The organism is Synechococcus sp. CS-1333, assembly GCF_025128015.1.
Classification (GTDB): Bacteria; Cyanobacteriota; Cyanobacteriia; order PCC-6307; family Cyanobiaceae; genus MW101C3.
Map to the genome: position 1 here is coordinate 1 of NZ_JAHLYO010000015.1, position 55312 is coordinate 55312.

Consider the following 55312-nt stretch of genomic DNA (forward strand, 5'->3'; position numbering starts at 1 on the left):
CCCCAGCAGCAGCTGCTGCTGGGGGGCGACTACCGCCTGATACACCTCCCCTACGACTGGAGCCTGAATCGCTCAAGGAGCTGATCAGGCCTGTGGGAGTTCGGCGTCCAGCAGGTCGCCGATTCGCTCGGCCAGCAGGTCGAAGCAGGCGGAGAAGGCCGTTCTGGCCTCTTTCAGCTCTGTGTGCGCAGCAGGGTCGGGCAGCCCCCAATGCAGCCGCGTGGCGTCGGCTGGCAGCGGGTCGCAGTGACGGGCCGCGTGATCGCACACGGTGATCGCCAGATCGAACGGGTCGGCCGAGGCCTCCAGCACCGCCGCCAGGCTTTTGCTGGTGAACTGGCCGGGGTCGACGGGCAAGCGGCTGATCTGCTCCAGCGCCAGCGGATTGACCCGCCCGGTGGGGGCACTGCCGGCGCTGACGACCTCGACGGCCCCCTGACCGAGGGCCTGAAACAGGGCTTCAGCCATGATGCTGCGCGCCGAATTGCCGGTGCACACCACCAGCACTCGCTGCCTGGCTCTCTTCGTCACAAGGTTGCTGCGCAATGGGTTGGTTGAGGGCGGCCCCATCCCCCGGCCCGTGCTGAACCGCTCAGGCGCTGGTGAGCGGCCGAAGAACTGGTGAACCGCCCAGGGACTACCGGCGGCGGTCGGAATCGGATGGCCACGCCTGGCGCCCATGCGCTTCCCGGGTCGCAGGCAGCACACGAGCCCTTGCTTCGGCTGCGTTCAGGAAGCACGGGGCTGGCGGGACTCGAACCCACGACCTACGGTTTAGGAAACCGTCGCTCTATCCGGCTGAGCTACAGCCCCTTGCGGCCCATTATGAGCTCCGCCCACGCGGGCATGATGGACCATGAAAGCAGGCGAGGTGGTCGCAATCGGGGCAGCGTTTCGGTCTTCGGGCCGGGCGCCGGGCCCGGTTGAGGAAAGTCCGGGCTCCCGAATGGCCAGGCTTGCTGGGTAACGCCCAGTGCGGGTGACCGTGAGGAGAGTGCCACAGAAACACACCGCCGATGGCTCAGGGGGGTTCGCCCACCGAGCACAGGCAAGGGTGCAAAGGTGCGGTAAGAGCGCACCAGCAGCATCGAGAGGTGCTGGCTCGGTAAACCCCGGCCGGGAGCAAGGCCGAGGGACAAGGGTTGGCCATGACACCCGTCCCGCTTCATGTGTGCCGCTCGAGGCCGTTGGTAACAACGGTCCCAGATAGATGACCGCCCCGGTCCGCTCCGGCGGAACGGAACAGAACCCGGCTTACGTCCTGCTTTCACCCCCTGACGATGACGCCCCCAGGCCCAACGCTGAGCCCCCGCCGGCAGCGCCAGCTGCTGGCCTTCCTGGCCAGCCTGGGGCTGGAGGAGCCCAGCACGGGCCCGTCGGGTCTGGCTCCGATCGATGAGGCCCTCACCCACACCTCCGCCGGCCTGGCGCGCAACCATGAGCGGCTGGAGTTTCTCGGCGATGCGGTGCTGCGGCTGGCCGCCTCCGAGCACCTGCAGCGCCTACACCCGCAGCTGAGCGTGGGCGCGCGTTCGGAGCTGCGGGCCCAGATCGTCAGCGACCGCTGGCTGGCGGACCTGGGCGATCGCTGCGGGATCGATGCGGTGGTGCGGCTTGGCGCCATGGCGGCTGGGGATGCCGCAGCGCGGCGCACGATCCGTGCGGAGGCCTGTGAAGCCTTGATCGGCGCGCTCTACGAAACCTGGGGAACCCTGGAGCCGGTGCACCGCTGGCTCTCCCCCCACTGGTCGGAGAGCATCGCGGCCCTCCTGGCCGATCCGCACCGCCACAACTGGAAGCAGGCCCTGCAGGAATGGACCCAGGCGCGGGGGCTGGGTCTGCCCGCCTACCGCTGTGAAGAGTGCAGCCAGGGGCATGGCGATCCGCGCCGCTTCCGCAGCGCCGTGGTGGTGGCCAGCTACGCCGCCGCATCACCGCTGGGCGAAGGCTGGGGCCGTTCGCGCCGCGAGGCCGAACAGCAGGCGGCCAGCGCGGCGCTCAGGGTGCTGGAGCTGGAACAGGGCTCCGCAGAGCTCAGGCCGGCTCCAGGCTGCTGAGGGGCAGGGTCACCAGCTTGTCCCAGTTGCCGCCCTCGAACAGCACCGCCACCTGCTTGCCGCTGAGGCGCTGCACGAAGCCGCGGTAGCCGTTGTAGATCGAGCGGGGGTCGCGGACCACCACGGTGGACCCGGGCAGGATCGGCAGCGCGCTGACAGCCATCGGTGGTCTGAAGGGGTGGCGCCATTATCGATGCTGATGCAGGCGAGCGGGGATGGCAAAAGGGGCACCACCGCGCCGTGATGGGGCTGAGCCGCCGCCGCAGGAGGCCCCAGCGGCCGATCCCTGGCTGGTGGTGGGGCGGATCGTGGCCGCCCAGGGCCTGGAAGGGGAGCTGCGCGTGCTGCCGCGCACCGATTTCCCGGAGCGCTTCACCCGCCCGGGGCCTCGCTGGCTGCGGAAGCAGCAGGAGCCCCCCCGGCCCGTGCGCCTGCTCAGCGGCCGTCAGCTGCCGGGGCGGGAGCTGTTCGTGGTGCGGCTGGAGGGGATCGGCAACCGCTCGGCGGCGGAGGCGATCGTGCAGCACGACCTGCTGGTGGAAGCGAGTGACCGCCCGCCGCTGGCCGAGGGGGAGTTTCACCTGTTCGATCTGCAGGGGCTGGAGGTGCGGCTGGCGCCCGGCGGCACGCCGATCGGCACCGTCGTCGACCTGATCCACGCCGGTAATGACCTGCTAGAGGTGAGGCTGAGCGAGGGGCGGCGGGTGCTGATCCCCTTCGTGACACCGATCGTGCCGCGGGTGGAGGTCAGCGAAGGGTGGCTGGAAATCACACCGCCGCCGGGTTTGCTCGATCCCTGAGACCCTCCATAAACTGAGTGCTCACACGGTCTCTTCTCCGACCATGAGCTCAGAGATCGCGTTTCTCGTGCCGGTGATTCTCTGCGGAGGGACCGGCACGCGGCTCTGGCCGCTCTCGCGCGCCTCCTACCCGAAGCAGTACTGGGCGCTGGCCGGCAGCGACGACACCACCCTGCTGCAGCAGACCCAGCAACGGCTGGAGGGCCTGCCCCAGCTGTCGCCGCCCCTGCTGGTCTGCAACGAAGACCACCGCTTCATCGTGGCCGAGCAGATGCGCCAGATCGGCGTGGATCCAGCCGCGATCCTGCTGGAGCCGGTGGGGCGCAACACCGCGCCGGCGATCGCCGTGGCCGCCCTGCAGGCCACCGCCCGCGGTGAGGATCCGCTGCTGCTGGTGCTGGCCGCCGATCACGTGATCCGCGACGGCGCCGCCTTCCGCGCGGCGATCACGGCGGGTCGTCCCGCCGCCGCGGCCGGCCGCCTGGTGACCTTCGGCATCGTGCCCACCGCGCCTGAAACCGGCTACGGCTACATCGAGGCGGCCCTGCCCTTCGCCGCTGTGCCCACAAACGGTGCCGCCGCCGGCCCCCTGGAGCCGGTGCCGATCGCCCGCTTCGTGGAGAAGCCCGACCGGGCCACCGCCGAGCAGTTCTTCGCCTCGGGCCGCTTCACCTGGAACAGCGGCATGTTCCTGTTCAAGGCCAGCGCCATCCTGGCCGAGCTGGAGCGGCTCACCCCCGAGCTGGTGAGCGCCTGCCGCGCCGCCCTGGAGCAGGATTCCGCCGACCTGGATTTCCTGCGCCTGGAGCAGGAATCCTTTGCCAGCTGCCCCAGCCTGGCCATCGACGTGGCCGTGATGGAGCGCACGGCGCTCGGTTCGGTGCTGCCGCTGGAGGCGGGCTGGAGCGATGTGGGTAGCTGGAGCGCCCTGTGGGACACCGGCGAGCGGGATGCCTCGGGCAACGTGCTGCGCGGCCGGGTGATCAGCGAGGGGTCGCGCAACTGCTATCTGCGCAGCGAGCACCGGCTGGTGGTGGGCCTCGGCGTCGATGATCTGGTGGTGGTCGAAACCGACGATGCGGTGCTGGTGGCCCACCGCGACCGGGCCCAGGACGTCAAGATGATCGTCAACCAGCTGGAAGCGGCGGGCGCCTCGGAAGGCAAGGCCCATCGCCGCATCTACCGCCCATGGGGCCACTACGACGGCGTTGTGGAGGGAGAGCGCTGGCAAGTGAAGAAGATCCTGGTGAAACCGGGCGCTTCGCTGTCGCTGCAGATGCACCACCACCGCGCCGAGCACTGGGTGGTGGTGAAGGGCACCGCCGTGGTGGAGAAAGACGGCCTCCAGGAGATGGTGGGCGAGAACCAGAGCACCTACATCCCGCTCGGCTCGAAGCACCGGCTGTCGAACCCCGGCAAGATCGCCGTGGAGATGATCGAGGTGCAGAGCGGCCCTTATCTCGGCGAAGACGACATCGTGCGCTTCGATGACGTCTACGGCCGCACCGACGCCCCCCACCGCGGCATCACCCAGGCGGCCAGCTGACGCTTAACCGGGGCCATACCCCGCCGGATTGGCCGACTGCCAGGCCCAGCCGTCCCGGCAGATAACGTCCAGGCCACGCTCGGTGCGCCAGCCCAGCCGCTCGGCCGCCAGGGCGGGATCCGCCACCGACACCGCCACATCCCCAGGCCGACGCTCTTCGATGCGGTAGGCGATCGGCCGTCCGCTGGCCCGCTCATAGGCGCGCACCACCTCCAGCACCGAATGCCCAGCGCCGCTGCCGAGGTTGAGGGTAAGGCGCTGGGGAGCTTCTGCAAGCAGCACCTCAAGGGCCGCGCGATGGCCGTCGGCTAGGTCCATGACGTGGATGTAATCGCGCACGCCGGTGCCATCGGCCGTGGGCCAGTCACCGCCGAAGACGCGCAGGAAAGGCCGCCGGCCGATCGCCACCTGGCTCACGAAGGGGAAGAGGTTGTTGGGCAGGCCGCCCGGGTCTTCGCCGATGCGGCCGCTTGGATGGGCGCCACAGGGGTTGAAGTAGCGCAGGAGGGCCACCCGCCAGCCGGGTTCGCTGGCCGCCACATCGGCCAGCAGGCGCTCCACCGCGGCCTTGGTTTCGCCGTAAGGGTTCACCGGTGCCACCGGCGCGGATTCGGGGATCGGCACCACGCTGGTGAAGCCATAGAGCGTGGCGCTGCTGCTGAAGACGATCGTGCGGCAACCGGCCTGGCGCATGGCCGCCAGCAACCGCACGCTGCCGCCCACGTTCACATCCCAGTAGCGCAGCGGGTCGGCTACCGACTCCCCCACCGCCTTGCAACCCGCCAGATGGATCACGGCCTCGATCGCTGCGGCGGCGAACGCCCGTTCCAGGGCGGCCGGATCACGGATGTCGCCCTGAATGAGATGCAGCGGCGCCCCCGCCAGTTCCTCGACCCGGCGCAGGGCTTCCGGGGAGCTGTTGGAGAAGTCGTCGAGCACCACCAGGCGATGGCCCAGCTGCAGCAGCAGCACAGAGAGGTGACTGCCGATGAAGCCTGCCCCACCGGTGATCAGAAGCGCGGCCATTGCGAAGGCTGGGTGTGCTTTCGGACACTACTGATCGGTAGCGGTGGCCAGCCGCCTCGCCCCTCGGGGGCGCTTCAACCCAGGCGGAGGTCGATCGTGCGCAGGCCGGGCTCCGGCAACGGCCAGGCCGGCGCCGCCAGCGGCTCGAGGGGCTCAGGATCGGGCACGAAGTGATGGGGCTCACCATCGCGGCGGAAGCAGACCAGCCGCTCCCCGCTGCCTGCCGCGAGGATCTCCAGCTGCAGGGGCAACTGGTTCGGGATGCAGGGATGCAGGGAAGGGAACAGGCTGCTGTGGCGGTAGCGGATCCCCAGCCAGCCGTCCGCGAGCGGCAGGTCGCGGCCGCAGAGGCGCAGCCGGTAGGCGGCGAGGAACGCCTCGTTCGCCCGCAGTTCCAGGCGCTGCAGGGAGCTGTCGACGAAGCGGCTGGTGGTGCCGCCCTCCGCCGGGGTGTCGCACAGCAGCGGCCAGGGCTCCAGGGCACGGCGGATCTCCAGCCGGGCGCCCTGCTGCTCCCAGGAGAGCAGCAACGGGAAGCGCCAGTTCCAGATCTGCCGGTAGGGCTCGGGCTGCATGTCGAGACCGTCGGCATCCAGCTGCTGAAGTACCTCCTGCAGATCGCTCCAGAGCGCATGGGGCAGTAGCGCCTCATCGTGGAGGCGCTCGTTGAAGGTGATCAGCTCGGTGGGGCGGTGGATCGGATCCAGCAGGTGCGCCGCCAGCGCGCTCCAGAGCAGCGCGATCGCCGCGGCCGACTCCGCCCTGGGCAGGGCCTCGATCGCCCGGAATTCGATCAGGCCCTGGCAGCCGCTGGGCCAGGCGGGGTTCCAGAACTTGTCGAAGCTGATTTCGCTGCGGTGGGTGTTGCCGCTGCGGTCGGCATGGAGGTGACGCAGGGTTTCACTGATCAGCACCCGCTGATCGCCCTCGGGCAACTGCTCCAGCGCGCTGTGGGCCAGTCGGAGATCGAGCGGGCTGGCACTGCCCTCATCGAGCCGCGGCGCCTGGGAGGACGGGCCCACCGAGCTGTTGCTGAACAGATAGGAGAGGCTGGGATGGTGCTGCCAGAAGCGCAGGATCGCCACCAGCCAGGCTGGCCGGCTGAAGAACGGGTTGGCCTCAAGGCTGGCGCCGCCCCAGAGCAGGTGGTTGCCGCCGCCGGTGCCCTGCTGCTCCAGGCCCTCACCCTTCGAGCTGCAGAGGCCCACCGCCACGCCCGCCTCGGCCAGGGTCTGCATCCAGCCGGTGTAGTCGGCCCAGCCGTGGCACACCGGCAGGTTGACCTCCAGCACGCCGGGGTCGGCGGTGAGGCCCAGCACCTGCCACTGGCCGTCCACATCGACAGGCAGCATGCCGCTGAGTTCGGGCTGGCTCCAGCCCGCGCTGGCGGCGGCGATCACCGTCAGCAGCTCGAGCAGGGGCTCGCGCGCCAGCGGCGGCAGAAACAGGTTCCAGCTGTCATCGCGGATCTCCAGCGTCAGCACCTGACGCAGCACCCCCTCGGGGAAATGCACAAGCGGCAGGCGCAGCCCGGCCGGACCGGGGGCCGGCAGCAGGCGGCAGAGCCGTTTGTCGAGGCTCCACTCGGCCGCCTGCCAACCCGCAGGGTCGCCCTCTTCGCTGGCCTCGGCGTGGTGGCAGAGCGGCACCGCCCAGACGCGGTTGTCGGGGGCGAGGGGATCCTTGAGCTTGAGCGGCTTGAAGCTGCAGCCCAGGGCCGAGCCGACGGCCTCCAGAAAGGCCTTGGCGCGTTTGCGCGGCAGAGGAGGCAGGCAGAAGGGCGCACCGAACTCCGGTGGACGCCCCGCCGCAGCGTCCTGGGGCCAGCGCACCAGGGGCAGGCCATCGAGGCCGGTGATCAACCGCAGCGCCCAGCGCGGGTTCACCTCGCCGTCGTAGCGCTTGCCCGGGCAGTACATCAAGGTGCTGCCGGGCCAGCTGCGGCGCTGAATCTCCGCCGCCAGCCCATGGGCGTAGACCAGCTTGGTGGGCCCATCGGCGGTGACCGACCATTCAGCCCCCTCGGGCTTGAGCGGCACGTAGGTGGGTTCACCGCCCAGGGTGAGGTGGATGCCCGCGGCCTGCAGCCGGTGCTCCGCTTCAACGGCCGTGTCCGCCATCCAGCCGGGAGTGGAAGTCAGGGGAGGGGGCGCGGGCCGTTGCAGGGAGTCGGCGGGCGCAGACGCGGGGGTGACGGGCATGGTCAGTGAGGGGTAGTCCGCAGGCTGGCAGGAATCACGGTGCAGGCATTGATCGGCACCGGCGCCACCTTCCAGATGCGTTCGGCGTACTCGGCGATCGAGCGGTCGGAAGAGAAGAAGCCGCAGCGGGCTGTGTTCAGCACCGACATGCGGCTCCAGCTGGCGGCGTTCTGCCAGGCCTGATCGACGGCGTTATGGGCGCGGCGGTAGTCGCCCATGTCGGCCATCACCCGGAACGGATCGCTGCCGCAGAGGTTGGCCAGCAGCGGGTGGAAGAGGTCGCGGTCGCCTTCGCTGAAGTGGCCCGAGCCGATCAGCTCGATCGCTTCGCGGGCGATCGGATCGTTCTCCAGCCAGGGCATCGGGTGGTAGCCGTTGCGGTTGAGCGATTCGATCTGCTCAGCGGTGTGGCCGAACAGGAAGAAGTTCTCGTGGCCCACCAGCTCGCGGATTTCCACGTTGGCGCCATCGAGGGTGCCGATCGTGACGGCGCCGTTGAGCGCCATCTTCATGTTGCCGGTGCCGGAGGCCTCCTTGCCGGCGGTGGAGATCTGCTCGGAGAGGTCCACAGCGGGATAGACCTTCTGGCCGAGGCTGACACTGAAGTTGGGCAGGAAGACCACCCGCATGCGGCCGTCCATGGCCGGGTCCATGTTCACGATCTCGGCGATGCCGCCGATCAGCCGGATGATCAGCTTGGCCATGTGATACCCCGGCGCCGCCTTGCCCCCGAAGATGAAGGTGCGGGGCGGCAGGTCCTCGCCGTTGCGCAGCCGCAGGTAGCGCTCCACGATCTGCAGCGCGGCCAGGTGCTGGCGCTTGTACTCGTGGATCCGCTTCACCTGGACGTCGAACAGCGACGAGGGGTCCACCAGCACGCCGAGGTCGTGGTGGATGGTGGCGGCCAGCCGCTGCTTGGCCTGGTCGCGCACGCTGCGCCAGCGCTCCAGGAAGGCACCGTCGTCGGCATGGACCTCGAGGCCCTTGAGCTCGGCCAGATCCCGCCGCCAGCCGCGGCCGATCGTCTCGTCGAGCAGGCCGGAGAGGAACGGATTGGCCACCGCGATCCAGCGGCGGGGCGTAACGCCGTTGGTGACGTTGGTGAAGCGATCGGGCCAGAGATCGGCGAACTCGGGGAACAGCTGCTGCTGCACCAGGTTGCTGTGCAGCTCCGCCACCCCGTTCACCTTCTGGCTGCCCACCACCGCCAGGTTCGCCATCCTCACCTTGCGCTGGGGCCCCTCCTGGATCAGCGACAGCCGCTCCAGCAGCTCGGGCTGGCCTGGGTAGCGGATCCGCACCATGCGCAGGAAGCGGGCGTTGATCTCGTAGATGATCTCGAGCTGGCGAGGCAGCAGCTGGGCGAACAGCTCCAGCCCCCAGGTCTCGAGCGCTTCAGGCAGCAGCGTGTGGTTCGTGTAGTTCACGCTGGCGGTGGTGATCGACCAGGCGGTGTCCCAGTCGGCGCCGTGCTCATCGATCAGCAGCCGCATCAGCTCGGCCACGGCGATGGCCGGGTGGGTGTCGTTGAGCTGCACCGCGAACTTGTGGTGGAACTCGGTGACCGGCAGGCCCTGCCCCTTGAGGATGCGGAACATGTCCTGCAGGGAGCAGCTCACGAAGAAGATCTGCTGGCTGAGCCGCAGGCGCTTGCCCTGTTCAAGCTCGTCGTTGGGATACAGCACCTTGGAGAGCGTTTCCGACTCCACCTTCTGCAGCACCGCGCGGGTGTAGTCACCGGCGTTGAAGGAGGCGAAATCGAAGGCCTCTGGGGCCTGCGCCGACCACAGCCGCAGCGTGTTGGTGGTCTTGACGCCATAGCCAAGGATCGGCGTGTCGTAGGCGACGCCCAGCACCACGTGCTGGCCGATCTGCACCGGGTAGGTCCACTCGGGGCGAATCACCTCCCAGGGGTTGCTCTGCGCCAGCCAGGGATCGGTGCTCTCCACCTGCCAGCCGTTGCTGATCTGCTGGCGGAAAATGCCGAACTCGTAGCGGATGCCGTAACCGATCGCAGGCAGCTCCAGGCTGGCCAACGATTCCTGGAAGCAGGCCGCCAGGCGGCCGAGGCCGCCGTTGCCCAGGCCCGGTTCGGGCTCCTCGGCGATCAGCTCCTCAAGGTCGACACCAAGTTCGTCGCAGGCGTCCTTGGCCGCCTCGCGCAACCCCAGGTTCACCAGGTTGTTGTCGAGGTGTGGGCCAAGCAGATACTCGGCGGAGAGGTAGCTGACGGTACGCACCCCTTCCTGGGTGTAGGCCTCGGCGGTGTCGACCCAGTTGTGCAGCAGCTGGTCACGCACCGCCAGCGCCAGGGCGCGGTAGTAGTCGTGGCGGGTGGCCAACGATGGCGACTTGGCCAGGCTGGAGAACAGGTGGCGGCGGATGCCCTCCGCCAGCGCCCGACCATCCGCAGAAGAGAAGTAGTCGCGGTCGGCGGGGGGTGCTGTGGTGGCGGCCATGGGGTGCTTATCAGCAATCGGACCTTCATGCTGCGGACTGTGGCCCTGATGCTGCGCCAACGGTTACCAATTCAGGTTCATTTCCCGTTTGCCGCGCCTGGGCGGCCAGCCCGCCGATGCGGCCGGAAGCGGCACCAGGTCAGAGCTGGAGCAGGTTCGGCAGGGTGTGCTCCGTGCTCAGCACATCGGCGGTGATCGCCCAACTGAGTTCGCTTTTTACGCCGGGCGGTCCGGAGAAGCTTCCCGACACCGCCGCGGTAAGGCCGGACTTGGAGGAGGTGGCCAGGGGGATGTAGCGGTCGTCGATGGCCCCCTGGCCGCTGGGATCGAAGCCCCGCCAACCGGCACCGGGCAGATACACCTCCGCCCAGGCATGCAGGTCGTAGCGCTGCGGCCTGGGCTCCACCAGGTGATAGCCGCTAACAAAACGGGCGGGCAGGCCCACGCAGCGACAGGCCTCGATCATCAGCACGGCCAGATCACGGCAGGAGCCCACCCGCTCCTTGAGCGTGCGGCCGGCGGGCCAGGCCGGCCCGACATGCCGCTGGGTGTACTTGACCCGGTCCTGGATCATCTCCACCAGCTGCTGCAGGAACATCAGCGCCCGCTGGTCGCTGCCCATCAAGGCCTCCTGGGCCAGCTCCACCGCCGCCGGCTCGTGCTGGCCATTGGGCAGCCAGCCATCGAGGGAGCCCTTGAGGTCGCTGTTCAGCAGGCCCACCGGATAGGGCAGCATGGGCTCGTTCTCCTCCAGGCAGGCCTGCAGCAAGGGCGGCATCTGGGTGTCCACCTCACTGGTGGCGCGGATCTCGAAGCTGTCGGTGCTGCCGGCGAAGCGAGCCCGCAGCACGTCATCACCGCTGGCGGCCACCAGCAGATGCAGCCGGTGGGGATCGGGCGAGAAGAACAGCTCGAAACTCACCAGACGCTGGAACCCGTGGGCCCGGGGCCGCAGGCAGAGGCGATGGGGACCCAGCTGGACCGGCGCGCTGTAGCGATACGAAAGGGTATGGGTTACGCGGGCGCGCATGCCGGGGAGGAGGCGGTGGGCAGGGGTGGCGGGGGCACAGCCGAGGCGCTGGAGGAGGCCATCGACTGAGTCTCGCCAGAGCCCGACTGCACGCAGGCCGGGGATTGAGTGGCGTGGATGACGGTGTCGAAGTAGCGGTCGCTGATCAGACCATGCAGGTGGTTGAGATCACTCTGGAACTGGTCGATCGCTTCATGCAGGCCACGCCCGATCAGCTCGTCGATGCGCACGTAGCTCCAGTTGGCCAGCATCAGACCGGAGAGGCATTCCAGGTCGTCGGGCGGGCCGGGCACGGGGTTGCCGCGGATCACCCGCAGCGACTTGCTGAGGCCTTCGAGGCAATACCGCACCGAGCGGGGGAAGATCGGATCAAGCAGCAGGAAGGCCGCCACCGCCTTGGGCTCGATCGCCCGCTGCTGCGACTGGCGGAACATCTGATAGGCCCCGGCCGAGCGCAGCAGGGAGATCCACTGCAGCTCATCGAGCACGCCGCCCACCTCCTCCGGGCTCGGCAGCAGCAGGAAGTACTTCACATCAAGGATGCGGCTGGTCTTGTCGGCGCGCTCCACCAGGCGCCCCAGCTTGCTGAACTGCCAGGAGAGATCGCGGCTGAGCGTGGCATCGGTGACGCCATAGAACAGCTGGCAGGCCCGGCGCACCTCGTGCAGTTGCTCCTGGGCCGGCAGGCGCCAGAAATGGTCGCTTTCCTTGAGTGTGAGGTAGAGGTCGTTGATCTGCTCCCACATCTCCGTGGTGATCACCTCGCGGATCTGGCGGGCGTTCTCGCGGGCGGTGGCGATGCAGTTGACGATGCTGCTCGGGTTGTCCGGCTCGCGCACCAGGAAGCGCACCACATCGGTGGGGCCACCATCGGGGTAGAGGCGGTCGAACAGCTCGCGGTCGCCGCTGGCATCGATCAACGGCAGCCAGGGTTCGGCGCTGCCCGGCGGGCAGTCGAGCGCCATCGCCTCGCTCACTTCAAGGAAGCGGGAGATGTTCTCGGCCCGCTCGACGTACCGGTTGATCCAGTAGAGGGAATCGGCGACGCGGCTCAGCATGAGGTCTCATCCACGATCCAGGTGTCCTTGCATCCTCCGCCCTGCGACGAGTTGACCACCAGCGAGCCGCGGCGCAGCGCCACCCGGGTGAGGCCGCCCGGGCTCACCCAGGCCCCCTTGCCCCGCAGCACGTAGGGCCGCAGATCGACGTGACAGGGGTAGAGCTCACCTTCGCTGAGCGAGGGCACGGTGGAGAGCTCCAGGGTGGGCTGGGCGATGAAGTTGCGGGGATCGGCCTTGATCTTGTCGGCGAAGGAGAGGATCTCGGCCGGCTCGGCGTGCGGGCCGATCAGCATGCCGTAGCCCCCGGCTTCTCCCACCGCTTTCACCACCAGGTCCTTGAGGTGGGCCAGCACGTAGGCCTGGTCCTCGGGCCGGGCGCAGATGTAGGTGGGAACGTTCTCGATGATCGGCTCCTCCGCCAGGTAGTAGCGGATCATGTCCGGCACGTAGGCGTAGATCAGCTTGTCGTCGGCGACGCCGGTGCCCGGCGCGTTGGCGATCGCCACCCGGCCGGCGGCATAGGCCTCCATCAGCCCACGCACGCCCAGCATCGAATCGCTGCGGAACACGGCCGGATCGAGGAAGTCGTCGTCGATGCGGCGGTAGATCACATCCACCGGCTCGAGCCCGGCGGTGCTGCGCATCCACACCCGGTTGCCCTCGCAGACCAGATCGCGGCCCTCCACCAGCTGGATGCCCATCTGCTGGGCCAGGTAGCTGTGCTCGAAATAGGCGCTGTTGAACACGCCCGGGGTGAGCAGCACCACCGAGGGAGTGTCGGTCCAGGGGGCCAGTTCCCGCAGGGTCTGGAGCAGATGGGAGGGGTAATCGTCGATCGGCTGCACCGTGGGCCCGGAGAACAGGCTGGGGAACATCCGCTTCATCACGCGGCGGTTTTCCAGGAAGTAGGCCACGCCCGAGGGGCAGCGCAGGTTGTCTTCCAGCACGCGCCAGGTGCCCTTGCCGTCACGGATCAGATCGAGGCCGGAAACGTGGCACCAGCGACCCAGCGGCGGCTTGAACCCCGCCATCTGCGGGCGCCAGCCGTGGGAGCTGATTACGTCGGCGCGGGGGATGACGCCGTCGTTGAGGATCTTCTGGTCGCTGTAAACGTCGGCGAGGAAGCAGTCGATCGCTTCAAGACGCTGAATCAGGCCCTTCTCCAGGCGCTGCCATTCGCCCGCGCGGATCAGCCGCGGCAGGGGGTCGAAGGGCAGGATCCGCTCGCCGCCCTGCTCACCGGAGCCATTGAGGCGAAAGGTGGCCCCGAGGCGCTTGAGCAGCATGCCGGCGGCCGCGTGGTTGCGGTTGATCTCTTCAATGCCCAGCTGGCCCAGGGACGAGAGCAGGGGCCGCAGGGCGGCGCGGGGCTGGGACGAGGCGCTGAAGTATTCGTCGTAGCCCTTTGCGGGCTTGTAGTCGGTGAACATGGGCAGCCGCATCGGGCTCAATCATGAACAGCGGCGCGGGGCCGACCCGTCATGGTTGCTACCGATCAGGCCCGGCCGGCCTAGGCTCCGGCCCGGCCTGATCGGCCCTGGCGGTGAATCCGACCCTCAGAGCAGGAAATAACGCTGCGCCATCGGCAGCACGTCGGCGGGCTCACAGGTGAGCAGTTCCCCATCGGCGAACACCTCATAGGTCTGGGGATCCACCTCCACCTTCGGCAGGGCCGTGTTGTTGCGCATCTCGGCCTTGCCGATGCCGCGGGTGTTCACCACCGGCACGCAGGGCCGCGCGAGTCCCAGCTTTCTGGGCAGGTCGTCCTCGAGGGCGGCCTGGGAGAGGAAGGTGAGGCAGCTGGGGGCCAGGGCCTTGCCGAAGGCGGCGAACATCGGGCGGCCATGCACCGGGCCGGGGGTGGGGATCGAGGCGTTGGCATCGCCCATCTGGGCCCAGACGATCGAGCCGCCCTTGATCACCATCTCCGGCTTGACCCCGAAGAAACCCGGCTTCCAGAGCACCAGATCCGCCAGCTTGCCCACCTCCACCGAACCGATCTGGCTGTCAAGGCCGTGCACGATCGCCGGGTTGATCGTGACCTTGGCGATGTAGCGCTTGAGGCGGGTGTTGTCGTTGCGCTCCGAGTCGCCCGGCAGGGCTCCCCGCTGCACCTTCATCTTGTGGGCGGTCTGGAAGGTGCGCGTGATCACCTCGCCGACCCGGCCCATGGCCTGGGAATCGCTGGCGATCAGCGAGAAGGCGCCGATGTCGTGGAGGATGTCTTCGGCGGCGATCGTTTCGCGGCGGATGCGCGATTCGGCGAAGGCCACATCCTCCGGGATCGAGGGATCGAGGTGGTGGCACACCATCAGCATGTCGAGGTGCTCCTCCAGGGTGTTGCGCGTGTAGGGGCGCGTGGGATTGGTGGAGCTGGGCAGCACGTTGGCTTCGCCGCAGATGCGGATGATGTCCGGCGCGTGGCCGCCGCCAGCGCCTTCGGTGTGGAACGTGTGGATGGTGCGGCCGCCGATGGCGCGGATCGTGTCCTCCACGAACCCTGCTTCGTTGAGGGTGTCGGAGTGGATCGCCACCTGGATGTCGAAGCGATCCGCCACGGACAGGCAGCAGTCGATGGCCGCGGGGGTGGTGCCCCAGTCTTCGTGGAGCTTGAGGGTGACGGCACCGGCACGGATCTGCTCCTCGAGCGCCTCGGGGGTGCTGGCGTTGCCCTTGCCGAAGAAGCCCAGGTTCACCGGCAGCCCTTCAGCCGCCTGCAGCATGCGGGCCATGTGGAAGGCGCCGGGGGTGCAGGTGGTGGCGTTGGAGCCCGTGGCCGGGCCGGTGCCGCCACCGAGCAGGGTGGTGACCCCGCTGGCCAGGGCGGTTTCCACCTGCTGCGGACAGATGAAATGAATGTGGGTGTCGATGCCGCCGGCGGTGAGGATGTGGCCCTCGCCGGCGATCGCCTCGGTGCCGGGACCGATGACGATCGTCACCCCATCGGTGATGTCGGGGTTGCCCGCCTTGCCGATCGCGCAGATGCGGCCGTCGCGCAGGCCCACATCGGCCTTGACGATCCCCCACCAGTCGAGGATCAGAGCATTGGTGATCACGGTGTCCACGGCCCCCCCGGAGCGGGGGGTCTGGGCCTGACCCATGCCGTCGCGGATCACCTTGCCGCCGCCGAACTTCACCTCTTCCCCGTAGGTGGTGAAATCCTTCTCCACCTCGAGGAACAGCTCGGTGTCGGCCAGCCGCAGCCGGTCGCCGGTGGTGGGGCCATAGGTTTCGGCGTAGGCCCGCCGATCCATCCGATAGGGCATGGCTGAGGAAAGTCGAGGAGGACGGTGGGGGGTGGCTGGGGTGGCCGTCGCAGGGCAAGGGCAGCGCGCGCTGGTGGCGCCGCTTCAGTCGAGCGGGCCGTTGACAAGGCCGTTGAAGCCGAAGACCCGGCGCGCGCCGGCCAGGGGGATCAGCTGCACCTCCCGCTGATCACCGGGCTCGAAGCGGATCGCCGTGCCGGCCGGGATGTCGAGCCGCTGGCCGCGGGCACTGTCGCGGTCGAACACCAGCGCGTCGTTGGCTTCATAGAAATGGAAGTGGGAGCCCACCTGCACCGGGCGGTCGCCGCGGTTGGCCACATTGAGCGTGGTGACGGGCCGGCCGGCGTTGAGTTCGTGGCTGCCGGGCTCCGGCAGCAGTTCGCCAGGGATCAGAGGAGACATGCAGGCGGAGCGATCAGGGGGGATCAGCGGATCGGGTCGTGGAGGGTGACGAGCTTGGTGCCGTCGGGGAAGGTGGCCTCCATCTGCACCTCGGGGATGAGTTCGGGAACGCCCTCCATCACCTGGTCACGCCGGAGCCAGGTGCTGCCCTCCTCCATCAGCGCGGCCACGCTCTTGCCATCGCGGGCGCCTTCCAGCACCTGAAAGCTGAGCCAGGCCACGGCTTCGGGGTGGTTGAGCTTGAGACCGCGACCCAGGCGCCGTTCCGCCAGCAGGGCCGCGGTGACGATCAGGAGCTTGTCCTTCTCCTGGGGGGTGAGATGCATGGGGGACGCGATTGCCGGCCACACTCTTGCAGCGGCGCGGGGCTGGAGCAGGTTCAGCAGGAACGTTCGCTGCGCCAGCAGCGGCGTCGGTCATGGCCCCACCGTTGTTGCCTGCGCAAGCGGCCCCGGCACAGCCGGCAAGGCGGGAGGCACCTGCCCCGTCCAGCGGGCCTCCTCCAGCGCCGCCGGATACAGCCGCCGGGCAGCGTCCTGCGCAACCGGGCTCCGGCGCAGCAGGGCACGGTATTGCTGCAGTGCGGAGGTGGGCCGGAACAGCAGGCCCGCCGCCACGGCCAAAGCGGAGCCCAGCAGGTAATCCAGCCAGCGGTGGGGGATGTACCAGGCCACCAGCGGTCCGTAACCGACAAAGGCCACCCCGCTGGAGATCAGCGCGGTGCGCAGGTACGCCTCGCCCTGCAGCGCCACCACCAGCGCCGCGGTTCCGCCCATGACCACGGCGGTGCTGAGCGGGCTGAGGCCAAAGCTGTCAAACACCAGCAGCGGCATCAGCACACCGAGGCTGACTCCCACCATGCGATCGCGCACCCGGGCCAGGGTGGCGCCGAGGCTGTCGTTGAGCAGCAGCACCACGCCGAAATAGAGGTACTTGGGGGCGACGGCGCCGAGGCCTTCGCCGATCGGCAACGCCAGTACGGCCACCACCAGCTTGCGCCAGAAGAACGGCGAGGCCAGACCCGCCGCCAGGCGCGCGGCCAGCGGCGGGTCGGCGGCAGCCGGCTCAGGCTCCTCCGCTGGCGCCTGGTGCCCCGCCGGACTCCACACCACCTGCACGACACTGCCGACCACGAGCCCGAGCGCGATGGCGGCCAGTTCGTTGCCCAGGCTCAGCCAGCTGCTGGTGGCGTTCAGCAGCGGCAGCACACCGGTGATGGCGAGCACGTTGCCGAGCGGCCGCAACGCGCCGGGCAGCAGCAGCATCAGGACCTGCATGAGCGCGGCCACCAGGCCGAACACGAACACCTCCGGCGCTCCGGCGAAGGCCTCACCGATCAGCAGCCCGATCGCCATCGAAAGGCCGCTCAGCCCCACCAGCACCGGGTACACGGGCAGGGGCCAGCGGCTGAAATCCGGGCGCACCACCAGCGCCGCCACGATCACCCCGTAGGCGGCCGCGCTGCTGTCGAGGCCCAGGCCGGCCGCCAGCGCCGCGGTGAAGCCGCTGGCCTGGGCGATCACCAGGGCGGCACGCAGGCCCCGCGAGGGCAGCGGGGCTGCGGCGCCTGTCACCGAGGCCGGCCGCCGAGGGCCTGGATCCAACCCACCAGCAGCACCACCCCCAGCAGAGCCACCCAGAACCACAGCCGGGGCGGGCTGCTGGCGGCCGCCAGCGCCAGCAACAGCAGGGCCAGCCAAGGGGCCGGGGACGCCCAGGGCGCCAGCCAGGGGACCAGCGACTGCCGCAACGGGCGGCGGCGGGCGCGGGCGGCGACGGCCTCAGCGCGGGGGTTGCTCATCGCTCGGTCCCCCCCAGCCAGCGCAGAAACGGCAGCACGAAGCTGACCAGCGGACGCCGCTCCAGCTCGACCCGGGCCAGGGCCGGCGTGCCGTTCTCAAGCTCAAGATCGGGGCCGTTGCCACCGCTCCAGCGCAGGCCGCTGGGGGTGGCGGCCGGCTCCAGATCCACCAGCACCAGCATCACCGGCGCGGTGACCTTGTTGCCCAGGGTGGCGAGCGGATCGCCGCCTTCCCCGAAGGCCTCCTGGCGGCTCCGGGCCGCCATGCTGGCCGCCAGATCGCTGTCGCCCAGCACATGGGTGAGCGCTTCGGCATCCAGGGAGATCGGTGACAACGAACGGATGCGGCCCGTCAGCGCGCCGTAACGCTGCGCGGTGCCGCCGTAGCGGTCACGGCTCTGAAGCTGGGGTTCCACCTGGACCCGGGCTCCGGGCCGCAGGCGGCTGGCGTCGGCCTCGGTGAACAGGGTGATGGCGGTGCGGTGGCGTGACACCGCCTGCGGAGGGGCTCCGACAACCGCGATCCGCTGGCCCGGAACCACCGCCTGCCCCGGGGCCACCAGCAGCGACAACAGCGTGCCGGCGCGGGGGGAGAACACCTGCTGGCTGACCAGCTGGGCCTGCAGTTCGGCGCGGCCGGCCTCCAGCTGGGCGATCTGACCTTCCAGGGCACGGATCTGGCTCCGGTTGCGCAGGTAGAGGTCCTGAGCTCCCACCCAGAGCGGGCTGTAGCGCGGAATCACCTCGTCGCGCCGCAGCGATTCGAGGGCGGCGAGCTGTTGGCCGATCGGCTGATTGCTTGTGCGCAGGGTGTCGATCTGGCTGCGCATCGCCTGCTGCTGGAGATCGATCGCCTGGTTCTGGCGCCGGATCGCCTCAGGGTTGGCCGCCACCCAGCCGCCCCCCGGTGCCGCCTGATCAACCCGGTTGATCGTGGCCAGCAGCTGGCCCTGACGCAACGGCGCCCCCACCGCCGCCGCCAGGCGCTGAATCTGGCCGGCGGAGCGGGCATAGACGCCGGCGCGGCTGTCCGGCTCCATCAGCAGGGCGCCGCCATGCACCAGCACAGGCACCCCGGGGGCGAAGGCCCAGGTCAGCGCCAGGGCACTCACGGCCGCGATCGGCAGCAGTCGGGGCAACAGCGGCGCTGGCGCCGTGGTGCTGCTGGCCGGCGCTTCGGGCATTCGCCACAGGCCCGAAGGGCACCACCGAAAGGAGCACGTAGGGTACGCGCCACGTCCGGTGGTGTCGATTGGTTGGCCGCAGCTGCCGAGGCCAGATCGCCTGGTGGGCCATCGCCTGGCCGCTGCTGACGGCCACCGTAGCCATGCCAGCCACAGCGGCCACACCAGGCCCGCCTCCGGCCGTGCTGCGCCTCAGCCTCGAGCAGGCGCTGGCCCTGGGGCTGGAGCGTTCGCTGCCGCTGCAGAGCGCCGCGGTGGCCATCGAGCAGAGCAGCTCACTCGTGGCACTGGCCAGCAGCGCCTTCCTGCCGAAGCTGGATCTGCTGGGCCTGGGCACCTACGCCCAGGTGGGCACCGACATCAACTTCATCAGCAATGTCTCCACCATCGGCGACCTCAACCTCAACCTGGGCAGCCAGGGGTATGCGGTGGTGCAGAACGCCTTCGGCAATCTCGGTCTGGCGCTCAGTTATCCGCTGATCGATTTTCGCCGTGGCCCGCTCAGGGATGCCGCCAGGGCCAACCTGGCGGCCGCACGGTCGCAGCAAATGGAGCAGCAGCGGATCAGTCGCTTCGCCATCACCACCGCCTACCTCAATCTGCAGCTCGCCGATGCATTGATCCCGGTGTGGCAGCGGTCGCTGGATGTGTCCACGCGGCTGCGCCGGGACGTGAACGCCATCCGGGCCCGCGGCCTGGCCAGCCGCAGCGACAGCGCCCAGGCCGAGGCCTTGCTCGAGAACGATCGGCGCGGCCTGGCAGAGGCCGAAGCCCAGGTGGAAATCAGCCGCAGCGGGCTGGCGCGGCTGCTTGCCCTACCCGCGGATCAAGCCGTGGCCGCCACAGATCGCCTGCAACCCGGACCGGCCTGGGGACAGGACCTGCCCAGCACGATCCGCCGCTCACTGCTGGATCGCCCCAGCCTCGCCGCGCTGGAGCAGCAGCGCCAGGCCCAGCTGGCCCAGGTGCAGCTGGCCAGGGCGGCGCGGCTGCCGTCGGTGGGGCTGTTGCTCGGGGGCGGCATCAATGCCAACCGGATCAACCTGCCGGTGCTGTCGACCAGCACCACCGTGGGGCTTTCCTCGGGCCCCAGCGCCGCCTTGCCGCAACAGAGCGCCGGCGCCAGCCAGTCGGGCAGCTTCTACGACTGGGGCGCCCTGATCAGCCTGCGCCAGCCCCTGTTCGACGGCGGCAGCGCCCGGGCCGCCACCGCCGTGGCGCAACGGCAGGTGGAGCAGCAGCAGATCGCCATCGCCAGCGCCGAGCAGGCAATCATTCAGAACGTGGAAACCTGGTGGCAGACCCACCGCGCCACCGCCGCTCAGATCACCGCTGCCGCCGCCGCCGCCCGTGCCGGTGAGCTGGCGGTTCGCGATGCCGAGTTGCGCTATCGCGCCGGCATCAGCCCGATCCTGGAGGTGATGATCACCCAGCGGGATCTGCAGCTGGCCCGCACTGCCCTGGCGGTGTCCATCCACCGCTGGAACCTCAGCCGCGCCGGCCTGGAGCTGGAAACCGGCGCCGCAGAGCCCCAGCCCAGCACCGCAAGGCCAGCGCCCAGCCCCACAGCGCCCTGACACCGCCGGCTCAGCCGAACGGCGACTCCTGGAACGGCCACACCCGCGGCAGCTGGGGCGGCGCCAGCCCCCGTTCGGCGCGAATGCGCGCCCAGAGGCGCGTGAACCAGTAGCGGGCCGCCTGGGTGGAAGGGCCCCGGTAGCGGGCCACCAGGCCCTGATCGAGGCGGCCGCAGGCCATCTCCCCCACCAGACCCTGGCGGTCGTCGCGGCAGCGCAGCAGCAGCTCCTCGCTCACCGGCGCCGGCGCCGCCCACACGAGGCTGCCGAAGACCGGAGCACCGCCCAGCCCGTGGGCGTGATCGAGGCTCCCGCCGCCCAGCTCCAGGCGATCGACCACGCTCCAGCGCCCTTCACGGCGGATCGCCAACGAGGATCGCCAGCGACCGGCACCGAGGGATTCACCATCGGCGCTGCGGCCGAGCCGCACCACTTCGGCGCCCAGCCAGCTGGCTCCAGCCGCCAGCTCCACCCGGCTGTCCTGCTCGTAGAGCGCGCCGGCGTACAGCACCAGCTCCTGGGGCAGCCATTCGAGATCGGCGCCGTCCTCCAGGCGGAACGCCAGCAACTGCCGCGCCCACTGGCCCTCAGGCGCCAGGCGGGAGCGGCCGATCGAGCCATAGACCTTCTGCGCCGCCACGCTGGTGACCAGGGCCCGGCTGCCGGCCTCCAGCCGGGTGTCGATCGCCAGCTGATCGCCGCCCACCAGGCCTCCGGCGGTGTGCAGCAAGGGCAACTCACAGCGGCCATCGGCGCGGCTGAAGGCGCGTTGGATCTTCAGCGGCGAGGTGGCTCCCCCCTGGTGCAGGGTGAGCGGCGCCGAGGGCGAGAGGGCGAAGCGAAGACTGGCCTCACCACGCCAGCTGCTGGTGGATGGGGGCGGATCCGCAACGATGACGTGGGCCAGGAGGGGAAGGGGCAGTGAGCCGATGCTGCGAGCGAAGCGGCGGCCGTCAGGTAGCGGTCGCCACATTTCTCGCCCCTGCCCGTGGCGATGGTGGGGCGCATGATCGTCCTTGACCGGCGCCTGAGCGCCCCGCCCGACGCCCCCTCCAGCCTGCGGTTGCCGCTCAGCGCCCAGCAGCGCGAGGGTCTGCGCGGCCATCGCCGCACCGCCTGCGGCCAGGATCTGCTGCTGCAGCTGCCGCGCGGTGAAGCGCTCGAACCCGGCGAGTGGCTGAACAGCAGTGAGAGCGGCGTGGTGGTGCAGGTGGAAGCGGCTCCGGAGCCGTTGCTGCTGGCCCGCAGCGCCGACTCCCTCCAGCTGCTGCAGGCCGCTTATCACCTCGGCAACCGCCACGTAGCGCTGGAGCTGCACCCGGGCGAGCTGCGCCTGCTGGAAGATCCGGTGCTGGAGGAGCTGCTGCGCCACCGCGGCTTGGCCGTTCTCCACCTCGACGCACCGTTCCGGCCGGAACCGGGCGCCTATGCCGGCAAGGGCGGGCATGCGCACTGAGCCCCCAGCCCAGGCCGGCGCGGCGCCGACCCGGTTGCTGTTGTTCCAGCTGATCAGTCCGGCGCTGCCGGTGGGGGCGTTCAGCTATTCGGAGGGTCTGGAAGTGCTGGTGCAGCAAGGCCGGATCAATTCCGCCGAGGCGCTGCACGGCTGGCTGGCGGCGGAACTGCAGCGGGGGACGCTGGGCGTGGAGGCAGCGGCCCTGGCGCCGCTGCTGCAGGCCATGGCGGCAGAGCAATGGAGCACCGTGCACGATCTCGACGGCTGGCTGCTGGCCCTGCGGGAAGCCCCGGAGGTGCGCGCCCAGCAGCGCCAGATGGGCCGTTCCCTCACCCAGTTGCTAGGCGAACTGGGTTGGCGGCTACCGGCCGTTGCCGGCCAGGGAGCGGCCATCACCTCTGCGGCATCCGCATCGGCGCAGGGGCTGGCCTGGCCGGCGGCCTGGGCCTGGGCCGGCCATTGCCTGGGTGTTCCCAGCACCGACCTGGTGGAGGCCTACCTCTATGCCTGGGTGGCCAGTCAGATCAGCGCGGCGGTGCGGCTGGTGCCGATCGGCCCCACCCAGGGACAGGGGCTGCAGCTGCGCCTGGCACCGCTGCTGGCGCAGCGGGCCGCAGAGCTGGCCCACACCGATCCGCACACGATGTGGTCAGGCGGTGTGGGCGCGGGGCTGGCCCAGCTGGGGCACGCCGAGCTCTACTCACGGCTGTTCAGAAGTTGAGGCGAGGCGTAGCTGGGCAGCGGTGGCAGGATTGCGCCCACTCGTCTGATCCAACGCCATGAGCAAGCTGCGTGTCGGCGTGGCCGGACCGGTGGGCTCGGGCAAGACAGCCCTGGTGGAAGCCCTGTGCCGGCGGCTGCGCGAACGGCTGCAGTTGGCCGTGGTGACCAACGACATCTATACCCAGGAAGACGCCCAGTTCCTGACCCGTGCCGGTGCGCTCGAGCCGGAACGGATCCGGGGGGTGGAAACCGGTGGCTGCCCCCACACCGCCATCCGCGAAGACTGCTCGATCAACCGGGCGGCGGTGGAAGACCTGGAGGAGAGGTTTCCGGATCTCGACCTGGTGCTGGTGGAGAGCGGTGGCGACAATCTGGCGGCCAGCTTCAGCCCCGAACTGGTGGACCTCTGCATCTATGTGATCGACGTGGCGGCCGGCGACAAAATCCCTCGCAAAGGCGGGCCGGGCATCACCCGTTCTGATCTGCTCGTGATCAACAAGATCGACCTGGCGCCGATGGTGGGAGCGAGCCTCGAAGTGATGGAGGCGGACACCCGCCGCATGCGCGGTGATCGCCCCTGGTGCTTCACAAATCTGCGCAGTGGCGAAGGCCTTGATGCGGTGGAACGTTTTCTTTGCCGGCAACTTCCCGCTCCGGGGTCTTCGCTCTGATCGCTGCCATCGGAGCCGGCACTCGGCAGCGGCTTCGGCGTGCGCAGCCATGAGCAGGTGGGCCGCGCCAAGGGGCTGAACAGGGAATCAACACAGTGGCGGCGGCCAAGGGGGAAGCAATACCCAAAAAGCCCGTGTACAGGGCCTCTTGAGCCGTTTCTGTGCCTTTGGCGACAGGACTGACAAGACCGGCTCCGTATGTTCCGCAATGCCGTCAGCACTGCGGCAATTTCTTCACCTTGAACAGGCCCAATGGTTCCGTATTTCTCGAGGCGGCTGGTTGCCGGTCTTGCTGCAACTGCGATCACGGTATCCCTCGTCGCCTGCGGGGGCGGTGGCGGTGGGGATAGCGCTGGTTCTTTCGACGGAGAAGTGAAGGTTGGCATTCTTCACTCCCTGAGTGGAACGATGGCAATTTCTGAGACGACCCTGAAAGAGGTCGAGGAAATGGCTATCAAGGAAATCAATGATGCCGGCGGCGTCAAAGTTGGCGGCAAGTCCTACAAGATCGTCTCCGTCGTTGAGGACGGCGCATCTGACTGGCCCACCTTTGCTGAGAAATCCCAGAAGCTGATTGACTCCGACAAGGTTGCCGTGGTGTTCGGCGGCTGGACCTCCGCCAGCCGCAAAGCCATGCTGCCGGTGTATGAGTCCAAGAACCACATGCTCTTCTACCCCATTCAATATGAGGGTCAGGAGTGCTCCCGCAACATCTTCTACACCGGCGCCGTTCCCAACCAGCAGGCCGAGCCTGCGGTGGATTGGCTGATGAAACAGTACGGCGAAAAGCTGGGCAAGAAGGTCTACCTGGTCGGTTCTGACTACGTCTACCCCCGCACCGCCAACACCATCATCAAGGAGCAGATGAAGGCGCTTGGCGGCGAAACCGTCGGCGAGGATTACATCCCCCTTGGCAACACCGAGGTGGCGCCGATCATCGCCAAGATCAAGAAAGCCTTCCCTGATGGTGGCATCATCATCAACACCTTGAACGGTGACTCCAACGTCGCTCTGTTCAAGCAGTTCAAGGCTGCAGGCATCGATCCGGCCAAGTACCCGATCATGTCCTTCTCGATCGCAGAAGAGGAAATCCGCCAGATCGGCCCTGAGTACACCACCGGCACCTTCGCCGCGTGGAACTACTTCATGAGCCTGGATACACCGGCTTCGAAGAAGTTCGTTGCCAACTTCCAGGCGGCCTATGGGGCTGACCGTGTGGTGGGTGACCCTGCAGAGTCCGCCTACAACATGGTGTACCTGTGGAAGAACGCCGTTGAGAAGGCTGGCACCTTCGAAGATCTCGACAAGGTCCGGAAGACCATGATCGGCATCACCTTTGAGGCACCTCAAGGTGAGATCAAGATGTTCCCGAACCATCACACCTCAGAGCGTGTGATGATCGGCGAAGCCCTGCCCGATGGCCAGTTCAAGATCCTCTCCGACAGCGAGAAGGCCATTCCGCCCATCCCCTGGAACCAGTTCGTTCCTGAAACCAAGGGCTACACCTGCGACTGGACGCAGGACCGGCCGGATGCCGGCAAGTTCAAGATGTGATCGTGCCTGGGTGGCTTCTTCGGAAGCCACCCTTTCCTTTCACTTCTCCATTTCCTGTATGGACTGAGATTATCTTCGGCATTGAAGCCTGCCTATCACTTTCGATAGCGCCTTCGATCGCCCCAGCTCTCAGGACATCATGTTCACGAGACTTGCAGACAGCACCAGAGAGATCAGCCAGTAACGGATTGTTCTCTCTGGATTTATCATTTTTCAGACGATTCCAGCCATTGCTTCGCGTATTGAAGCGGCCTACACGGAGGTGGCACCATCTTGGCGTCTGCCCATGCACCGGCTGATGGGCTCAGGCCAATCTGTCGCTGCGCCCCTAACGCTCTGCAGACAGGCCCCGGACCAAGCTTCACGGACAAAAACAGTTCGCAATATCACTTGATACAGCCGCAAGGCTCCTGTTGATCCAAGGTTAATCCCACTCGCACGGAACAGCCCCCCAGTGGAACTTTTCTTCTCGCAGATTCTTGATGGCTTGAGCATCGGCTCGGTGCTGCTGCTCGCCGCCACGGGTCTCGCCATCGTCTTTGGCCTCATGGGGGTCATCAACCTGGCTCATGGTGAGTTCATGATGCTGGGTGCCTATATCACCTTTGTGGTCCAGAACCTCTTTCGGCCTATGGGCGGTGTGGTGTTCGAGCTCTACTACCCCGTTGCCCTGGTGGCCGCTTTCTTCATCACCGCCATCTTCGGCGTGGTGCTGGAGCGAACGCTGATCCGCAAGCTGTATGGAAGACCACTGGAAACCCTGCTGGCCACCTGGGGGGTCAGCCTGATCCTGATCCAGCTGATTCGCAGCATCTCCACCTCCATGGTGATCGGCATTGCGGTGGCGGTGGTCATCGGCTTCTTCGGTGGAAAGTTTCTCGGCAAAAAGATCGGTGATCGGCCTGCATTCCCCTATCTCAACGGCGTGGTGTGGGCCGTGGCTGTGGGGATCGGCCTGGTGGTGGTGAATTCCTTCTCCTCCGTGCGGGCCATCGCCAGCCCCTGGTTCGGACCCCGCAACATTGACGTGACAGCACCCAAGTGGCTGCAAGGCAGCTGGGGCGAGATCGACGGAATTGAACTGCCTGGCCTGAGGATTTTCATCATTCTGTTGTCGGCAGTTCTGCTGCTGTTCGTGATGTGGTTCCTCACCAAGAGTGTGTGGGGCCTTCGGATCCGGGCTGTCACCCAGAACCGGCAGATGAGCAACTGCCTGGGCATTCCCACCGACAGCGTGGACAGCATCACCTTCGGACTCGGTTCAGGTCTGGCAGGAGTGGCTGGCTGCGCCATCACCTTGCTGGGATCCGTGGGCCCGAACCTGGGCGCGGCCTACATCGTGTCCTGCTTCATGGTGATCGTGCTGGGAGGCGTGGGCAACCTGCTGGGCACGGTGCTCGCTTCTCTGATCCTCGGCATCATTCAGTCGGTGGTGGGATCAGGATCGCTGTTGATTGTGTTCCCGGATATGCCCCCGGCCGCCAAAGGGGTGGTGGAATTCTTCGCCACCACAAGCATGTCGCTGGTGCTTGTGTTCATCTTCATCATCGCCTTCCTGCAGTTCCGCCCCAACGGCATGTTCCCTCAGAAGGGGAGATCGGTAGATGCTTGATGCGCCGCTGCCAACAACCAAGCTCCTTCCATCTGCTTCCTCTCCACTGAGGCCCCAGCCATGAAACTTCTCAAGCGACTCGTTCCCTGGATTCTCCTGGCCATCGCGCTGTTCATCCTGCCAGCCATCCTCAGTGATTTCCGTATCAACCTGTTTGGCCGCTATTTCTCCCTGGCGATCACTGCTCTTGCGATCGACCTGATCTGGGGCTACACGGGCCTCCTGAGCCTTGGGCAAGGCATCTTCTTCGCCCTGGGTGGCTATGGGGTAGCGATGTACCTCACCCTCAACACCCCCAGTGAAGCGGGCGGCAACGGCATCCCCAAATTCTTTGAGAACTACGGTGTAGAACAACTGCCCTTCTTCTGGCAGCCATTCTGGTCGCCCGCCTTCACTCTGATCGCCATCTGGGTGCTGCCCGCAGTCGTGGCAGGGTTGGTTGGCTACCTGATCTTCAGAAACCGTATCAAGGGGGTGTACTTCTCGATCATCACCCAGGCGGCGTTGATGGTCTTCTTTCACTTCTTCAACGGCCAACAGAAGCTGATCAATGGCACCAACGGCCTGAAAACCAGCACCACCGAGCTGTTCGGCATGCTGGTGGGCTCCAGCGAGATGCAGATCTGGCTGTACCGACTCACGGTTGTTCTCATTCCTGTCGCCTTTCTGATCTGCCGCTATTTCACCTCCGGCCGCTTCGGCGATGCCTTGATTGCCATCCGAGATGATGAGCAACGCTTCCGTTTCGCCGGCTTCAACCCCGTTCCCTTCAAAACGATCGTCTTCCTCGTTGCCGGCGCGCTCTGCGGTATCTCAGGCGCTCTTTACACCGTTCAGAGCGGTATTGTGTCGCCCCAGTACATGTCGATCTCCTTTTCGATTGAGATGGTGATCTGGGTGGCTGTGGGGGGCCGCGGCACCCTGGTGGGCCCGATCATCGGCGCCGTTCTGGTGAACTATCTACGCAGCCTGGTGAGCGAAGCGCTTCCCGAGTTCTGGCTGTTCGTGCAGGGGGCTCTGTTCATCTTCGTGGTGGTGCTGATGCCGGATGGCATCTACGGCTGGGTCTCCAAAGGAGGACTGCGCACCTTGCTGGCCGCCTTCGGCATCGCTCCCAAAGCTCGTACCTATCCCCAGATCGACCAGGAGGGCCCTGGCATGGAAATGAAGAGCCACGCCCCCACCGATTCTTCGGCCTGAGGCCTTGACAGCTGGCTTGCCGGAGGAAGCCCGACAACATCAAGGCAGAAAGTCAATGATCCTGCGCTACCACCTTCACTGCTCCATCAGATCCATCCACTCCATCCACATCCCATCGGCCTCTTCAGCTCACACGTCCACCAGGCAAGCCCACTGCTCAGCCCCCCTTCCACAGACCCCCTGAAACACCCTGGCGATCATGTCTGAACCACTCCTTGAACTTCACGACGTCAGCGTCAGCTTTGATGGCTTCTTCGCCCTTACCGATCTTTCGCTCACCCTGCAGAAAGGTGAGTTGAAGTCGATCATTGGGCCCAACGGCGCCGGGAAAACCACCTTCCTTGACGTGATCACGGGCAAGGTGCGCCCCACCAAGGGCACTGTCACGTTCAAAGGAAAGTCGTTGGTGGGGCTCTCCGAGCAGAAGATCTCAAGGCAGGGAATCGGCCGGAAGTTCCAGACGCCACGGGTGTTCGACAACCTCACGGTGCTGCGCAACCTGGAATTGGCCGCCTCACCGAACAAGAACCCTCTCAGCCTTCTCTCCGACAAGCTGCCGAAGGCGGCCAAGGATGAGGTGCATCGCCTGATGAACTATGTGGGCCTCACCCCCTTTGCCACCACCCAGGCGGGTTCGCTCTCGCACGGGCAGAAGCAATGGCTGGCGATTGCCTCTCTCGTGGCCCAGTCGCCGGAGGTGCTGCTGCTCGACGAGCCCGTGGCCGGGCTCACCGATGAAGAAACGGTGCGGACCGCTGAATTGATCAAGTCACTGGCAGGCCAACACACCGTTGTGGTGATCGAACACGACATGGAATTCATCCGGGACCTCAATGCCCCCGTCACCGTGCTGCACCAGGGGCAACTGCTCACCCAGGGCCTGCTGGAGGATGTGAAGAAAGATCCCCGCGTGATTGAGGTTTACCTGGGCCCAGCCGAGGAATAAGCGGTTTCCACCACTTGCCAGACACCAACCCACAGCTGACATGACAACCGAGAACCTCCTTTCCGTCTCCAACCTCAACGTTTACTACGGCGAAAGCCACATTCTTCGCAATGTGGATCTCTCCATCCCTAAAGGGCAGATGGTGTGCCTGATCGGTCGCAACGGCGTGGGCAAAACCACGTTCCTCAAAACGATCATCGGTCTGCTCAAACAACGCTCCGGCAGCGTCCAGTACGACGACCAGGCCCTGAGCGATCAGCCCCCCTACCAACGGGCCCGCTCCGGCATCGGCTATGTGTCCCAGGGGCGTGACATCATTCCGCAGGTGACGGTGAAGGAAAACCTTCTGCTGGGAATGGAAGCGCTCCCGGGTGGCATGGCGAAGAACCGCCACATCGACCCGATCGTGTTCGATCTGTTTCCAATTCTCGAGAAGTTTTTGTCCCGCAAAGGCGGTGATCTCAGCGGCGGACAACAGCAACAGCTGGCCATCGCTCGCGCTCTGCTGGGCAAGCCGAAATTGCTGCTGCTGGATGAACCCACCGAAGGCATTCAGCCCTCCATTATCCACGACATCGAAGTGGCGGTGAAACGGATCATGAAGGAAACCGGAATCAGCGTGCTGCTGGTGGAGCAGCACCTTCACTTCGTGCGCCAATCCAACTACTACTACGCCATGCAACGCGGCGGCATCGTTTCAAGTGGCCCCACCGAGAGCCTCTCCGATGATGTGGTCCAGGAATTCCTCACGGTGTGAGGGCACTGCAAGGGAGCGCCCTCTTGCATAAAGGTTGTTTGTTGCATCCGGCCTGTTGGATACGGCCATCCGAATGCAACGCGATGCAGCATGGATGACACATCTTTGGGGTCAACTGTGTAATCACAGGTGTCAAGTCTCCCGTGGAGCTGTTTGGATGCCAGCCGTTTACGTGCAACCCGTTTACGTGCCAGCTTCTTTCCTATCAGCTCCTTGCATGCGGTGGTCTCAGCCGCCAGATTTGGAGGCCACGAACGACCATGGTGCGAGCTGCACGGGCTGCAGGCTTTCTCTTTCTGCCTGCTGACTCCTGTGACTCCTGCCTCCTGACTGCTGCCCGCGGCTCAGCAGCCGCGGGTGACCATCCAGGGGCGGGCCGCACTTTCCCTGAGCCGGGGCTTGGCGCTTTCTTCGCGCACTTCCTTGCGGACCAGCCGGGGCTCACTGGCTTCCTGCTTGAGGCGGAAGCCACCGGACAGTGTCATGGGCGGGCTGAACACTCTGTTACCGGGATTGCCACAACTCGGACAGTCCGTATCATTCTGGCGGGCGTCGATGCTGCGCCACACCTCGTAGTTGTCGCAGCCTGAAGCGCAGCTGAATTCGTAGACAGGCATGGAGAAGAGGGGAAACAGGGAGGACCAGCTGGCGGGTCGTTTTCAAAGAACCGAGTGATTCCCGCCACAACCCTGCTGCGCTGATGGGAGTTGGAGCCGACAGCGACAGGGGAGGCGGCGGCCAGCAGAGAGGGAGGGATCCATGGCGTGGAGCCACCGAACGCCCACCTTGCCGAGGCAAAGGCGGCGGTGGCCCCTTGCGGGCCATCAGCAGGGAAGAATGTCCTGGTCGAAGATGGAGGTGGGAATCGCCAGCGTGCAGCAGGCATTGGGAATGTCCACGATGCCGCTGATCCGGCCCTCCACGGGCGCACAGCTCAGCAGCAGGTAGGCCTGCTCACCGGTGTAGCCAAAGCGCTTGAGATACTCAATGGCGTTCAGGCAGGCGCGTCGGTAGGCGATGTGCACGTCCATGTAGTGCTGCTTGCCTTCGAATTCATCCACGGAGATGCCTTCGAACACCAGATAGTCGGTGAAGTGGGGCTCCACCGGGCTGGTCTTGAACATGGGATTGACCATCCCATACTTTTCGACGCCACCTTTGATGATCTCCACATGCAGATCCAGGTAGCCCGACATTTCAATCGCGCCACAGAAGGAGATTTCCCCATCGCCCTGGGAGAAGTGGATATCGCCCATCGAGAGCTTTGCGCCTTCCACATACACGGGGAAGTAGATGCGCGTGCCCTTGGTGAGGTTCTTGATGTCGCAGTTGCCTCCGTGCTCACGGGGCGGCACGGTGCGGGCCGCTTCATTGGCCACACGCTCGAAATCGGCGCTGGGCAGCGTGCCGAGGATGGCGCTGTTGGGGTTGGGCAGGGCCGCCAGCACGGGCTCGCTGCCGGAGAGGCCGGCGCCATAGGTGCGCCGATCCGGGGCCGTGTTCACCAGCTCGGTTTCGCGGCGGTTCCATTCCCGCAGCAGCTCGTGGGAGGGCGCACAACCGATCAGGCCGGGGTGGGTGATGCCGGCGAAACGCACACCGGGGATATGGCGCGATGAGGTGTAGATGCCTTCGAAATCCCAGATCGCTTTGGCTGCCTTGGGGAAGTGATCGGTGAGGAAGCCGCCGCCATTCTCTTTGGCAAAAATCCCGGTGAAGCCCCACTCATCTCCCTGCAGCGCACCCACATCAAGGATGTCAACCACAAGAATATCGCCAGGTTGAGCTCCATTCACCCAGATCGGGCCGCTGAGCACGTGCACCACTTCCAGGTTCACATCAGCGATATCCTGGGGGTCGTCATTGTCCTTGATCTGGCCATCCGTCCAGTCCTTGCATTCGATCCGGAAGACCTCACCAGGGTTGACAGAAACGACGGCGGGGATATCGGGATGCCAGCGGTTGTGGCCCGGCATGTCCTGTTGATCCATCGGCTTGGTGAGATCAACCTTGAACAGCGTTTTTGGCATCGCAAACGAGGCGTGGTTTCATCTCTATCGAAATCCACAGGTGGATTCGCGGAAGTGTCATCGGCTACCAGACCCACCCAGCTTGGCTGCGGCAACACAGGCGTGCATGCCGCAGCAGCACAGCACACAGCGGCGGCAGGATCTGCAGAGCCGATCCGTTATGTCGCTGGCCGCGCCGTGCTGTCGTTGAAGGTGCCGCGGCGGCAGAGATTGTCCTTGAGGCGGTCGGTCCAGGCTTGATGCGAGAGCACGCCCGTGCTGTCAACACCACCATCAAAATAATAAAGAATCTGCCAACGCGTAGCGGTGGAGAACTTTCCGGCGTCGACGAGATCTTTCAGTTCATTGCCGTAGAGGTTGTCATACGTCGGCCAGTTGGGCTCGTTCTCGATGCTGCAGACCGCATTGACCTGATACAGCCTGGCGCTGCTGTCGGGCTGACCCTCCGTCTGCACGCGCACCACGCCTTTGTACAGGCCGTTGGGCTGGCCTGGCACGAAGGCCTTGGCCAGGGTCACATTGGCCGTGCCCGCCCGCACCAGCAGATCACCAACCTTGGCCTGCTGAGCGGGTGTTTCGCCGGGAGTCGTGCGGCAGGCGCTCAGTCCCAAAGCTGCCACCACCAACGCTGCCGCTGCGCTCCAGGCCCGTGCGGACGCCAACCCCATCACCCAGCTCTGCACCGTGAAGCCTCAGAACATAGGCTCGCCGCCCATGGCGGCGGTGGCCGGCGGCGGCGAAGGTCACCCAGCTGCCAGCAGCCGGCGCCAGAACGCTTCCGGCTCCGGCTCCAGCGGCAGCGGGGACCCGTTCACACTCAAGGCCGGACGGCACCCGAGGCTGTTGATCAGCAGCACGGCACTGCCTGGGCCCAGGGGACACGGACCTTCGCGGACCAGGCCCAGCGCCAGGGCGCGGCCCCGCATCACCCCCGGCAGGCAGCCGCTGGCCAGGGGCGGCGTGAACCACTGGCCGTCACGCCGCACCAGCAGGTTGGCCGTGGTGGCGCAGCAGAGGCCGCCGGCCGTGCTCTCCAGCAGGGCATCGGCGGCGCCGGCGGCCCGGGCCTCACGCCGCGCCTCGATGGCGGGCCCGTAGGCGAAGGTTTTGCAGCGGCTCAGCAGGCTGGAGGCGTTGCGCCGCTCCCTGCGGCTGACAATCACCGGCACGGGGTCGAACTGCGGCGCCGCGGCCGTGAGCTGCAGCCAGAAGCGGGGCTGCAGTGATGGGGCACCGGGTGCCGGCAGCTCCACACCCCGCGGCCCCGTCGCCCCACCAGCGCCAGCCTCCACCGCCGGCGAGCCGCGGCTCCAGTTCAGGCGCAGCGCGCCGGTGTGGATGCCGCTGCGGGACACCGCCTCCGCCAGCAGGGCGCGCACCCGCTCATCGCCGGGGGGTGGCTCCATGCCCAACAGGGCGGCACTCTGCGACCAGCGCTGCAGGTGCGCGCTCAGCAGCAGCGGCTGCCCCGCTTCCACCAGCAGGGTTTCGAACAGACCGTCGGCCAGTTGCAGGCCCCGATCCGCCAGGGGCAGGGCCAGCTCGGCCGGTGCTCCCCAGAGCCCCGCCGCCCCCGGAGCGCCGATGGGCTCGATCCAGGCGATCGCCTGCATCAGCACCCTCCAGCTGCGGGGCCTGGCGCGACGGCCGCCAGCAGCGGGCCCAGCTTCCAGAGCAGCTCCTCGGCCTCCGCCGCCGGGTCGGAGTCGGCCACGATGCCGCAGCCGGCATGGGCGCGCAGGCGCCGCCCCCGCAGCATCAGGCTGCGGATCAGGATGTTGCTGTCGAAGCTGCCATCGGCGCCGAAGCGGAACAGAGCGCCGCAGTAGGGGCCGCGGGGCACGGGCTCCCGTTCGCTCAGGCGCTGGCAGGCACGCACCTTGGGGGCGCCGCTGATCGAGCCGCCCGGCCAGGAGGCGCGCAGCAGCTCCACCACGCTGCAATCGGCGCGCAGCTGCCCCTCCACCACCGAGGTGAGGTGGTGCACCTGCGGGTAGCTTTCCAGCCCCACCAGCTGGGGCACCTGGATCGAGCCCGGCACGCACACCCGGCCGAGGTCGTTGCGGAGCAGGTCCACGATCATCACGTTCTCGGCACGGTCCTTGGGGCTGGTGATCAGCTCGGCGGCGGCGGCGGCATCGGCTTCCGGATCGCCATGGCGCGGGCGGGTGCCCTTGATCGGCCGGGTTTCCACCCAGCCGGTGGCGCTCACCCGCAGAAAGCGTTCCGGGGACGCCGAGAGCACCGCCTCGTCGCCAGCCACCAGGAGGCCGGCGAAGGGCGCCGGGCAGGAGCGGCGCAGCCGGCCGTACAGGGCCAGCGGATCGGGGGGTGCGGCCAGGCTGGCCTCACAGCAGGCGGTGAGGTTGGCCTGGAACAGATCCCCGGCAGCGATCCAGCTGCGCAGGTCCGTCACCTGGCGGGCGAAGGTGGCGGGATCGGTGTGCCAGTGCCAGTGTTCTGCGGCCACACCGGGCCCGCTGCCGGGCGCAGGGCCTTCAGCCGGGTCAGCAGCTGAGCCAGCAGGCGTGTCGGCCGCCGGCACCAGGGCCGCGAGCCGCTCCGCCATCGCCGTCAGCCGGGCGGGATCCACCCCTTCCAGCTCCAGACGACGCTCCTGCAGATCGAAGCGCAGCACGGGGTCGTAGCGGCCTGCCCAGAGCAGGGCCGTATCGGGCGAGCGCCAGTGGGCGGCCGGCTCCACCCACGCCCCGGCCTCGTAGGCGAGCCAGCCGAGCCAGCTGCCGGGCCGTTCCCGCAGGCGCGCCAGGGCCGCAAAAGGATCGGTGGCATCCGGCTCGCCCGGCAGCCCCCGGCACACCACCTGCTCCAGCGGAGCCACACCCAGAAAGCCCCAACGCCCCAGCGCACTGCCATCGCCATCGAGCCAGGCGAGGCCATCGCCGCTGCCCGCAGCGGCCAGGGCAAGGGCCACCTCCCAGGGGTCGCGCCACGGCAGTGAGCGGCGCAGCAGCGGCGGCTGCGCCCCGGAACCCGGCGTCATGCCGACGGCCCGCCCAAGCTGCCGCCTCCATCGCTGGCCAGGTCCGGGCGGCCCGCCTCCCGCAGGGCGGCATCGCGGATGCGGCAGCTGTCGCAGCGCCCGCAGGGCCGGGCGCCGCCGGCGTAGCAACTCCAGGTGCGGGCGATCGGCACGCCCAGACGCAGCGCCTCCTGCACGATCCGGGTCTTGCTCCAGGTCACCAGGGGCGCCCACAGCCGGGCGCCGTGGCCCTCGCGGCCGCTCTTGCTGGCCAGATCAGCCAGCTGCTGGAAGGCGGCGAGGTAATCGGGGCGGCAATCGGGATAGCCGGAGTAGTCGATGGCGTTCACCCCCAGCACCAGCCGCTCGGCCCCGCGCGCTTCAGCCAGGCTCAGGCCGAGGGCGATGAACACGGTGTTGCGGCCCGGCACGTAGGTTGTGGGGATCACCCCCTCCTCCACACCGGCCACCGGCAGCGCCATGGCGGCATCGGTGAGGGCTGAGCCGCCCCAGGCCGCCAGGTTCACCGCCAGGGTGTGGTGCTCCGCCAGGGCCAGGTCGGTCGCCAGGGCGGCGGCCGCGGCCAGCTCCTGACGGTGACGCTGGCCGTAGTCGAGCGAGAGGCCGATCACGTGGTAGCCCGCTTCGATCGCCAGGGCCGCAGCGGTGGCCGAATCGAGGCCGCCGGAGAGCAGGGCGACCGCGACGGGTGGGGCGGCTGCACTCACGGCGAAGCAGGCGTGTCAGGCGTCACGGGCGGCGGCGCCGTGGGTGCGGAGGGCGCCACAGGGGGCTGGGTTGGGATGGCGGGTGGCGTCACCGGCTCAGCGGGCGGCGGCGACGTGGTGTCGCCGGGGTCGGTGGGCGGCGGCTGGGGCGGCTCCGGCGGCGGCGCATCGGCGCGCAACGACAGGGTGATCATCGCCGGGGCCACACCGTCGTTGGTGACCAGCAGCTGCACTTCGGTGCCCGGCACCGGCGGCAGGGTCACCACCCGCAGCGGGCCCTTCGGCTCCAGCAGGCTGCCGGCAGCGTTGTAGACGCTCATCTGCATCAACGGCGAGCCGTTGACACCGAGCACCAGCCGGTACCCCGCCGGCAGCCGGATCGGGAACAACCGCGCCCCACCGGCGCCGAGCGAAGCGGAGAGGGCCTTCACCTCGCCCGCTGTGGCCTGGATCGGTTCGATCTGCAGGGTTTCCAGCGTCTGCTCGCCGGCGGCATACCAGAGCTGGCGGAAGGGCTCGGCGGGGATGTCGGCGCCGGCGCGGCCGGGCAGCAACGCCTGGGCATTGCCGGAAATCAGCTGGCGCAGCACCGGCGGACTCACCCCCTGGGCGGCGAGCTGACGCTGGCGGGCCTCCCAGTCGGCGGTGGAAAAAGAGCCCAACCTGCGGCGGAGCGGCGGCGGCAGCTGCTCCACCCGGGCCAGCCATTCCTCCGCCAGGGCGTTCCACACCTTGCGCAGGGGGGCGTCCTCGATCGAGTCGTTGGGCAGACGGCCGCCACGCTCGGGGAACTGGGCCAGCAGGTTGGCGTCCACCAACCGCAGGAACCAGCTGCGGTTGATCTGCAGCGCCCGCAGGCGGTTCAGCAACTGCTGGCGCTGGTCGACCTCACCGGGGGGGAGGCTGGCGGTGAGCTCGCGGGGCTGTTCAGCCGGGCGATTGGCGGGGGCATCACTGCGGCCCAGCAGCCACCAGCCCGCGGTGATGCCCACCACAGCCGACACCACCAGGGCCACCACCACCGGCAAGAGCCGCCCTTCCACCGCCTCCTCCTTCTGCTGCTGCCGGCTGAGCGGCGGCATGGGCGGTGGCGGTGGCCGCCGCTCCACGACCCGGGGCTCGGGAGCCGGTGCTGCAGCCGCAGTGGCCGGCGCGGCCGTGAGGGGGGCGGCCGCAGAGTTGGTGGTGGAGGCAGCGGCCTGCTCGGCAGGCGCAGGATCGGCAGCGTCGCTGCCGGCCAGTCCCGGCGAAACGGCGGCGGGGGGCACGAGCATCAGGGTGCGATCGGCGCGGGCCACAGGGCCCGTGCTTTCCGGCATCGGCAGCGCCTGGAAGGCAACGAGGGCCTGCGGCGTGCTGGCAAAGCGGGCGGTGGGATCGGCACTGATCAGCCGCTCCAGGGCGGCGCGGAACGGGGGGTCGAGGCTGAGGCCGTCGGGCCAGCGCCAGGCCAGGCTCACCGGATCGAGCAGGGCGGCGGGATCCTCACCGCTGAGCAGCACCAACGCCACCACCCCCAGGCCGTGCAGGTCCATCCAGGGCAGCAGCGGAGCGCCGGCCACCTGCTCCGGCGGCGCATAGCCCGGGGTGGCGCCGGCGGCGGCCTGGCCGGGGCCGGTCCACCCGATGTCGAGCAGTACCGGCAGACCGTCGCGGTCACGGCGCAGCAGGTTGGCGGGGGTGAGATCGCCATGGCAGATCTCCTGGCCGTGCAGCACCGCCAGCACCGGCAGCAGCTGGCGCAGCAGCAGCAGCACCTCGCCGGGGCCGAACACCAGCTGGCGACCCCGCCGCGCCTCCAGCAGCTCCTGGTAGGTGCGCCCGTCCTGCCACTCGCGCACCAGCCAGAGCTGGCCGTCCCGCTGGATCGTTTCCCCGAAGCGGGGCACCTGGGGGTGGAGCAGGGCCTGCAGGCGGCTCCAGCCCGCCCGCGCCCCGGCCTGATCGAAGCCGGGCCCCAGCTGCCGCAGGGCCACGGGCGCCTCGCCGGCCAGCAGATCACTGGCGCGCCACAGCACCCCCTGAGGACCGCTGGCCACCTCCATCTCCAGGCGGTAGCGATCGGCGATCACCGCACCGGCGGCCGCACCGGGCTGGTCAGCCATGGGTGGGCCGGTCCTGCGTAATGCCATCCAGCAAGCCCCGTTCGGGCTGGCGCAGGCCGCGGCCGGCCAGCCAGTCGGCGTCGTAGAGGCGGGAGCGGTAGCGGTCGCCGCCGTCGCAGAGCACGGTCACGATCGTGTGGCCCGGACCGAGGCGCCGGGCGGTCTCTACCGCCGCGGCCACGTTGATGCCCACCGAGCCGCCCATGAACAGACCTTCGCGCCAGAGCAGCTGGTAGATGGTGTCGAGCGCGGCCTGGTCGTCGATGCGCACGGCGTCATCGATCGGGGCGCCCTCCAGATTGGCGGTGACGCGGCTGTTGCCGATCCCTTCGGTGATGGAGGTGCCCTCGGCCTGCAGCGCCCCGGCGGTGGCCCAGCTGTAGAGGGCACTGCCGTGGGGATCGGCCAGCACGCAGCGCACCTGGGAGGAGCGCTCCTTGAGGAAGAGGGCCACGCCGGCATAGGTGCCGCCGGTGCCCGTGGCCGACACCCAGGCGTCGATGCGGCCGCCCGTCTGCTCCCAGATCTCCGGACCGGTGCTGGCGTAGTGGGCGCGGCGGTTGGCCAGGTTGTCGAACTGATTGGCCCAGACGGCACCGGGCGTTTCGGCGGCGATGCGTCCCGAGAGCTTCACGTAGTTGTTGGGATCGCGGTACGGCACCGCCGGCACCGTGCGCACCTCGGCGCCGAGGCTGCGCAGCAGGCCGATCTTCTCGGCCGACTGGGTGTCCGGGATGACGATCAGAGCCTTGTAGCCGCGGGCATTGCAGAGGTGGGTGAGGCCGATGCCGGTGTTGCCGGCGGTGCCCTCCACCACGGTGCCGCCCGGGTCGAGGGCGCCGCTGGCTTCCGCCTCCAGCAGGATGCCCAGGGCAGCGCGGTCTTTCACCGATCCGCCGGGGTTCATGAACTCGGCCTTGCCGAGGATCTCGCAGCCGGTGAGCTCGCTGAGCAGCCCCAGCCGGATCAGCGGGGTGTTGCCCACCGCACCGACGAAGCCCTGGGTGGTTCCCGCCCGGGCGACGGCCATGGCCCTGCCGCTGCTGATCGAACCGGCGGTGCTGCCCATCGCGCCTGTGGGAGAAGAAATCGCTCTGGCGATGATCGTAGGGGCGGCAGCCCTGACGGCCGATTCCTTCTAGCCTCAGGCGAGCAGCCCTCTGGCCATGGCCTCCGCCGCCCCCACCGAGGCCCTGCTGCGGCGGCTTCATGCCGTGCGCGCCCACAGCGAGGCGCTGATCGCTGAGCTGGAGCCGGAAGATCTGTGCCTGCAGGGCATGGCGGACGCCAGCCCGCCCAAGTGGCACCTGGGGCACACCACCTGGTTCTTCGACACCTTCCTGCTCACGCCCCACCTGCCGGGTCATGAGCCGGCGGAGAGCCGCTGGAGCTTCCTGTTCAATTCCTATTACGACGCGATCGGGGCGCGCCACCCCCGGCCGCAGCGGGGACTGCTGAGCCGGCCACCCCTGGCGGCGGTGCTCGCCTGGCGGCGGCGGGTCGATGCGGGGCTGGAGGCCCTGGTGGAGCGGCTGAGCGCCGGGCCCGCCACGGCGGCGGCGCCGCTGTGGGAGCTGCTGGAGCTGGGTCTGCAGCACGAGCAGCAGCACCAGGAGCTGTTGCTGATGGATCTGCTCGACGGCTTCAGCCGCAACCCGCTGGAGCCGGCGGTGGAGCCCTCGGGCCGGGGTGCCGAAGCCACCTACGAAACGCTGGTGGCCGCCGCCGACGCCGCCCCCGCCAGCACCCCCAACCCGCCCGCGTCCGCCTGGCTGCACTGGCCGGGAGGGCTGGTGGAGATCGGTCACGCCGAGGCTGGCGCCGGCCCCGAGGGCCCGTCCGGCGCCTTCCATTTCGACAACGAAAGCCCCCGTCACCGCCAGTGGCTCGAACCCTTCGCGCTGGCCCCCCGGCTGGTGTCGAACGGGGAGTACGCCGCCTTCATCGCCGCAGGCGGCTACCGGCGGCCGGAGCTGTGGATGAGCGAGGGCTGGCAGGTCTGTCAGCAGCGCGGCTGGCAGGCGCCCCGCTACTGGCGCGGCAGCGGCGCCCCGGAGGGCTGGTCGTGGGAGTTCACGCTGGCGGGGCGGCGCCCCCTGCATCCGGCCGCGCCCGTGCGGCACCTCAGCTGGTTCGAAGCCGACGCCTATGCCCGCTGGGCCGAGGCCCGCCTGCCGAGCGAAGCGGAGTGGGAAGTGGCCGCCGCCACGCCACCCCAGGCGGGCGGCAGCGGCGAGCTGGAAGCCCTGCAGGGGGTGCTGTGGCAGTGGACGTCCAGCCCCTACCGTCCGTATCCGGGCTTCCGGCCCGCCGCCGGAGCGGTGGGCGAATACAACGGCAAATTCATGAGTTCCCAGATGGTCCTGCGCGGCAGCAGTTTCCTCACACCGCCGGGCCACGGCCGCCTCACCTACCGCAACTTCTTTCCGCCCGCGAGCCGCTGGCTGGCCGGCGGCCTGCGCCTCGCCCGGGACGGCCGATGAGCGCCCCCTCCGCTGCCCTCCAGCGCGGGCCGGCCGCCGTCGACCTGCTCGACCTCCATCCCGTCGCCGCCGACATGCGGCGGCTGGTGGTGGAGGGCCTGTCGCGCAGCCCCCGCCAGCTGCCCGCCTGGTTCCTCTACGACGCCGAGGGCTCGCGCCTGTTCGACCGCATCTGCGAGCAGCCGGAATACGCACTCACCGCCACCGAAACCGCCCTGCTGGAGCGGGAGGCGCCGGCCATGGCGGCGGCGCTCGGCGCCGGCGTGCCGGTGGAATTCGGCGCCGGCAGCGCCCGCAAGGTGTCGCCGCTGCTGGAGGCCCTGGCACCACCGGCCTATGTGGCGCTCGACATCAGCTCCGAGCACCTCGCCGGTGCCTGCCGGGCACTGCAGGCCCGCCATCCGGCCATTCCCGTGCTCGGCATCTGCTGCGATTACAGCCAGCTGCTCACCCTGCCGGCCCACCCCCTGCTCGATGGCCAGCGGCTGCTGGGCTTCTACCCGGGCAGCTCGCTCGGCAACTTCGCCCCCAGCGAAGCGGTGGCCCTGCTGCGTCAGTTCGCCCGGCTGCTGGGGCCCGAGGGTCGTCTGTTGATCGGCATCGACCAACCCCGCGCCGCGGCCCAGCTGGAGGCCGCCTACGACGATGCCGCGGGCTGGTCGGCCGCCTTTGCCCGCAACCTGCTGGTGCGGCTCAACCGGGAGCTGGGGGGCAACTTCGTGCCGGAGCGCTTCCGCTACCGCGCCCACTGGCAGCCGCAGCAGAGCCGCATCGAGATGGCGCTGGTGAGCACCTGCCACCAGGTGGTGGACGTGGCGGGCCGGCGCTGGCCGTTCGCCGCCGGCGAGGCGCTGATCACCGAGCACAGCCACAAGTACGACCCCGCGGCCTTCACGGCCCTGGCGGCGGCGGCCGGCTGGCGGGCCCTGGCGCGCTGGGCCGATCCCGGCGAGAGCTTCAGCCTGCACCTGCTCGCCCCGCAGGCGCCAGGCAGACTTGAACCAGTCGAGGCCAGCCGATGAGCCGGGAAGACCAACGCAAGGCGATGCGCACCACGCGCGAGCAGTTGATCGCCGAGCTCGAGGAGCTCTACCGCCAGGCCTTCGATCGCATCGGCAGCGAAGACCTGGGCGAAGGGGCGATCGCCCGCCTCACCCAGCTGCTGCTGCGCTCCCGCGATGGCGCGATCACTCCGTTGCAGGAAGAGATCGAGGCGCCGCTGATCACGCGGGCACCGGAATGAAGGGTGGGTCGTGGCGGGGGCAGCGGCCATGAGCGGCAGCTGGTTCGAGCAGCTGGAGGCGCAGCTGGAGCAACAACTGGAGGCGTTCCTCAGCAGCCGCCCCGAGCAGCGCCAGCTGCTGGAGGAGGAGGAGCAGCGGGAACGGCAGCAGCGGCTGAAGCGGCGGCAGCTGGAGGTGCAGGCGGAGGCGGAACGGCTGCGGCGCGCCCTGCTGGAGCTGGCCACCGAGATCACCCAGTGGCAGGGGCGGGTGGAGCGGGCCCGGGCCGCCGGCGCCAGCGCGCTGGCCGACCAGGCCGAAGCCCGGCTGCGGCAGCTGATGGGTCTGGGCCGCGACCGCTGGCAGGCCCTCAGCAGCCTGGGCGATGAGTTCCGCCGCCTGGACGCCGACCTGGCGGCCCTGCAACGGGAGCAGGAGCAACAGGCGGCTACCGCCGCAGCCTCAGGCGCGCCTGCGCAAGCTGGGTCGGGGGAACGCGGGCCGGGCCCGGCTGGAGCGACCCCGGGCAGCCAGGCAGAGGCGGCAGGAGCAGCAGCGGCGGCAGCTTCCTCCCCCGCCACGCCGCTCGATCCGATCGAGCTGGAAGCCGCCTGGTCGGCGTTTGAGGCGCAGCAGGAGCTGGAGCAGCTGCGCCGCCGCCACGGCACCCCGCCGGTCTGAGCCGGCCGCCATGGGATTCCTTCTCTCCAAGCTGCTGCCGCTGCTGCTCTACCCGCTGGGGCTGGCCATCGGCCTGCAGGCGATCGCCCTGGCGGGGCGTCGCCGCCGCTGGAGCCCCTGGCTGAGTGGCGGCAGCCTGGCGTTGCTGTGGATCAGTGCCCTGCCGTTCACGGCCCGGCAGCTGGTCTGGGGCCTGGAGGAGCGCAGCGCCGCCCTCACCCCCAGCCCGCTACCCACCGCCGACGCCGTGATCGTGCTGGGCGGCGGCCTGCAGCCCCAGCTGGCGCCCCGCACCAGCGTGGAGGTGAACGAGGCGGGCGACCGCCTGCTCACCGGCGTGCGGCTGCTGCAGGCCGGCAAGGCGCCGCTGCTGCTGCTGAGCGGCGGCAGGGTGACCTTCCGCAGCGCCAACCCGGCGCCGGCGGAGGCTGAAACGGCGCGGCGGCTGGCACTGGAGCTCGGCGTGCCGGAGGGGCGCCTGCTGCTCAGCGATCAGGCCCGCACCACCGCGGAAGAGGCCCTGGCGCTGCGTGCGATCGGCCAGGCCCGGGGCTGGCGTTCAGTGCTGCTGGTCACCAGCGCGATGCACATGCCCCGCTCGTTGGCCACGTTTCAGCGCCGCTCAGGGCTCCAGGTGTTGCCGGTGGCCTGCGACTACCTGCTGCCGGCCCGCAGCGCGACCGGAAGCCCGACCGCCGCCTCGCTCCTGATCGAGCTGCTGCCTGAAGCGGGCGCCCTTCAGCTCACCACCCAGGCGCTCAAGGAGCACCTTGGGCTGCTGGTGTACCGCCTGCGGGGCTGGAGTTGAAGGCAGGGATGGGGCGCAGACGGGCTTGCGGCGGCCAACCAGGGCGGCAGCTACTTCTTGGGCGCCGGTGGCACCAGGCTCACACCTTCGGGCGGCGGCGTGGGATCGGGATCGGCGATCAGCATGTGCTGGAGCACGATCTCGGGACGTTCACTGTCGCGCCAACGAATCCTGTAAGCCGGCATCTTGGTGCCGCGGCTGGTGGTCTGCTCCACAGGCTCCATCACCCAACCGCGACGGGAGCGGCCCTGAGGGTTGCGCTTGACCACCGCATCTGCGTGCTTGAAGCGGAATCCAACGCGCTCACCGCTCATGGGCCAAGGTCAGTGCCAACGTGACCCCATTATCCACTTTGCCCTTCAAGCTCCAGTGGAACCGGCCTCTGGACGCAAGAGCGGGAAGGCGATCACATCACGGATGCTGGGGCTGTCGGTGAGCAGCATGGCCAACCGGTCGATGCCGATGCCCAGCCCGCCGGTGGGGGGCATGCCCACCTCAAGAGCTTGGAGGAAATCCTCATCCACCCCCTGCGCCTCCAGGTCGCCGGCAAGGCGACGCTCCTGCTGGGCCTCCAGGCGCCGGCGCTGATCGACGGGATCGATCAGCTCGCTGAAGGCGTTGGCGGTTTCACGGCCCACGATGAACAGCTCGAAACGCTCCACCAGGCCGGGCTTGCTGCGGTGCGTGCGCGCCAACGGTGAGATCTCCACCGGGTAATCGAGCACGAAGGTGGGCTGGATCAGGCTGGCTTCCACCCGCTGTTCGAAGGCCTCGTTGAGCAGACGACCCACGCTGTCAGCGGCGGCGGGCACCTCCAGCCCAGCGGCGGCCATGGCGGCGGCGGCCTGCTCACGGCTGGCGAAGCCGTTGAAATCGAGCCCGGTGGCCTGCTCCACCAGCTCATGCATGGTGGCCCGGCGCCAGGGAGGCGTGAGATCGATCGCCACGCCCTGATACATGAGGGCGGTGGTGCCGCACACCTGCTCGGTGACGTCCGCGATCATCTGCTCGGTGAGCGCCATCATGTCGGTGTAATCGGCATAGGCCTGATACACCTCCACCGAAGTGAATTCGGGGTTGTGGCGTGTGCTGATGCCTTCGTTGCGGAAGATGCGGCCCAGTTCGTAGACCCGCTCGAAGCCCCCCACCACCAGCCGCTTGAGATGCAGCTCGGTGGCGATGCGCAGGAACAGCGGCAGATCGAGGGCGTTGTGGTGGGTGCAAAAGGGACGGGCGTCGGCACCACCGGCCTCCAGATTCAGCACCGGCGTCTCGATTTCGAGGAAGTCGCGGGCATCGAGCCAGCGGCGGATGCCGCTCACCAGACGGGCACGGCGGCGAAAGGTTTCGCGGGTGTGCGGCGAAACGATCAGATCGAGGTAGCGCTGGCGGTAGCGCTTCTCCACATCCGCCAGGCCATGCCATTTATCGGGCAGGGGCTGCAACGACTTGCAGAGCATGTCCCAGGCCGTCACCTTCACCGACAGCTCACCCCGGTCGGTGCGGCGCAGCGTGCCGTGCACACCGATCAGATCGCCGGCATCCACCAGCGAGGTGATCTGAGCAAAGGCCTCGGGCTGCTCGGGCCATGCCGCCAGCAGGTGGGCCTTCTCGATGAACAGCTGAATCGGACCGCTTTCATCCACCAGGGTGAAGAAAGCGAGCTTGCCCATCACCCGGCGGGTCATCACCCGACCGGCCACGGCCACGGCCACGGCACGCTCCTCGCCGTTGGGCAGGTCGGCGTGCTCCTGCTGCAGGGCAGCGGTGCGGTGGCTGGGCTCGAAGCGCAGGGCATAGGGGCCCTGACCGAGGGCCGCCAGGGCCTGGCCCTTCTCGAAGCGGGCCTGCTCCAGGCGGTTGACGGGGTGCTCCGGCAAGGCGACGAACAGGGGACGGAAGGAACCATCCTGCAGGAGCGCAGGCGGCGGGCCTAAGCGGTGACGGCGACCAGGGGATCGAGCATCCGTTGCGAGGCGTAGCCGGTGCCGCGCACGGTGAGGATCAGCTCGGGGTTGCGGGGGTCGGGTTCGAGCTTGCCGCGCAGGCGGGCCACATACACATCCACAACGCGCAGATCCGCGGCGCGGCGCGGCGGGTAGCCCCACAGCTGCTCAAGGATCTCGGCGCGCGGCACCACCCGGCCGGGCTCGCGGAACAGCAGCTCCAGCAAGCTGAATTCGGTGTAGGTGAGGCCGATGCGCTCACCGGCGCGGGTCACCTGACGGCGGTTGGTGTCCACTACCAGGTCTCCGATGCGCATCACACCCTGGCCGGCGGGGATGTCGCGGGGTTCGCTGTTGGCGGATCCACGCCCCACCCGCCGCAGGATCGTGGAGATGCGGGTTTCGAGTTCCTTGGGGCTGAACGGCTTGGGCAGGTAGTCGTCGGCGCCGAGATCAAGGCCGGCCACCCGCTCGGCGATCGCATCAAGAGCCGAGAGGAAGATGATCGGCACGCAGGATTCGGCCCGCAGGCGCCGGCATACCGCAAAGCCGTCCAGCTTCGGCAGCATCACGTCGAGCACGACGAGGTCGGGCTGCTCCTGATGGAACAGGGTGAGGGCCTCCTCCCCATCCTCGGCGCAGAGGACGCGGTAGCCCGCGAGCTGCAGGCGCATCACCAGCACGCGGCGCACGGCGGCCTCGTCGTCGACGACAAGCAGGGTGGCCTTGGGTGCTGTCCGCGTGTCCTGAACCACCGCCTCCGCCTTGGCTTGCCGAGGCTGCGTGTCCAGTGGCATCACAGGAACAGTCGTGAAGAAAAATCACCCTACCTGTCAGCTTGTACGCATGGAGAGCAGAAGGCGCACGTCAGGGAGTAGCAGCGCCAAGACTTAATGATTTTTCAATAGTTGCAGCGGCGCCGGCAGCCACCCGTCAGCACCATTCTCACCAAGCCCATCGGTGGCCTCGCCGTGCGGCGCGGTGGCCACGCCGCACGGCGAGGCCAGGGCTCAGGGCCAGCGACCTTCCGCGTAGAGGTTCCATTCCCGCTCCGCCGCCAGCACGGCCGCATCGCTGCTGATCTGGCCAAGCATGGCGCGCTGGAGCTGGCGGTAGATGATCGCCTGCAGCCGCTTCACGCCGGGGTTGGCGGGCACCAGCACCCGTGCGCGCCCCAGCGTTTCAGCCGATTCCAGGCGTGCCGCATGCACAAGCGCCTGCTGGGGATCGGCAGGCGTGTCCCGCCGCAGCTGTTGCTCGATCGTGGTTAGCGCCTGCCGGGCCGAGGGGAGCACCCGCGCCTGCTCAGCGAAGCGGGCCTGATTGCTGGCGTTGGTGAGGAACAGGGCAAAGCTCACCGCTTCCTTGGGCATGGCGCTCTGGCGCGGCACCGCCAGGTTCATGACCGCCACGTTGGCGGTGCCGTCAGGGCCGGTGAGCGGCGGGTGGGGTTCGGTGACGGCAGCGATCCCCGGGGCGTTGGTCTGGATGCTGCGCAGGAACTCGGCGCCGCTGGCCAGCATCGCCAGCTCACCGCCCTGGTAGAGCTCGATCGCACGCCGGTAGCCCTGGCTCACCACTTCACGCGGCAGCAGGCCACGGCGGTAGAGATCGGTCCAGAAGGCGAAGGCCCGCCGGCCCGCCGGGCTGTTGAAGGCCGCCCGTTGGCGGTCATCGGTGAGGGTCACACCCATCTGCACCATCGACTCCAGCAGCTCGGCCGAGTCATCCGGCACCACCGTGACGAACAGCGCATGGCGGCCGGTGCGCCGTTTCACCGCTTCAGCGAAAGCCGGCACCTCCTCCCAGCGGCGCGGTGGGTCGGCGTATCCGGCCCGCTTCAGCAGGTCGCGGTTGGCGAGCGTGATGCGCGCCGTGAGGTACCAGGGGATCGCGAACTGTCCATCCGCGTTGCGGCTGGCTGCCCAGATGCGCTGCAGATAGATCTCTGAAGCCCCAGGCGGCAGCAGTGGATCGAGGTCGAGCAGCCCCCCCTTGCTGGCCAGGTTGGCGGCGAACAGCGGGTTGAGGTTCACCACGTCGGGCGCGGTGCGGGCGTAGACCGCCGCCAGCAGCTTGCGCTCCACCGATCCCCAGGGGATGTCGGTCCAGCGCACCGTGATGCCCGGGTTCTCCTTCTCCCAGGCGGCGATCACCTCGGTGAGATAGGCGTCGAACTTGGGGGAGAGATCGAGCGTCCAGACGTTCAGCTGGCGCCCCTGGCTGCGCGGACCGCCGCAGCCCGCCAGCACCGCCGCCAGCAGGGTCAGCACGGCACGCCGCCGCCAGCGCCCCCGGATCCCCTCGGTCAGCCCCCGCATCGCTTCAGCCCCTCGATGGTGCGTTCTGCTGCCGCCAGAGCAACAGCAGCAGCGAACAGATCATCGGCGCCAGCAGACCGGTGAGCAGGGTCTGGGTCAGCAGGGTGCGCAGGCTGCCGGCGAGAGGCAGCTGGGGGGGTAGGCCCAGCCGCTGCAGGATCAAGCTGAGCCCCAGCAGAAAGGTGCCGATCAGGGCCAGGAGCCCGAGGCTGAAGCTGCGCTCGAGCGGCGGTCCCTTGCGGCCGAGCCTCCCCCACCACCAACCCAGCAGCACCAGCGCCGGAATCTGGGTGGCGCCATCGAGGGTGAGGGCGTCGAGCAACAGCCCCAGCCCCAGCCCGGCCAGGGCACCGGAGACCGGCCCATCGCTGATCGCCCAGGGCAGAAGCCACAGCACCGCCCAGCTGGGTGGTGCCCCCGAGAGGCGCAGCAGCGCGGGAGAGGCCAGCGTGAGCCAGGGCACGAGCAGAGCGCTGGCCACAAACCAGGGGTGGCGGTGCAGCTTGCCCACCATTCAGGGCGCCGCCTGCCGGGGCTGCACCAGCACCTGCACCCAGTCGATCGCTTCCACCGGCGCACTGAGCTGCACCACCGCCGTGGGCGCCGGCACGGCCTTTTCATCCACCGACTGGATCACGCCGACGCTCATCCCCGGCGGCACCAGCGTGCTGGCCGGCGAGGTGACCACGACATCACCTGGGCGCACCTGCGGATCCTTCACCAGAAAACGCAGCTCGGGCCGGCTGCCGTTCACGCCGGTGAGCAGGCCCATGCTCTGGGTGCGCCCCACCCACACGCCGATGCGGCTGGAGGAATCGGTAAGCAGGGCCACCCGCGCGGTGGTGGGGGTGACGCTGGCCACCCGGCCCACCAGGCCGCCCGGGCCCACCACCGCATCGCCGCGGCGAATCCCCTGAAGCTCACCGGCGCCGAGCACCAACTGCTTCCACCAGCCCTCGGGTTCGCGCGAGATCACCGCCGCCGTGACCTCCTGGGGGTTGGCCCGCTGCAGACCCAGCAGGGTGCGCAGGCGCCGGTTGTCCTGCTCCAACTGGGCCAGTCGGCTGCGCTGGTCGAGCTGCTGGGCTGACTGCAACCACTCGCGCTGGGCCGTGCCGGGCCAGAACGGACGGCTGACCAGCGCGTAGGCATCCGTGAGGAAGGCCCCCTTGCTGAGGCGGACCCCCACCAGCGCCAGCAGCAGCAGCCACCAGGGCCAGGCCTGGATCACCCGTTGCAGCGAGGGGACGCGCGGCAGGCGCCCGAACGGCATGGATTTCAGGAGGACAGACGGGAGAAGTCAGGCGTGTCGAGCACGCGCTCCAGGCGCTTGTAGTCCTCCAGCACCTGGCCGCAGCCACTGACCACGCAGAGGAGCGGGTCCTGGGCCACGTGGGTGAGGATCCCGGTTTCGTGGCTGATCAGCTCGCTGATGCCGCGCACCAGGGCACCACCGCCGGCCAGCATGATGCCGCGATCGACGATGTCGGCGGCGAGCTCGGGCGGGGTGCGCTCAAGGGTGCGCTTCACCGCCTCCACGATCACGTTGAGCGGTTCGGCCATCGCTTCACGGATGTCACCGGAGCGCACGTTGATGGTGCGGGGCAGGCCGGAGAGCAGGTGCAGCCCGCGCACGTCCATCGAGGTCTCGTCGTGGGCGTCGTCGGGGAAAGCGGAGCCGATGCGGATCTTGATGTCTTCGGCGGTGCGCTCGCCCACCACCAGGTTGTGGACCTTCTTGAGGTACACGCCGATGGCCTCGCTGATCTCATCGCCGGCCACCCGCACCGACTCGCTGAGCACGGTGCCACCGAGACTGAGCACCGCCACCTCGGTGGTGCCGCCCCCGATGTCGACGATCATGGTGCCCACCGGCTCCGTGACCGGCAGGCCGGCGCCGATCGCGGCCGCCACCGGCTCATCGATCAGGTGCACTTCGCGGGCACCGGCCAGGCCGGCCTCACGCACGGCGCGGCGTTCCACGCCGGTGACGCCGCTGGGAATGCCGATCACCAGACGGGGCGCCACGATGCCGCGGCCCTCGTTCCCCTTCTGGATGAAGGTCTTGATCATCTGCTCGGCGGCGTCGAAGTCGGCGATGACTCCGTCGCGCAGGGGGCGCACGGCGCGGATGTTGCCCGGGGTGCGGCCGAGCATGAGCTTCGCTTCATCCCCCACAGCCAGGGGCACACCCCGCTCAAGATCGAGCGCCACCACGGAAGGCTCCTGCAGCACGATGCCCTTGCCGGACACGTACATCAGTGTGTTGGCCGTTCCCAGGTCGATGCCGATGTCGCGTGAGAGCTGGAAACGTCGAAAGAACACGTAGGAGCACCTGAGCGGTTGCGATCATAGGAGCGGGATCTGGCGGCCACCCCCCCGACGGTGGCGGTGGTACATCCGGGTGGAACGGGGGAACCTTCAGGGAGAAGCGGCCTGCGGCACCTTGAGGCAACGGGGCGCATCATTGGTTCAACAACTCCACTTTTTTCAACGACAGGACAATCCATGGGTGTGAATTCCGTGACGCTGGTGGGCCGTGCCGGCCGTGATCCCGAGGTGCGCTACTTCGAATCCGGCAGCGTGGTCGCCAACCTGACCCTCGCGGTCAACCGCCGCAGCCGCGACGACGAACCGGACTGGTTCAACCTCGAGATCTGGGGCAAGCAGGCCCAGGTGGCCGCCGACTACGTCAAGAAGGGGTCGTTGCTGGGGATCATCGGCAGCTTCAAGCTCGACCGCTGGACCGACCGCACCACCGGTGAGGAGCGCACCAAGCCGGTGGTGCGGGTCGACCGACTCGAACTGCTGGGCTCCAAACGTGACGCCGACCAGGGCGCCTACGACGACGGCGGCGGCGCTGGCGGCGGTTTCGGGGGCGGCGGCTATGGCGGCGGCTTCGGTGGTGGCGAGCCGAGCAGCGAGGAAGTTCCGTTCTGAGCCGCCTGCAAGGGCGTTGCCTTCAGCCGGAAGGTGGTCTTGGGCGGCTGGGCGCCTGCGTGGCTTCCCCAGGGACTGAGCCTCAGTGGCTGTCCTGGCGCTTTTTCCAGATGCGCAGCCCCAGCCAGGCGCCGGTGGCCAGCACGGCGAGCACCAGCACCACCTTGATCACCCGGGCCACCGGTTGGATCCACAGCTCCACGTTGCTGTAGCCCTCGCCCAGCAGCATGCCCGCCACTGTCAGCAGCAGGGTCCAGATCAGGCTGCCGGCCGTGGTCCAGATCAGGAAGGGCACCATCGGCATCATCTCGATGCCGGCAGGCACGGAGATCAAAGTGCGGATGCCGGGCACCAGCCGACCCCAGAACACCAGGGCGGTGCCATGGCGGCTGAACCAGGTGCGGCTGCGGTGCAACTCCTGCGGGCTGATGCCGATCCAGCGCCCATGGCGCGAGAGCCAGTGCTCGATGCGTTCCTCGTTCACCAGACGCCCCACCCCGTACCAGGGCAGGGCGCCGAGCACGGTGCCGAGCAATCCGGCCAGCACCACCGGAATCAGGCTGAGCTGACCCTGCTGCACATAGAAGCCCCCCAGAGGCATGATCAGCTCGGAGGGGATCGGCGGGAAGAGGTTCTCGAGGAACATCGCCGCAAAGATCGCCGCATAGCCGGCCATTGGGTTGGCCTCCACCGCCGAGCCGATCAGCTCGGGCAGTTGCTGAACCAGTTCGATGGCCATGCCGGCGGGCTCGTGATCGGGAAAGTCTTCCACGCTGGCGTGGAGGTTGCCCGATGCTCAGGGAAGCGCCTTGCCGGCGAGGCCATCAGGCCTGCCGGCGAAGCAGCAACCCTGGGCGCGGAACTGTGGGGCGCGGGTTCAGTAGCGGTAGTGGTCGGACTTGTAGGGGCCTTCCAGCGGCACGTTGATGTAGGCGGCCTGCTCGGGGGTGAGCTCGGTGAGTCGGGCGCCGATCTTGTCGAGGTGGAGGCGGGCCACCATCTCGTCGAGGTGCTTGGGCAGCACGTACACCTCCTTGCCGTAGTGGTCCCCTTTGGTGAACAGCTCGATCTGAGCCAGCACCTGGTTGGTGAAGGAGTTGCTCATCACGAAGCTGGGGTGGCCGGTGGCGCAGCCCAGGTTCACCAGCCGGCCTTCCGCCAGCAGAATGATCTTGTTGCCGCTGGGCAGCAGCACGTGATCCACTTGGGGCTTGATGTTGTCCCAGGGGTACTGCTTCAGGGAAGCCACGTCGATCTCGTTATCGAAGTGGCCGATGTTGCACACGATCGCCTGATCCCGCATCTGGATCAGGTGGTCGTGGGTGATCACGCGGAAGTTGCCGGTGGCCGTCACGAAGATGTCCACATCCCCCACCACGTCGTCGAGACGGACGACCCGGTAGCCCTCCATCGCCGCCTGCAGCGCGCAGATCGGATCGACTTCGGCGATCATCACGCTGGCACCGAGGCCACGCAGCGACTGGGCGGAACCCTTGCCCACATCGCCATAGCCGATCACCAGGGCCACCTTGCCGGCCACCATCACATCGGTGGCGCGCTTGATGCTGTCGACCAGGGATTCGCGGCAGCCATAGAGGTTGTCGAACTTGCTCTTGGTGACGGAGTCGTTCACGTTGATGGCAGGGAACGGCAGTTCACCGCTCTTCTGCATCTGATAGAGACGCGCCACACCCGTGGTGGTTTCCTCGGTGACGCCCTGGATCTGGGCGTGGATGCGCGAATAGAAGCCGGGCTGGGCGGCCAGGCGTTGACGGATCGACTGGAAAAGGGCGATCTCCTCTTCGCTGCCGGGGTTGTCCAGCACCGAGGGGTCCTGCTCCGCCTTGGTGCCGAGCACCACCAGGCCGGTGGCATCACCACCGTCGTCGAGGATCATGTTGGGCGTGCCGCCGTCGGCCCACTCCAGGATCCGGTGGGTGAAGGCCCAGTATTCATCCAGGGTTTCGCCCTTGAAGGCGAACACCGGGATGCCGGCTTCCGCCATCGCGGCGGCAGCGTGATCCTGGGTGGAGAAGATGTTGCAGGAGGCCCAGCGCACTTCAGCGCCGAGAGCCACCAGGGTTTCGATCAGAACGGCTGTCTGGATCGTCATATGCAGGCTGCCGGCAATGCGGGCACCCTTGAGCGGTTGCTGGCTGCCGTACTTCTCACGCAGCGCCATCAGACCAGGCATCTCGGTTTCAGCGATCGCGATCTCCTTGCGGCCCCAGGCGGCAAGGCCGAGATCGGCGATCACATACGACGACGGCGTGGACAGTCCGGTTGCGGCGGCAGCCGAAACGGACGTGGCAGCTGAAGGCGTGGCCAGCATGGGGAAGCTCCGAAGGGAGAAGGATTGGGGATGTGGAAATATCTGCAGAGACGCCGAGGCTTCGGGCTCGCTTAAAGGGAATCTACAGGGATGGAACAGTCTGCTGAGATCCGGGTGTGCCATCTGGCCGATGCGGCAGCCACGGCGGCGCTCGGGCGGGAGCTGGCGTCGCTGCTGTTGAACGGCGGCGGTGCTGCCAGCGGCGCAGCCCCTCCCACTCTGCTGCTGCAGGGGGAACTGGGGGCCGGCAAGACCTGCCTGGTGCAGGGTCTGGCCCTGGCGCTGGGAATCGACGAACCGATCACGAGCCCCACCTTCGCCCTGGCCCAGCACTACAGCGGCCGGGGCGCTGACGGCGAGCCCCATGCCCTCGTCCATCTGGATCTCTACCGGCTGGAGCAGCCGGCCGCCGCCGCCGAACTGTTCGCCCAGGAGGAGGAGGAAGCCGGCGCCCTGGGGGCGGTGCTGGCGGTGGAGTGGCCCGAACGGCTGCCGTGGCTGCCCGATGGCGCCTGGCGGCTGGAGCTCCAGCACGACGGGGACAGGCGCCGGGCAGTGCTGCGACCGCCGCACTCAGCCGCCTGAAGGCCTCAACTCCGTGAACAACCGGGCCGTAGGCGACCTCCAGCTCCGCCCCGGGCCGTGTCCAGGATGCGCTGCAGCCGATCGGGATTGACCGGCTCGACATACCCGGGGGGTGCTCATAGGGCGCCGGTGCCCGCAGCACTCTCACCCAGAACGGCCAGAACCTGCTGCTCGCTCGGCTGGGGATCAATGGCGCCGGCACCCTGGCAAACCAATGCACCGCAGGCGGCTGCAAAGCGCAGAACCTGCTCCACGGCGCTGACGACCACCGGCTCTTGCAGCAGCCCCGGCCGGCCCACCAACTGGTGCAGCAGGCCCGCCAGGAAGGCATCACCAGCACCGGTGGTGTCGATGGCGGCCACAGCCACGGAGGGCAGCCGGCCACCGCAGGCTCCCACCGCCCAATCGATCGGCTGGGGCCCATCGGTGATCAGCACGGCGGGCCGCTGCGGCAGGGCCCGGCGCACGACTGTGGCGTTGGCGCTGCCGAACAGCCAGAGGGCTTCCTCACGGCTGCACTTGAGCAGGGCCGCCTGCGTCAGCAAGGGCTCAAGCCGCTGCCGCACCGCCGGCGGCGGGCCCTGCTCAGCGCCGAGCCCCCAGAAGGTGGGCCGCCAGTTGACGTCAAGCGCCAGCGGCAAGCCATGCGCCCCGGCAGCCAGCAGCAGCTCCTGCAGCGCCGCTGCCGCCGCAGCGGAAGCCAGCGGAATCGTGCCGCAAAGGAGCCAGCGGGCCTGGGCCAGCAGCGGCGCCAACGCCCCGGCCAGCGCCGCGGCATCGATCGCCTGATCAGCGAAGCCCTCACCCCGGTCGCCGGCGAAGCCGCCGAAGTGGCGCTCACCTGCGGCATCGCGCCGCACCAGCACCGTGCGGCTCGGGCGCAGCGGATCGCACTGCAGCGCACTGGTATCCACCCCCCGCTCCAGCAACAGAGCGCGGAAGGCGGCGCCGATGCGGTCGTCGCCCAGGCGGCCGATCAGCGCGGCGCCGGTGCCGAGCCGCGCCAGGGCGCAGGCCACATTGGCCGGGGCACCGCCGAGCCTGTCGTCGACCGGAATGTCATGGGCCGGATCGCCGCCGGGCAGGCCGAGCCGATCAACGAGCGCTTCGCCGAAGCAGAGCACCCGGGCAGGGGAAGACACCGTCACGGCAGGCTCGCGCTCAGTTCTCTCCACACTCGCCGGTGGGCCCGGAGGCCGCCACGGGCGCCGCGCCGGCCAGCCGCTCCAGCAGCGCCGCGATGATGCGCGCATTGGCGGCAGGAAAGGGGAAGGCCGCCAGCCCCTCCGGCTCCACCCAACGCACCTGCTGACTGGCCAGGGGCTGCGGATCTCCCGCCAGCCAGCGGCAGAGATGCACCACGAAGCGGAGACGCTTATGGCTGTAGCTGTGCTCCAGGGTGATCAGCTCCTCGCCCACCTCCGCCTCGATCGCCAGCTCCTCACGCAGTTCGCGGGCGATGGTGGCCGCGATCGCTTCGCCCGGCTCCTGCTTGCCGCCGGGGAATTCCCACAGCCCCCCCAACAGCCCCTCCGGCAGGCGCTGATCGATCAGCACCCGGCCGCGCCCATCCAGCACCACCCCCACGCCGATCACTTGAAAGGGCAGCGGCCGGGGGGCGTCCTTCACGGGGTAGCGGGCGGGGTCGCCGGCAGCGTAAGCAGCGCATGAGTTCCGCCAGGGGCAGCGGCCGCAGTCGGGAGAACGGGGGGTGCAGACCGTGGCGCCCAGGTCCATCAGAGCCTGGTTGAAGGCCCGGGGCCGCTGCCGGTCGAGCAGCAGCTCGCTCAGCCGCCAGAACCCGGCAAGCTCCCGTTTCGGCGGGCGGGGAGCGGCGATCAGGCGCGCCAGCACCCGCGCCGCGTTGCCGTCGAGAATCGCGAAGGGTTGATCGAAGGCCGAGGAAAGAATGCTGCCGGCGGTGCTGCGGCCGACGCCGCTCAGCGCCAGCCAGCCAGCCAGGTCACGGGGCCAGGGGTCGGCGCCGGGGGCGCTGGCATCAAGCAACTGCCGCGCCCCCTGCTGCAGGCGACGCGCCCGCCCGTAGTAGCCCAGGCCCTGCCAGAGCAGCAGCACCTGCTGGGGGTCGGCGGCGGCCAGGGCCGGCAGGTCCGGGAAGGCCGACATCCAGCGCTGCCAGTAGGGCAGGGCCACAGCCAGCTGGGTCTGCTGGAGCATCACCTCCGCCACCCACACCCTCAACGGATCGAGGGGCTCCCCATCCAGTGGCGGGCGGCCATCGGACCGCAGCTTCCACGGCATGCTGTGGCGCCCGTGCCGCTCCCCCCAGGCCAGCAGGGCGGCACGCAGCTGCTGCAGGGGTAAGTGCTCCTTCCTCTCTGCCCAGCCAGCATCACGCCGCCCTGCCATCAGCAATCGGTAGCCGCCGCTGCCCGCTGACGGGCCAGGGCCGCGGCGCTGAACACCAGGGCCATGAGCAAGTACCCGAGCGCCCAGCGTCCGCCCGTGCCCCAGCCCATCTGCAGCACGGTGTCGGCTGCGGTGAAGCGCCAGGCGTGAATCAGCCCGAACCAGGAGGCCAGCGCCGCCAGGCCGGCAGCGATCGCCGCCGCCACGAACCGCTGCTCGATCACGTACACCACCATGGCCGCCAGCAACATCGCGGCCACGATCTGCCCCTGTTCCAGAGCGAAGGCACCGGCCGCCCACACATCAGCCTGCTGCAGTGGCACCAGCAGGGCCGGACCGAAGGGCTCGGCGGCGCTGCCGGCGCCACCGGCCCGCAGGCCGGCCTTCAGCAGCAGGGCGCCCCAGCCCGCCAGGCCGGGCAGCAGGCCGAGCACCACCGCCGGCGCAT

The 55312-nt window shown here is 68.6% G+C and carries 54 protein-coding genes, 1 tRNA gene and 1 other RNA gene (1 of these 56 cut by a window edge); 20 read left to right on the plus strand and 36 right to left on the minus strand.

All coding sequences use genetic code 11. The features are described 5' to 3' along the window. Positions 1-84: 84 nt before the first annotated feature. Together KQ303_RS06680 and KQ303_RS06685 are read right to left on the minus strand one after the other, a co-directional pair. Entirely contained in the window at positions 85-681 is a 597-nt protein-coding gene (locus KQ303_RS06680; RefSeq protein ID WP_311134132.1) for an arsenate reductase ArsC, read from the minus strand. Between the two features lie 58 nt (positions 682-739). After that, a tRNA-Arg gene (locus KQ303_RS06685) sits at positions 740-813 on the minus strand. Positions 814-858: 45 nt separating this feature from the next. On the opposite strand from KQ303_RS06685, the gene rnpB reads away from it, so the two are divergent. Then, positions 859-1273, plus strand: an RNA gene (gene rnpB, locus KQ303_RS06690) — RNase P RNA component class A. Positions 1274-1280: 7 nt separating this feature from the next. Beyond that, positions 1281-2057 carry a ribonuclease III gene (rnc, locus tag KQ303_RS06695; RefSeq protein WP_259729702.1) on the plus strand — a complete coding sequence of 259 codons (777 nt, stop codon included), beginning with the start codon at positions 1281-1283 and terminating at the stop codon, positions 2055-2057. Here the strand turns inward: rnc and KQ303_RS06700 are convergent. After that, complete coding sequence (locus KQ303_RS06700) at positions 2035-2220, minus strand: NAD(P)H dehydrogenase subunit NdhS (RefSeq protein ID WP_255100566.1); 186 nt, start codon at positions 2218-2220, stop codon at positions 2035-2037. The genes rnc and KQ303_RS06700 overlap by 23 nt on opposite strands. A 52-nt stretch (positions 2221-2272) precedes the next feature. On the opposite strand from KQ303_RS06700, the gene rimM reads away from it, so the two are divergent. Then, entirely contained in the window at positions 2273-2857 is a 585-nt protein-coding gene (rimM, locus tag KQ303_RS06705; protein WP_259729703.1) for a ribosome maturation factor RimM, read from the plus strand. 43 nt (positions 2858-2900) lie between these two features. Beyond that, a complete protein-coding gene (locus KQ303_RS06710) occupies positions 2901-4403 on the plus strand; it encodes a mannose-1-phosphate guanylyltransferase/mannose-6-phosphate isomerase (RefSeq protein WP_259729704.1) in 1503 nt (500 codons plus the stop codon). 3 nt (positions 4404-4406) lie between these two features. Here the strand turns inward: KQ303_RS06710 and galE are convergent, their stop codons facing one another. The 12 genes from galE to KQ303_RS06770 all read right to left on the minus strand — a co-directional run bounded on the left by galE (position 4407) and on the right by KQ303_RS06770 (position 18833). After that, complete coding sequence (galE, locus tag KQ303_RS06715; protein WP_259729705.1) at positions 4407-5429, minus strand: UDP-glucose 4-epimerase GalE; 1023 nt, start codon at positions 5427-5429, stop codon at positions 4407-4409. Positions 5430-5503: 74 nt separating this feature from the next. Then, positions 5504-7630, minus strand: coding sequence for a transglutaminase family protein (locus KQ303_RS06720; protein WP_259729706.1), 2127 nt, complete (start codon positions 7628-7630; stop codon positions 5504-5506). Positions 7631-7632: 2 nt separating this feature from the next. Continuing rightward, the gene (locus KQ303_RS06725; RefSeq protein WP_259729707.1) at positions 7633-10089 is read right to left on the minus strand and encodes a glycogen/starch/alpha-glucan phosphorylase; all 2457 of its coding nucleotides are present in this window, start codon (positions 10087-10089) and stop codon (positions 7633-7635) included. A 139-nt stretch (positions 10090-10228) separates the two neighbouring features. After that, on the minus strand, positions 10229-11119 hold the full coding sequence (locus tag KQ303_RS06730; protein WP_259729708.1) for a transglutaminase family protein: 891 nt from the start codon (positions 11117-11119) through the stop codon (positions 10229-10231). Further along, a complete protein-coding gene (locus tag KQ303_RS06735; protein WP_259729709.1) occupies positions 11104-12177 on the minus strand; it encodes an alpha-E domain-containing protein in 1074 nt (357 codons plus the stop codon). The genes KQ303_RS06730 and KQ303_RS06735 overlap by 16 nt, the downstream gene beginning before the upstream one ends. Next, entirely contained in the window at positions 12171-13610 is a 1440-nt protein-coding gene (locus KQ303_RS06740) for a circularly permuted type 2 ATP-grasp protein (RefSeq protein WP_259729738.1), read from the minus strand. The genes KQ303_RS06735 and KQ303_RS06740 overlap by 7 nt, the downstream gene beginning before the upstream one ends. 126 nt (positions 13611-13736) lie before the next feature. After that, the gene (ureC, locus tag KQ303_RS06745; RefSeq protein WP_259729710.1) at positions 13737-15446 is read right to left on the minus strand and encodes an urease subunit alpha; all 1710 of its coding nucleotides are present in this window, start codon (positions 15444-15446) and stop codon (positions 13737-13739) included. A gap of 84 nt (positions 15447-15530) precedes the next feature. Then, positions 15531-15848 (minus strand): urease subunit beta, encoded by a 318-nt coding sequence (locus tag KQ303_RS06750; RefSeq protein ID WP_094513865.1) that lies wholly within the window; start codon positions 15846-15848, stop codon positions 15531-15533. A gap of 23 nt (positions 15849-15871) precedes the next feature. Continuing rightward, on the minus strand, positions 15872-16174 hold the full coding sequence (locus KQ303_RS06755) for an urease subunit gamma (protein ID WP_094513867.1): 303 nt from the start codon (positions 16172-16174) through the stop codon (positions 15872-15874). Positions 16175-16264: 90 nt separating this feature from the next. Continuing rightward, positions 16265-17422 (minus strand): FUSC family protein, encoded by a 1158-nt coding sequence (locus KQ303_RS06760; RefSeq protein ID WP_259729711.1) that lies wholly within the window; start codon positions 17420-17422, stop codon positions 16265-16267. After that, positions 17419-17649: a hypothetical protein gene (locus KQ303_RS06765; RefSeq protein WP_259729712.1), complete on the minus strand. Its 231-nt coding sequence runs from the start codon at positions 17647-17649 to the stop codon at positions 17419-17421. The genes KQ303_RS06760 and KQ303_RS06765 overlap by 4 nt, the downstream gene beginning before the upstream one ends. After that, complete coding sequence (locus KQ303_RS06770; RefSeq protein ID WP_259729713.1) at positions 17646-18833, minus strand: hypothetical protein; 1188 nt, start codon at positions 18831-18833, stop codon at positions 17646-17648. Before KQ303_RS06770 ends, KQ303_RS06765 begins: the two co-directional genes overlap by 4 nt. 143 nt (positions 18834-18976) lie before the next feature. On the opposite strand from KQ303_RS06770, the gene KQ303_RS06775 reads away from it, so the two are divergent. Then, entirely contained in the window at positions 18977-20410 is a 1434-nt protein-coding gene (locus KQ303_RS06775; RefSeq protein WP_259729714.1) for a TolC family protein, read from the plus strand. Positions 20411-20420: 10 nt separating this feature from the next. Here KQ303_RS06775 and KQ303_RS06780 read toward each other — a convergent pair whose 3' ends face one another. Then, positions 20421-21383, minus strand: coding sequence for an urease accessory protein UreD (locus KQ303_RS06780; protein WP_259729715.1), 963 nt, complete (start codon positions 21381-21383; stop codon positions 20421-20423). Between the two features lie 21 nt (positions 21384-21404). Here KQ303_RS06780 and ureE point away from each other — a divergent pair, with 21 nt between their 5' ends. The 8 genes from ureE to urtE all read left to right on the plus strand — a co-directional run bounded on the left by ureE (position 21405) and on the right by urtE (position 29329). Continuing rightward, complete coding sequence (gene ureE / locus KQ303_RS06785; RefSeq protein WP_259729739.1) at positions 21405-21866, plus strand: urease accessory protein UreE; 462 nt, start codon at positions 21405-21407, stop codon at positions 21864-21866. Beyond that, entirely contained in the window at positions 21856-22587 is a 732-nt protein-coding gene (locus KQ303_RS06790) for an urease accessory protein UreF (protein ID WP_259729716.1), read from the plus strand. Before ureE ends, KQ303_RS06790 begins: the two co-directional genes overlap by 11 nt. A 58-nt stretch (positions 22588-22645) precedes the next feature. Continuing rightward, the gene (ureG, locus tag KQ303_RS06795; protein WP_094513883.1) at positions 22646-23260 is read left to right on the plus strand and encodes an urease accessory protein UreG; all 615 of its coding nucleotides are present in this window, start codon (positions 22646-22648) and stop codon (positions 23258-23260) included. Between the two features lie 252 nt (positions 23261-23512). Further along, the gene (gene urtA / locus KQ303_RS06800; protein WP_259729717.1) at positions 23513-24814 is read left to right on the plus strand and encodes an urea ABC transporter substrate-binding protein; all 1302 of its coding nucleotides are present in this window, start codon (positions 23513-23515) and stop codon (positions 24812-24814) included. Between the two features lie 454 nt (positions 24815-25268). Continuing rightward, positions 25269-26426, plus strand: a complete 1158-nt coding sequence (locus KQ303_RS06805) for an ABC transporter permease subunit (RefSeq protein WP_259729718.1) — start codon at positions 25269-25271, stop codon at positions 26424-26426. Between the two features lie 60 nt (positions 26427-26486). Next, positions 26487-27626, plus strand: coding sequence for an urea ABC transporter permease subunit UrtC (gene urtC / locus KQ303_RS06810; RefSeq protein ID WP_259729719.1), 1140 nt, complete (start codon positions 26487-26489; stop codon positions 27624-27626). Positions 27627-27825: 199 nt separating this feature from the next. Next, the gene (urtD, locus tag KQ303_RS06815; RefSeq protein ID WP_259729720.1) at positions 27826-28572 is read left to right on the plus strand and encodes an urea ABC transporter ATP-binding protein UrtD; all 747 of its coding nucleotides are present in this window, start codon (positions 27826-27828) and stop codon (positions 28570-28572) included. 40 nt (positions 28573-28612) lie between these two features. Then, complete coding sequence (urtE, locus tag KQ303_RS06820) at positions 28613-29329, plus strand: urea ABC transporter ATP-binding subunit UrtE (protein ID WP_259729721.1); 717 nt, start codon at positions 28613-28615, stop codon at positions 29327-29329. Positions 29330-29673: 344 nt separating this feature from the next. Here urtE and KQ303_RS06825 read toward each other — a convergent pair whose 3' ends face one another. From KQ303_RS06825 to KQ303_RS06860, 8 genes are all read right to left on the minus strand, one after another. Continuing rightward, positions 29674-29946 (minus strand): FmdB family zinc ribbon protein, encoded by a 273-nt coding sequence (locus KQ303_RS06825; protein ID WP_259729722.1) that lies wholly within the window; start codon positions 29944-29946, stop codon positions 29674-29676. A gap of 207 nt (positions 29947-30153) precedes the next feature. Next, the gene (gene fmdA / locus KQ303_RS06830) at positions 30154-31359 is read right to left on the minus strand and encodes a formamidase (RefSeq protein ID WP_094513897.1); all 1206 of its coding nucleotides are present in this window, start codon (positions 31357-31359) and stop codon (positions 30154-30156) included. A 158-nt stretch (positions 31360-31517) separates the two neighbouring features. Continuing rightward, entirely contained in the window at positions 31518-31982 is a 465-nt protein-coding gene (locus KQ303_RS06835) for a hypothetical protein (RefSeq protein WP_259729740.1), read from the minus strand. A gap of 120 nt (positions 31983-32102) precedes the next feature. Next, entirely contained in the window at positions 32103-32972 is an 870-nt protein-coding gene (locus KQ303_RS06840) for an aminotransferase class IV (protein WP_259729723.1), read from the minus strand. Continuing rightward, positions 32972-34363: an anthranilate synthase component I family protein gene (locus KQ303_RS06845; RefSeq protein ID WP_259729724.1), complete on the minus strand. Its 1392-nt coding sequence runs from the start codon at positions 34361-34363 to the stop codon at positions 32972-32974. Before KQ303_RS06845 ends, KQ303_RS06840 begins: the two co-directional genes overlap by 1 nt. Beyond that, positions 34360-35070 carry a 7-cyano-7-deazaguanine synthase QueC gene (gene queC, locus KQ303_RS06850; RefSeq protein WP_259729725.1) on the minus strand — a complete coding sequence of 237 codons (711 nt, stop codon included), beginning with the start codon at positions 35068-35070 and terminating at the stop codon, positions 34360-34362. Before queC ends, KQ303_RS06845 begins: the two co-directional genes overlap by 4 nt. Further along, positions 35067-37175, minus strand: coding sequence for a protein kinase domain-containing protein (locus tag KQ303_RS06855; RefSeq protein ID WP_259729726.1), 2109 nt, complete (start codon positions 37173-37175; stop codon positions 35067-35069). Before KQ303_RS06855 ends, queC begins: the two co-directional genes overlap by 4 nt. Then, positions 37168-38205 carry a cysteine synthase A gene (locus KQ303_RS06860; protein WP_259729727.1) on the minus strand — a complete coding sequence of 346 codons (1038 nt, stop codon included), beginning with the start codon at positions 38203-38205 and terminating at the stop codon, positions 37168-37170. Before KQ303_RS06860 ends, KQ303_RS06855 begins: the two co-directional genes overlap by 8 nt. Positions 38206-38341: 136 nt before the next feature. Here KQ303_RS06860 and egtB point away from each other — a divergent pair, with 136 nt between their 5' ends. From egtB to KQ303_RS06885, 5 genes are read left to right on the plus strand one after another with little or no spacing between them, the layout of a single operon-like run. Next, positions 38342-39658, plus strand: coding sequence for an ergothioneine biosynthesis protein EgtB (egtB, locus tag KQ303_RS06865; protein WP_259729728.1), 1317 nt, complete (start codon positions 38342-38344; stop codon positions 39656-39658). Continuing rightward, entirely contained in the window at positions 39655-40680 is a 1026-nt protein-coding gene (gene egtD / locus KQ303_RS06870; RefSeq protein WP_259729729.1) for an L-histidine N(alpha)-methyltransferase, read from the plus strand. Before egtB ends, egtD begins: the two co-directional genes overlap by 4 nt. Continuing rightward, complete coding sequence (locus KQ303_RS06875; RefSeq protein WP_094513910.1) at positions 40677-40901, plus strand: hercynine metabolism small protein; 225 nt, start codon at positions 40677-40679, stop codon at positions 40899-40901. Before egtD ends, KQ303_RS06875 begins: the two co-directional genes overlap by 4 nt. Positions 40902-40911: 10 nt before the next feature. Then, the gene (locus tag KQ303_RS06880; protein WP_259729730.1) at positions 40912-41562 is read left to right on the plus strand and encodes a hercynine metabolism protein; all 651 of its coding nucleotides are present in this window, start codon (positions 40912-40914) and stop codon (positions 41560-41562) included. A 10-nt stretch (positions 41563-41572) separates the two neighbouring features. Beyond that, complete coding sequence (locus KQ303_RS06885) at positions 41573-42370, plus strand: YdcF family protein (protein WP_259729731.1); 798 nt, start codon at positions 41573-41575, stop codon at positions 42368-42370. Positions 42371-42420: 50 nt separating this feature from the next. Here KQ303_RS06885 and KQ303_RS06890 read toward each other — a convergent pair whose 3' ends face one another. The 7 genes from KQ303_RS06890 to KQ303_RS06920 all read right to left on the minus strand — a co-directional run bounded on the left by KQ303_RS06890 (position 42421) and on the right by KQ303_RS06920 (position 48962). Then, positions 42421-42684 carry a hypothetical protein gene (locus KQ303_RS06890; protein WP_048016474.1) on the minus strand — a complete coding sequence of 88 codons (264 nt, stop codon included), beginning with the start codon at positions 42682-42684 and terminating at the stop codon, positions 42421-42423. A gap of 45 nt (positions 42685-42729) precedes the next feature. Then, positions 42730-44250, minus strand: coding sequence for a lysine--tRNA ligase (lysS, locus tag KQ303_RS06895; protein ID WP_259729732.1), 1521 nt, complete (start codon positions 44248-44250; stop codon positions 42730-42732). 53 nt (positions 44251-44303) lie between these two features. Then, entirely contained in the window at positions 44304-45113 is an 810-nt protein-coding gene (gene rpaB / locus KQ303_RS06900; RefSeq protein WP_259729733.1) for a response regulator transcription factor RpaB, read from the minus strand. A 213-nt stretch (positions 45114-45326) separates the two neighbouring features. Further along, positions 45327-46637 carry an ABC transporter substrate-binding protein gene (locus tag KQ303_RS06905; RefSeq protein WP_255100546.1) on the minus strand — a complete coding sequence of 437 codons (1311 nt, stop codon included), beginning with the start codon at positions 46635-46637 and terminating at the stop codon, positions 45327-45329. 4 nt (positions 46638-46641) lie between these two features. After that, positions 46642-47148 (minus strand): rod shape-determining protein MreD, encoded by a 507-nt coding sequence (locus KQ303_RS06910; protein WP_094514032.1) that lies wholly within the window; start codon positions 47146-47148, stop codon positions 46642-46644. Positions 47149-47151: 3 nt separating this feature from the next. Next, positions 47152-47910 (minus strand): rod shape-determining protein MreC, encoded by a 759-nt coding sequence (gene mreC / locus KQ303_RS06915; protein WP_255100545.1) that lies wholly within the window; start codon positions 47908-47910, stop codon positions 47152-47154. A gap of 5 nt (positions 47911-47915) precedes the next feature. Next, a complete protein-coding gene (locus KQ303_RS06920) occupies positions 47916-48962 on the minus strand; it encodes a rod shape-determining protein (protein WP_094513920.1) in 1047 nt (348 codons plus the stop codon). Positions 48963-49145: 183 nt separating this feature from the next. Between KQ303_RS06920 and KQ303_RS06925 the strand changes: the two genes are divergently transcribed. Then, positions 49146-49577 carry a single-stranded DNA-binding protein gene (locus KQ303_RS06925; protein WP_255100544.1) on the plus strand — a complete coding sequence of 144 codons (432 nt, stop codon included), beginning with the start codon at positions 49146-49148 and terminating at the stop codon, positions 49575-49577. Between the two features lie 82 nt (positions 49578-49659). Here the strand turns inward: KQ303_RS06925 and KQ303_RS06930 are convergent, their stop codons facing one another. Further along, complete coding sequence (locus KQ303_RS06930) at positions 49660-50316, minus strand: DedA family protein (protein WP_259729734.1); 657 nt, start codon at positions 50314-50316, stop codon at positions 49660-49662. Between the two features lie 138 nt (positions 50317-50454). Further along, the gene (ahcY, locus tag KQ303_RS06935) at positions 50455-51909 is read right to left on the minus strand and encodes an adenosylhomocysteinase (protein ID WP_259729735.1); all 1455 of its coding nucleotides are present in this window, start codon (positions 51907-51909) and stop codon (positions 50455-50457) included. Between the two features lie 90 nt (positions 51910-51999). Between ahcY and tsaE the strand changes: the two genes are divergently transcribed. Then, positions 52000-52494: a tRNA (adenosine(37)-N6)-threonylcarbamoyltransferase complex ATPase subunit type 1 TsaE gene (gene tsaE / locus KQ303_RS06940; RefSeq protein WP_255100542.1), complete on the plus strand. Its 495-nt coding sequence runs from the start codon at positions 52000-52002 to the stop codon at positions 52492-52494. Between the two features lie 116 nt (positions 52495-52610). Here the strand turns inward: tsaE and KQ303_RS06945 are convergent, their stop codons facing one another. The 3 genes in view from KQ303_RS06945 to KQ303_RS06955 are tightly spaced (at most 19 nt apart) and all read right to left on the minus strand, a layout consistent with a single transcriptional unit that may run on beyond the window. Then, entirely contained in the window at positions 52611-53636 is a 1026-nt protein-coding gene (locus tag KQ303_RS06945; protein WP_259729741.1) for a carbohydrate kinase, read from the minus strand. Between the two features lie 19 nt (positions 53637-53655). After that, on the minus strand, positions 53656-54864 hold the full coding sequence (gene mutT, locus KQ303_RS06950) for an 8-oxo-dGTP diphosphatase MutT (RefSeq protein ID WP_259729736.1): 1209 nt from the start codon (positions 54862-54864) through the stop codon (positions 53656-53658). Continuing rightward, on the minus strand, positions 54864-55312 hold the 3' end of the coding sequence (locus tag KQ303_RS06955) for an NCS2 family permease (RefSeq protein WP_259729737.1). The gene runs 1144 nt beyond the window's last position; only the last 449 of its 1593 coding nucleotides appear in the window; its start codon lies beyond the right edge, outside the window; its stop codon occupies positions 54864-54866. The genes mutT and KQ303_RS06955 overlap by 1 nt, the downstream gene beginning before the upstream one ends.

What these genes read in the sequence shown, in the direction of transcription:
- egtD (WP_259729729.1), top strand. Translation starts at nt 39,655, where the DNA reads ATGAGCGCCCCCTCCGCTGCCCTCCAGCGCGGGCCGGCCGCCGTCGAC.
- KQ303_RS06885 (WP_259729731.1), top strand. Translation starts at nt 41,573, where the DNA reads ATGGGATTCCTTCTCTCCAAGCTGCTGCCGCTGCTGCTCTACCCGCTG.
- ureC (WP_259729710.1), bottom strand. Translation starts at nt 15,446, where the DNA reads ATGCCCTATCGGATGGATCGGCGGGCCTACGCCGAAACCTATGGCCCC.
- rpaB (WP_259729733.1), bottom strand. Translation starts at nt 45,113, where the DNA reads ATGCCACTGGACACGCAGCCTCGGCAAGCCAAGGCGGAGGCGGTGGTT.
- KQ303_RS06790 (WP_259729716.1), top strand. Translation starts at nt 21,856, where the DNA reads ATGCGCACTGAGCCCCCAGCCCAGGCCGGCGCGGCGCCGACCCGGTTG.
- KQ303_RS06890 (WP_048016474.1), bottom strand. Translation starts at nt 42,684, where the DNA reads ATGAGCGGTGAGCGCGTTGGATTCCGCTTCAAGCACGCAGATGCGGTG.
- KQ303_RS06750 (WP_094513865.1), bottom strand. Translation starts at nt 15,848, where the DNA reads ATGTCTCCTCTGATCCCTGGCGAACTGCTGCCGGAGCCCGGCAGCCAC.
- KQ303_RS06720 (WP_259729706.1), bottom strand. Translation starts at nt 7,630, where the DNA reads ATGCCCGTCACCCCCGCGTCTGCGCCCGCCGACTCCCTGCAACGGCCC.
- urtE (WP_259729721.1), top strand. Translation starts at nt 28,613, where the DNA reads ATGACAACCGAGAACCTCCTTTCCGTCTCCAACCTCAACGTTTACTAC.
- KQ303_RS06925 (WP_255100544.1), top strand. Translation starts at nt 49,146, where the DNA reads ATGGGTGTGAATTCCGTGACGCTGGTGGGCCGTGCCGGCCGTGATCCC.
- mutT (WP_259729736.1), bottom strand. Translation starts at nt 54,864, where the DNA reads ATGGCAGGGCGGCGTGATGCTGGCTGGGCAGAGAGGAAGGAGCACTTA.
- tsaE (WP_255100542.1), top strand. Translation starts at nt 52,000, where the DNA reads ATGGAACAGTCTGCTGAGATCCGGGTGTGCCATCTGGCCGATGCGGCA.
- KQ303_RS06855 (WP_259729726.1), bottom strand. Translation starts at nt 37,175, where the DNA reads ATGGCTGACCAGCCCGGTGCGGCCGCCGGTGCGGTGATCGCCGATCGC.
- KQ303_RS06755 (WP_094513867.1), bottom strand. Translation starts at nt 16,174, where the DNA reads ATGCATCTCACCCCCCAGGAGAAGGACAAGCTCCTGATCGTCACCGCG.
- KQ303_RS06735 (WP_259729709.1), bottom strand. Translation starts at nt 12,177, where the DNA reads ATGCTGAGCCGCGTCGCCGATTCCCTCTACTGGATCAACCGGTACGTC.
- fmdA (WP_094513897.1), bottom strand. Translation starts at nt 31,359, where the DNA reads ATGCCAAAAACGCTGTTCAAGGTTGATCTCACCAAGCCGATGGATCAA.
- KQ303_RS06770 (WP_259729713.1), bottom strand. Translation starts at nt 18,833, where the DNA reads ATGCCCGAAGCGCCGGCCAGCAGCACCACGGCGCCAGCGCCGCTGTTG.
- KQ303_RS06905 (WP_255100546.1), bottom strand. Translation starts at nt 46,637, where the DNA reads ATGCGGGGGCTGACCGAGGGGATCCGGGGGCGCTGGCGGCGGCGTGCC.
- rimM (WP_259729703.1), top strand. Translation starts at nt 2,273, where the DNA reads ATGGCAAAAGGGGCACCACCGCGCCGTGATGGGGCTGAGCCGCCGCCG.
- urtD (WP_259729720.1), top strand. Translation starts at nt 27,826, where the DNA reads ATGTCTGAACCACTCCTTGAACTTCACGACGTCAGCGTCAGCTTTGAT.
- galE (WP_259729705.1), bottom strand. Translation starts at nt 5,429, where the DNA reads ATGGCCGCGCTTCTGATCACCGGTGGGGCAGGCTTCATCGGCAGTCAC.
- KQ303_RS06780 (WP_259729715.1), bottom strand. Translation starts at nt 21,383, where the DNA reads ATGTGGCGACCGCTACCTGACGGCCGCCGCTTCGCTCGCAGCATCGGC.
- KQ303_RS06700 (WP_255100566.1), bottom strand. Translation starts at nt 2,220, where the DNA reads ATGGCTGTCAGCGCGCTGCCGATCCTGCCCGGGTCCACCGTGGTGGTC.
- urtC (WP_259729719.1), top strand. Translation starts at nt 26,487, where the DNA reads ATGAAACTTCTCAAGCGACTCGTTCCCTGGATTCTCCTGGCCATCGCG.
- KQ303_RS06860 (WP_259729727.1), bottom strand. Translation starts at nt 38,205, where the DNA reads ATGGCCGTCGCCCGGGCGGGAACCACCCAGGGCTTCGTCGGTGCGGTG.
- rnc (WP_259729702.1), top strand. Translation starts at nt 1,281, where the DNA reads ATGACGCCCCCAGGCCCAACGCTGAGCCCCCGCCGGCAGCGCCAGCTG.
- ureE (WP_259729739.1), top strand. Translation starts at nt 21,405, where the DNA reads ATGGTGGGGCGCATGATCGTCCTTGACCGGCGCCTGAGCGCCCCGCCC.
- ureG (WP_094513883.1), top strand. Translation starts at nt 22,646, where the DNA reads ATGAGCAAGCTGCGTGTCGGCGTGGCCGGACCGGTGGGCTCGGGCAAG.
- KQ303_RS06740 (WP_259729738.1), bottom strand. Translation starts at nt 13,610, where the DNA reads ATGTTCACCGACTACAAGCCCGCAAAGGGCTACGACGAATACTTCAGC.
- KQ303_RS06825 (WP_259729722.1), bottom strand. Translation starts at nt 29,946, where the DNA reads ATGCCTGTCTACGAATTCAGCTGCGCTTCAGGCTGCGACAACTACGAG.
- KQ303_RS06765 (WP_259729712.1), bottom strand. Translation starts at nt 17,649, where the DNA reads ATGAGCAACCCCCGCGCTGAGGCCGTCGCCGCCCGCGCCCGCCGCCGC.
- KQ303_RS06775 (WP_259729714.1), top strand. Translation starts at nt 18,977, where the DNA reads ATGCCAGCCACAGCGGCCACACCAGGCCCGCCTCCGGCCGTGCTGCGC.
- KQ303_RS06930 (WP_259729734.1), bottom strand. Translation starts at nt 50,316, where the DNA reads ATGGCCATCGAACTGGTTCAGCAACTGCCCGAGCTGATCGGCTCGGCG.
- urtA (WP_259729717.1), top strand. Translation starts at nt 23,513, where the DNA reads ATGGTTCCGTATTTCTCGAGGCGGCTGGTTGCCGGTCTTGCTGCAACT.
- KQ303_RS06730 (WP_259729708.1), bottom strand. Translation starts at nt 11,119, where the DNA reads ATGCGCGCCCGCGTAACCCATACCCTTTCGTATCGCTACAGCGCGCCG.
- KQ303_RS06725 (WP_259729707.1), bottom strand. Translation starts at nt 10,089, where the DNA reads ATGGCCGCCACCACAGCACCCCCCGCCGACCGCGACTACTTCTCTTCT.
- KQ303_RS06845 (WP_259729724.1), bottom strand. Translation starts at nt 34,363, where the DNA reads ATGACGCCGGGTTCCGGGGCGCAGCCGCCGCTGCTGCGCCGCTCACTG.
- KQ303_RS06875 (WP_094513910.1), top strand. Translation starts at nt 40,677, where the DNA reads ATGAGCCGGGAAGACCAACGCAAGGCGATGCGCACCACGCGCGAGCAG.
- ahcY (WP_259729735.1), bottom strand. Translation starts at nt 51,909, where the DNA reads ATGCTGGCCACGCCTTCAGCTGCCACGTCCGTTTCGGCTGCCGCCGCA.
- KQ303_RS06840 (WP_259729723.1), bottom strand. Translation starts at nt 32,972, where the DNA reads ATGCAGGCGATCGCCTGGATCGAGCCCATCGGCGCTCCGGGGGCGGCG.
- KQ303_RS06680 (WP_311134132.1), bottom strand. Translation starts at nt 681, where the DNA reads ATGGGCGCCAGGCGTGGCCATCCGATTCCGACCGCCGCCGGTAGTCCC.
- egtB (WP_259729728.1), top strand. Translation starts at nt 38,342, where the DNA reads ATGGCCTCCGCCGCCCCCACCGAGGCCCTGCTGCGGCGGCTTCATGCC.
- KQ303_RS06710 (WP_259729704.1), top strand. Translation starts at nt 2,901, where the DNA reads ATGAGCTCAGAGATCGCGTTTCTCGTGCCGGTGATTCTCTGCGGAGGG.
- mreC (WP_255100545.1), bottom strand. Translation starts at nt 47,910, where the DNA reads ATGCCGTTCGGGCGCCTGCCGCGCGTCCCCTCGCTGCAACGGGTGATC.